Source organism: Neorhizobium sp. DAR64872/K0K18, assembly GCF_050500175.1.
GTDB lineage: Bacteria > Pseudomonadota > Alphaproteobacteria > Rhizobiales > Rhizobiaceae > Neorhizobium > Neorhizobium soli.
Genome location: NZ_CP191446.1, coordinates 1348332 through 1404183 on the forward strand (window position 1 = coordinate 1348332; position 55852 = coordinate 1404183).

Below are 55852 nucleotides of genomic sequence, written 5' to 3' on the forward strand. Positions count from 1 at the left end.
GTTGTTAGTGGTTTCGTAACCACAAGATATTGTAGGTTTGGCTGTGGATAACGGGGAAGAAAAAACGTTGAGGAATCTCAGTGATTTACGACGTCAAGTACCGGACTGCGCGAAGTTCACGCAATTGGACGGCGTTCGCGATCAGGACTGCTTCGACAGTGCGACGCCTGTAAAGCAGGGACTTTGCCTATGCTCTGAAGCATCTGTGTGACACTGGCGACAATTTCGGATTATTTTCGAGGTTGGGAAAATGCGGTTCGCTCTGTTGACAGCCGGAAATGTTTCCAAACGGCACGTCTTGCAGGGGTAAGTCCATCGCTCCGATTTCTCATCCCTCGTATTCCGCAAATGTACCGTAAACGGTTTTCGTATATCTAACCGGGATGGAAGTAGGTTTCGCAAAAAGCGAGTTCAAAAGAGGGAGCCCGTGATGTTCGGCGACGTCGTTGCGCGGCATAGTCGTCAGGCAATCTTTCGCACACTCGGGCTCGCGCTGATCTGTACCTCCGGCTCGCTCCCCGCGTTTGCCGATGCGACGCAACGACCTTCGTATCGTTGCGAATTTGCGCATACCATGGATACTGCAGTTTCGAGATCCGCCTGTAATGCTGTCCGCTCCACAGTCGAGCAGATGACGGGTCGAGGACCTGGTTATGGACAGTTCGTCTTCGAGGTGACGCGCGCTCGCACAAACAGCGTGTCTGCGAGATTGCGCTGGAAGGCAGACGGAGCTGCTGGCTGGCGTTCCGGACCGGTCGTGACGACCGTCGTCTCGGACGCGGCTTTGAATGACGATATTCTGAAGGCATTTGCCCGGCAGCTTGTCGAGGCATCAGGATTTTGAATGGCCACAGGAAGGCCGGGGGAGACTTGAATGGCGACTTACACGGAAGAGACTGACGCAGCGGCTAGCCGTTCCACGGCCTACAAGATCGCTGCCGGCGACACGTTCACCGGCGCGCTGGCGACCGGAGATGCCGATTGGATCAAGGTCTCGCTCACGGCAGGCAAAGCCTATCAGTTCGACATGTCGGGGACGGTCGGCTGGGCCGGTCTGCAGGTCATGGACGCGGACGGCATCGCGATTGATATCGACGAGAACAGTCTCGACACGGACTTCGAGAAGTCGACGCTCAGCGTCTTTGCCGAAAAGAGTGGCACCTACTATATCCGCGTCGGCAGTCACGACGACGAATGGTCAGGCGACTATGCGCTGAAGACGACGGTTGTTACCGCCCCGAAATTCGCAAGCTACGATACGATCGCCAAGCAGTTGACCACTGATTTCTGGACCAGCGACGGCGGCACGCCCTTCAAGTTCAATATCGCGGCCGGCGGCACATTGACCGTCAACATCGGTGCGCTGACCACCCAGGGCCAGCAGCTGGCCAAGTGGGCTCTCACTGCCTGGACGGAAGCCTCCGGCATCAAGTTCAAGTTCGTGTCCGGTTCGGCACAGATCTCCTTCGACGACAAGGAGGGCGGCGCTTACGGCGGATCGACGTCGATCATCGGCGGTTTCACCACGGCGTCTTTCGTCAATGTGGCGGCAAGCTGGATCACCGACTACGGCGCGGGCGCAGACAGCTACACGATGTCCACCTATGTGCACGAGATCGGTCATGCGCTGGGGCTCGGCCATGCGGGCAACTATGACGGCAACGCCACCTGGGGCATAGACAACCGGTTCGAAAACGATTCCTCACAACTGACGGTGATGTCCTATTTCGACGATCAGGTCAGTGTCTGGGCCGGTGGCTCCGGCACCACTTCCATCACGCCGATGATGGTGGACGTCCTTGCCATCCGCAACCTCTACGGGACCACGGCGATCAGTTCGGGCAACACGACCTACGACCTGAAGTCCGACTTCCTCGGCAAGGATGTCGCGATGAACCTGGTCGATACCGGCGGCAGCGATACGCTGAATTTCAGCTGGGCGTCGGGAAACCAGCGGATCGACCTCAATGCTGAGGAATTCTCGAGCGTCTCGGGCGGGATCAACAATCTCTCGCTGTCGCGGGGCACGGTGATCGAGAACGCGATCGGCGGCAAGGGCGTGGACGTCATCGTCGGCAACGCGGTCGCCAACATCCTCGAAGGTCGGGCTGGACAAGACAAGCTGATCGGCAACGGCGGCAACGACAAGCTGATCGGTGGTACCGGAAACGATGCCCTGACCGGTGGCAGCGGCAAGGACACGTTCGTCTTCAGTTCGGCGCTGAACAGCTCAACGAATGTCGATACGATCACCGACTTCTCGGTCGTGGACGATCTGATCGATCTGGAGAACGCGATCTTTACCGCCTTCACCAGGAACGGAGCGATTTCCAGCGGCAATTTCCTGAAAAGCACGTCGCCGGCGGCCAAGGACAGCAACGATTTTCTGGTCTACGAAACCGATACCGGAAATCTGTTCTACGATGCCAACGGCAGCAAGTCCGGCGGCTCGATCATGATCGCGCATCTCGATAAGAGCCTGGCGCTGAGCTATCAGGATTTCCTGATCGTCTGAAGCCGGTTGCGCGAAGACAGACCGGCACGGGTGAGCCGGTCTGGATGTCGTATGGCAGTTCAGCCCTTGTGGCCCTTGGCGATCGGCTCCTGGTAGGTGAAGCCCATATCCCAGGGGAAATAGATCCACGTATCCTGGCTGACCTCGGTCACGAACGTATCGATCATCGGCACGCCCGACGGCTTTGCATAGACGCAGCCGAAATGCGCCTTTGGCAGCATGGCACGCACCTCGGAGGCTGTCTTGCCGGTGTCGGTCAGGTCGTCGATCACGAGGATGCCAAGCCCACCGTCTTCGCAGAGCTCGGGCGAAATCCCTTTCAGAAGGTTCATCTCACCCTGGTTGACGTAGTCGTGGTAGGACGCGATGCAGACGGTCTCGATCAGGCGGATGTTCAGCTCGCGCGAAATAATCGCCGCCGGCACAAGGCCGCCGCGCGTGATGCAGACGATGGCTCTGAACTCCTGACCCAAACCGGCGAGACGCCACGCCAGCGCGCGCGCATCACGGTGGAACTGGTCCCAGGAGACGGGGAAAGCTTTTTCGGGAAGAGACATTGGAGAGCCTTGGCTTAGATCTGCTTTGGCTCTCGCTAATAGCGGGAAACGGATGTTTCTGGCAAGGTGGGTAGGACGACTTCGGTCCGACCCTTCATCGCGACAGAAGCGTCAGCGCGGTCATTGAATCCAGAACGCTGCGTGTCGTCCCTCCGAACAGCATTTCCCACCAGCGGGAATGGCCGTAGCCACCCATGACCAGCAGATCGATACTGTCGTCCAAAAGCCGGTTTTCGATGGCCTTGGCTGGCGTCTCGCGGCTACCGATCCGCGTGGTGACAGTGACGTTGACGCCATGTCGCGCAAGACTTGTGGCAATCTCGGTTCCCGCAAACTCGGCCGTCTGGTCGCCGCGCTCCGGCGGGTCGACGACGAGCACTTCCACACTTGCGGCGGTCTTGAGGAAGGGCAGGGCGTCGAAGGTCGCGCGGGCCGCTTCCTTGGAACCGTTCCAACCGATCAGAACACGCTCGATCGGCTTGAAGGCGGTCATCCGGTGGGGAACGAGCAACATCGGGCGACCGCTCTCGAACAGGAATGTTTCGAGATCGGCCCGGTGATCCGAATGCGAAGGGTCGCTCTGGCTTGCAATGATGAGGTCCGCGGTCCGGGCAGTCTCCATCACCGAACTCGCGCCATATCCGGCAGAGGAGACGAAACTGCGCCATTCGCGCGACAGTCCCTCACGCGTGGACACCGTGTTGAAGATGTCGGCGACCATGGCCGTTTCCTTCTGGGCAACCTCCTGCAGGACCTGGACCGCTGCGGGATCGGGGATCTCCATCGGCGCGATCAACGGCACGGCGGCAAGCGTCTCGGCATGCACGCCAATCAGGTGGGCGGAGAACGTTTCAGCCAGGGCCGCGCCAAAATCCGCCATTTGCCGGGCGTTCTGCGGAATGTCGAGGACAGCAAGAATGGTTTTGTAAGCCATGGCGTCATCTCCCTTGTTGACCGGCGCCGGGGAGCCGAAAGCCGGTCTCTAATTGTTACTTGATGCCCAGATCGGCCTTGGTCGATCGACTTGGGGAAGGCCAGCTCGCGCAGGTCTCTCTCAGGCGTCCGCCGTCGGGTTGTCCGCAATCCGGGTGCCGTCGATATCGGCAATCATGTCCGCGACAGCCTGCGCGGCCGCGTTCAGAACCTGCGGATCGCGGGCGCGGACCACCAGCTCGGTTGAGAAGCGCTTGCCATCGTATTTTGGATAAGAGCCGATGCTGGTCTCCGGATGCGCCTTCTGCACAGCCGCAAGCGGGGTCCCGATATCGCCCTCGCCATAAGGGCAGGCAATTGCCCGCGACAGCACTTTCGAGCCCGATTTGAGCGTCGGCAGAACATTGTCCATCATCGCCTGGAACACTTGCGGTACACCGGCCATCACGTGGACATTGCCGATGACGAAGCCGGGTGCCGTCGAAACCGGATTGGCAATATGCGTGGCACCCTCCGGCATCCGCGCCATGCGTTGGCGGGCCTCGGTGAATTCCATTTCGCGGCGCTTGTACATCTCGGCGAGCAACCGCATCGCTTCCGGGTCGTGAATGCAGGGCACTTCGAATGCTTTTGAGACCGCATCCGCTGTGATGTCGTCATGGGTCGGGCCGATGCCGCCGGATGTGAAGACGTAATCGTAGCGGGCACGCAAAGCGTTCAGAGCCTCAACGATCGCGTCTTCTTCGTCGGCAACGATGCGCACTTCCTTCAGGTCGATGCCTGAAAGCGTCAGCAGGTCGGCGAGGTGGCCGATATTCTTGTCCTTGGTCCGGCCGGAAAGAAGCTCGTCGCCGATGGCGAGCATCGCCGCGCTGACGAGGGTAGGTGAGGATGACAGGGTATCGGACATGGAGGCGCTCGCTTTCTCATTGCACGGGAACGTTAGCGCGCGCCGGGAAACGATTGCAATCGTTCAATCCAAAAACTGACGTGCGAATGAAACGACAAACATTCGATCGCGTTCAGCAATTGTGGACAGTCCGTGCAGAGATCGCCCTCTGGCCGGTGCTGTGACACTGCGCTAGCTAAGCCTCAAGGCCTGTTATCGGAAAGCGTCCTGCTTGCCATGATCGTGACGTGGTCCGTCGCCGCCTTGCGATCATCATTCCAGCACCTGCAAAGGAATTGAAAACAATGACAAAAGTACTGGTTCTCTACTATTCCTCGTACGGCCATATCGAGACGATGGCGTATGCTGTCGCCGAAGGCGCTCGCTCGGCCGGTGCCGAAGTGACCGTCAAGCGCGTTCCGGAACTGGTTCCTGAAGAGGTTGCCAAGGCATCGCACTTCAAGCTTGATCAGAAGGCTCCGATCGCCACACCGGACGAGCTCGCTGAATACGATGCGATCATCGTCGGTGCCGGTACCCGTTACGGTTCGGTTGCCTCGCAGATGCGCAATTTCTGGGATCAGACCGGTGGCCTGTGGTTCGCCGGCAAGCTGATCGGCAAGGTCGGCTCCGTGTTCACCTCGTCGGCCACCCAGCATGGCGGCCAGGAATCGACGATTCTCGGCTTCATCCCGACCTTCCTTCACCAGGGCATGGCCGTGGTTGGTCTGCCTTACTCCTTCCAGGGCCAGATGGGCACGGAAGAAGTCATGGGTGGCTCGCCTTACGGCGCCACGACCATCACCAACGGCGACGGCTCGCGCCAGCCTTCCGAGATTGAACTCGAAGGCGCACGCTTCCAGGGCGCCCACGTTGCAAAGACTGCAGCCAAGCTCTGCGCCTGATCTGCCCACTTCAAGTGAAAAGCGCGGGGCCTCGGCTCCGCGCTTTTTTGTTGCGCACCTGCCGCCGCCTGCAATTTCCGTCCTTGACGTCGAAGGCGAACTTCACGAAACAGGAAACCAGGCGGACGTGGCGAAATTGGTAGACGCAGCAGACTTAAAATCTGCCGACCTCAGGTCTTACGGGTTCGACCCCCGTCGTCCGCACCATCATTCTTAACCTTTCCAAATTGAATTGATCTCCTTGCTCTCTACTTCCATCAGGAGCGGTAGGAGAAAAACGTATGCTCAGGGCAATTTTGATCGTTGTGGCCGGTCTATTCGTCAGCGCGAATGCATTCGCGGCTGGCGTCGTAAAGGAAGGCCAGGTGATGGCGAGCCGGATCCTCGGCAAGAATGTCGAGTTTACTCTCTATCTTCCTCCAGGCTACGGATCCGACGAACGGCGATACCCGGTCATCTATCTGATGCACGGTGGTGGCGATGGAAAGAATCAGGACTGGTACCGGTATGGGAACGCCAACCTGATCTTCGACAAACTGATCGAAAGCGGCGAAGTACCGCCCTTCATCGCCGTGACGCCTGAGGGTCGGCGGGACGAGGAAAACAAGTTCAACACCTATTATATGAACGATGCCGACGGAAAATATCTGTGGCAGGATATGTTCGTGAAGGAATTCATTCCGCACGTTGAGGGCTCGTTCCCGGTGATCGCAGGCAAGAAGTCGCGCGGCATTCTGGGCCTCTCCATGGGTGGTTATGCAGCCATGGCCTACGCGCTGAAATATCCGGATCTGTTTGCCGGTGCTGCAGCGCTGAGTGCTGCGTTCAGAACCGATCAGCAGATTGTAGCGATGGATCAGGCAGGCTATGACCGTCGGTACGGCAAGGCATGGGGTGAGGGGTTGAGTGGCACGGATCGGCTGAACCAGCCTTACTACGCCAACAGCGTTCTCGATCTCGTCGACAAGACGCCTCCAGACGCAATCCGCAAAACGGAACTGTTCATCGATTGCGGATCGTCCGACAGCTTCTTCGTGGGCAATGCGGAACTGACGGTCAAGCTGCAGAAGCTCGGCGTGCCGCACCGTTTCATGGCGCGTGAAGGTGGCCACGACTGGACCTATTGGCGCTCGGGTCTGCCGGAAGCGACCCGGTTCATCGGCAAACTCCTGCATCAATAGTGCCGCGCAGAGCGCGTCGCCATTACCCGAAGATTCTGGGGCATCGATGTTTTTGTTCCCAAAAACGCGCACAGAACGGAAAGTCTGCAAAACGGCCTTGGTCTTGTTACGGCACGTGTGGCATAGCGGATGAAATCGTGAAGAATTGGGATGTTTAGCGTGACGAAGCTCGGTGTCGACGAAGCAAAAGCCGCAATGCGGACGATCTTTCCGGAGACGCCGCTTCAGCTCAACGAACATTTGAGCCGTAAATACGGCGCAGAGATCTGGCTGAAGCGCGAGGACCTGTCTCCGGTCCGCTCCTACAAAATCCGCGGCGCCTTCAACTTTCTTCGCAAGGCGATCGCCGACGGGGCAAAGGATCGTACCTTCGTCTGTGCCTCAGCCGGCAATCACGCGCAGGGATTTGCCTTCGTGTGCCGGCATTTCGAAGTGCCGGGCGTCGTCTTCATGCCGGTAACGACGCCGCAGCAGAAGATCGACAAGACGCGGATCTTCGGCGGCCAGTACATCACCATCAAGCTCGTCGGCGACATCTTTGACCAGTGCTATGCCGCGGCCCGCGCCCATGTGGAGGAGACTGGTGGCATGATGGTGCCACCGTTCGATGCGGCTCATATCATCGAGGGGCAGGCGACAGTCGCTGCTGAAATCCTCGAGCAACTGCCGGAAGGCGCAACGCCTGATCTCGTCATCATGCCGGTCGGCGGTGGGGGGCTTGCGTCAGGACTGAGCGGCTATCTTTCCGACGTGGTGGCGAAGGAAAACTTTATTTTCACCGAGCCGACTGGTGCTCCAAGCCTGAAGACCAGCCTCCAGACCGGGTCGCTCGTCACACTTCCGAAGGTCGACAACTTCGTGGATGGCGCTGCGGTTGCGCGGATCGGCGAACTGAATTTCGAGATGCTGAAGGGATTTTCTCCCGATCAGGTTCTGCTCGTTCCCGAAAACGCGATCTGCGTGACGCTCACGGAGATGCTCAACCTTGAAGGCTTTGTGCTGGAGCCCGCCGGTGCTCTGTCGATCACCGCGCTCGAGATGCTCGGCCGCGAGAAGCTGGCCGGAAAGCGGGTAGTCTGCATCGTTTCCGGCGGCAACTTCGATTTCGAACGCCTTCCGGACGTCAAGGAACGGGCGATGCGCTATGCGGGGTTGAAGAAATACTTCATCCTGCGCCTTCCGCAGCGTCCGGGCGCCCTGCGAGACTTTCTTAACCTGCTCGGTCCGGAAGACGATATCGCGCGTTTCGAATACCTGAAGAAGTCGGCCCGCAACTTTGGCTCGATCCTCATCGGTATTGAAACGACCGCGTCCGGAAACTTTGCCGGTCTGCACGAGCGCTTCGAGGCGGCGGGGCTTGGTTACGAGGACATCACCGAAAACGAGATCCTTGCCAACCTGATCATCTGATTTTGTCGAAATCGCACCGGAATGGTCTTCGGATTCCGCCGGTGCCGAGCAAAGGGTAGCACTCATCCATGGCTTCGTTTCTTTCCTCTCTTCTTTCGATGTTTTCCGGCCCGAAATCCGAAACCGCGCCCGCACGGGAAGCCGAGCCGCAGATGCATGCCGAATGCCGCATCTATCCTGCACCGATCAAGGAAGGCAGCCAGTTCCGGCTTGCCGGCCGCATCGAAAAAGATGTCGCTGGCGAAACACTCGTCCGCACTTTCGTGCGGGCAGACATGTTCACCTCTGCGGAGGACGCATCCGAATATGCCGTTCGCAAGGCACAGCAGATCATTGATCAGAACGGCGCCTCGCTGTTCTCGGATGGCGCCGTTTCGCGCTCTGCCTGATTGTTCGTGGGTCCCGCGAGATCCTCTATTGCGCCGCAGCAATTTACCGGCATAACTGGCGTTGCGATTATCTAACAAAGTCATGGCTTTGGGATGTGAACGCGAGGTCCGCCAGGCTTAAAAGGCGTGATGATGCAGGTTTTGAACCTCTTTCTGTTCGTTGCAGAAGCGATCGTCTATTTCACGATCATGGCCGCCTTCCTGCATTTCAGGCGCCAGCTTGGCCTTGGCGTGTTCTTGGCTGCGCTCGGTGTGATGCACTTCATGGAGACCTACCTCGCGGCGGTCTTCTATGTCGAGCTGCCGTTCGGGCTGGTATCGCCCGGATCGTCCGTCTTCTTCGCGGGCAAGCTGATGATGATCCTCCTCTTGTACTTGAAAGAGGATGCCTCGACGGTGCGCCAGCCCATCTACGGACTGTTTCTCGGCAATCTCCTGACGGTTCTCATCGCGCAGATTCTGCAGGCGCATCCGGTCGTCACCCTTCCCGCCGGACGACCTGCCGACATGGTCTTTCTCAACGAGATGGGCTCACTCATGGTATGGGGCACGGCGCTTCTCTATATCGACGCCATCGCCATCATTCTTCTCTATGAGCGTTTCGGCCGGATCTTCAGGCGCCATATCATCCTGCGCTTTGCCGTCAGCGGTGCGATCGTTCTAAGCTTTGACCAGCTTGCCTTCTATTCCGGACTGCGATTGCTGTTCGACGCGCCGCTTTCGGTCCTGTTCGGCGGTTGGTACGCCAAAATGCTCGCGGTGATCATCTATTCCGTGCTGCTGCTCGCCTATCTCAAGGTCGAACAGATCCCGAGGCTTGCCTTGTCGCGGCGCGAAATTGCCGACATTTTTCACGATCTGACGTTTCGCGAGCGGTATCAGGCGCTGCTTGCCACAAGCGGCGTCGATCGGTTGACCGGCGTTTTCGATCGCAACCGGCTGGAAGCCGATGCGCCGGCGATGATCAAGCAAAGTATCGACATGCGGCAGCAGCTCAGTCTCGTGATCATCGACGCAGACCGGTTCAAGGACGTGAACGATCTCTTCGGTCACATGAAGGGGGACGAGGTGCTCAAGGACGTGGCAACGCAGCTCAAGGCCCGAACGCGGCCGCGCGATCATCTCTCGCGGTTCGGCGGCGAGGAGTTCGTGCTGATCCTGCCGAACACGAACCACGAAGGAGCCTTGGCGCTCTCCGAGCGGCTTCGCCAGGATATCTGCGCGTCTGTCATCAGGCCGGATGGCAAGTGCATCACCGTATCGATCGGAGTGGCGACCACGTCTGACGATGGCGACACATTCGCCACGCTGTTCGGCGTTGCGGACCAACGCCTCTATCACGCAAAGAAAGACGGCCGGGACAATGTCCACGGCCGTCAGGGGCGTCTCGTCTCACCGACTGGTGTGGACGTCTAGGATCAGGCGGCCAGTGCAAGCTGCTGCGTGCGATCCTGTGCGGCGGCAATCGCCTTCTCATACGCTTCCGGACCGAATGCGGTACCTTCAATGTAGATCACTTCGACATCCGTCATGCCCATGAAGCCAAGAACCGTCTTGAGGTAAGGAACGGCGTGGTTCATCGCCATGGCCGGGCCTTCCGAATAGATGCCGGCGGCCGACAGAACGACATAGACCTTCTTGCCGGTCGCGAGTCCCTGCGGACCTTCGGCTGTGTAGCGGAACGTCATGCCGGCGCGGGCAACGTTGTCGATCCAGCTTTTCAGCGTCGAATAGATATTGAAATTGATCAGGCCCGTGGCAAGCACGACTGTATCGGCGGCGAGCAACTCGGCGACGAGTTCATCGGACAGTTTCGCTGCTGCCGCTTCCTCGGAATTGCGAGCGTCTGCGGGCTTGCGGATCGCAGATGTGGTCACGGTGTCGAGATGGGCGATCGGGTTCTGACCCAAATCACGGGTCACAACAGTCGCGCCTGGATGCTGGACCTTCAGCTTGTCGACAAATTCCGTAGCAATCTTTGTCGACAGCGATTCGTTGCCGCGAGGGCTGGATGTCACGAGAAGGATGGATGGCATTGCTTTGTTTCCTATCAATTTCTCGACGGTGGGAGACTGGAGGTCGCCTGTCTGAGAAGACAAATAGGAGTAGACGGCAATCGATGGAATGGGGATAATGTCGAAGCTTTCCATCTAAAATCTGGATAGGTCACATGGACGCGAATCCCACGCTCGATCAGATGCAGGTCTTCATCGCAGTCGCCGAAAGCGGCAGTTTTTCAGCCGCCTCACGCCTGCTGAACCGGGCTCAGTCGGTTGTCAGCTACACGATTGCCAACCTCGAGACGCAGCTTGAGATTCAGTTGTTCGACCGGGCCGGGGCGCGTCAGCCAAAACTGACCGAGGCCGGGCGGGCGATGCTGATGGATGCGCGGCGGATCGTTGCCGACCTGCAGATCATGCGGTCTCGGGCAAAGAGCATCACTCAGGGATTGGAAGCCGAGATCACGCTGGCTGTCAGCGTGATGGTGCCGGCCGACGCGGTGGTCAGCCAGCTACGCGAATTCCGAGAGAAATTTCCAAGTGTCGCCCTCAACCTCAGCGTCGGGGAACTCGGTATGGTGATGAGCCAGGTCATCAGTGGGCGGGCCGGCATCGGCATCGGTGGCGCTCTCCTGAAGCAGGACGATTCGCTGATTGCCGAAAGGATCGGTCATTCCTACCTCTTGCCGGTCGCAGCGCCTGACCATCCACTGGTGAAGCTCAACCGCACACTCACCCTCGCCGACGTGCGCGACGAGACGCAACTGGTCGTGACCGACGCGTCAGGCCTTACCGCAGGGCGTAACTTCAACGTCCTGTCCTACAAGATCTGGCGCATCAGCGACATCGCCACCAAGTATCAGCTGATCAAGGGTGGGCTTGGTTGGGGTGGGCTTCCGGCGTCCCTGGTGCTCGATGACATCCGCAACGGCGATCTGGTCGCGTTGGATATCGACGCGTACGAGCAGGGGCAATATCCGATCTACGCCTTGCGAAAGGCATCCAATCCGCCCGGACCCGCGGGACAGTGGTTGATCGAATCGTTTGCAGCCAAGCTGTCCTCATGTCCAAACCATGATGACCTTCCCGAACTCCTGAAGCAGGAGCCGGAAAGGACGTATTGGCAGGCTGCCGAATAACACGGGTCCTCGGCCGGACGACTGGATGTGGCGCCTCAAAGAACCAGTCTGAACTTCGCGAAACCGTTCTCGCCGTCGCCTGCATCCTCGATCTTCGTCCCCTTCAGACTGCCGGCAAACTGGCGCGCCTTGGGTCCGGTCTCGAACAGGGCCGTGGATCCGGGCTGCGCCTTGAACGACCAGTTGTCGTCGGCCGAAGGATTGATCGTCCCTTGATCGATGATGTAGCGAACAACGACGTCGCGGTTGGTGTCGGGTGCGACGAAAATGACCTTGTCGCTGGCGATCTCCGGGAACTTGCCGCCACCGCCGGCACGGTAGTTATTGGTGACGACGACAAACTTCTGCGCCGGATCGATCGGCTTGCCGTCAAACATCAGGTCGACGATACGGTGAGCATTCTCGTCCAGTACCTTTCCATCCTTGTCGAAGCGCGACGGCTGGGACAGGTCGATCTGGTAGGTCACGCCATCGATCACGTCGAAATTGTAGGACGGGAAACCGGCGTTGAGCAGCGGAACATCCTTTGATCCCGGCTTGACCTGGTTGAACATGCCAGCCGACATTTCCAGCCAGTTCTTGACCTGCGCGCCCGATATCAGCACGGCCTGAACCGTGTTGGGATAGAGATAGAGATCCGCGACATTCTTGATGGCGATGTCGCCGGTCGGGACGTCGGTGAAGTAATCCGCACCGCCGCGACCGCCGGCCTTGAAGGGAGCGGCGGCGGATAGCACCGGGAGGTCCTTGTACTCGCCATCCTTCAGCATGTCCTTGATGTACCAGGTCTGCGCATTTGAGACGATCTGCACCGACGGATCATCCGCGACCAGCGCGAAGTAGGAATAGAGCGGCGCAGATGTCTTGCCGACCGGGCGGCGGATATAGGCAAGCGTCGCCTCGTGTTCCGGCTTGATGGCCGCGGTGACCTCAGGCTTGTCTTTGACGTCGGCAACGACCTTGCGATTTTCGTCGCGGTGATAGATCGGTCTGACTTCCGAGGTGGAATCGACGATCTTCCAGCCGCTGCCATCCTTTTCGATCAACAGGTCGATAAGACCCATATGGGAGCCCCAGAACCCGGCCATGACGGCGGGCTTGCCCATCAGCGTACCTTTCTTGGCATCAGCGCCGGCAATGCCCTCGAAATCCTTCGGGCCGGGGAAGACCAGATGCTGGTGGCCGGTGAAGATCGCATCGATACCCTCGATCCCTGCGAGATAAAGAGACGCGTTTTCCATCCGATCGCTCTGGCCGGAACCATCGATGCCGGAATGGGAGAGGGCGATGACGATGTCGGCGCCTTCCTCCTTCATGACGGGCACCCAGGCCTTGGCAGCATCGACGATATCGCGCGTCTGCGCCTTGCCCTCAAGATTCTTGCTATCCCAGGTCATGATCTGTGGCGGCACGAAGCCGATGAAGCCGACCTTGATCGGGGTCGACTGGCCGGAACCGTCGCGGATCTGCTTTTCGATGATCACGTAGGGTTTGAAGAAGAGATCGTCGTCTTTGGCGTTGGAGGCAAGCTGGCCCTTGGTCAGGTTGGCGCAGACATGCGGAAAGCCGGATCCTGCAAGAACCTTGAACAGGAAATCGAGGCCGTAGTTGAATTCGTGGTTTCCAAGCGTGCCGACGTCATATCCCAGCACGTTCATCGCAGTGATCACGGGATGCTTGTCGCCCTCCTTCATGCCACGCTCATAGGCGATGTAGTCCCCGAGCGGATTGCCCTGCAGGAAGTCGCCGTTGTCGATCAGCATCGAATTTCCGGCTTCGGCTCGAATCGAATCGATGATCGAGGCGGTACGGGCCAGTCCAAGTGTGTCGTTCGGCTTGTCGGCATAATAATCATAAGGGAACACATGCACGTGGATGTCTGTCGTCTCCATCAGCCGCAGATGCGCCTGGTTGGCGGCCGCGCGTGCCGCAAACGGGTGGAGCATGACCAGCGCCGATGTGGCCGCAATGCCACCGAGAAGGGATCGGCGCGAGACCGCATGATTTTCGAAAAGGTCTTTGGTGAAAAGCGACATCTAATATCTCCCTCCGGATCACTGATGGAGGCGAGCTTAGGCACAATCGCCCACGGACGCATCCCTAAAATGACGGTCGGCGAAAGTTCGGTGACTGCCGGGTAACGACGCGACGGTCAATCCGGATCGGCCGCACCGCGCGCCGCAGATAGCTCGAAAAAAATCCGCCACAAAAATCAAACGGATATGACTTAGATATATCTGGCAGCTTGCAGTATTGCGGAAATGTGCTAGCTTTAGATATATCGAAAGATACTCTAAAGGAGAGTAAGATGTTTCAACGATTTGAAACCCACAGAAGCTGCAACGCCGATCGCTCGGGCTTCGAGGGACTATTTACCATGCGGGGCGGTCCGTTCAGCAAAGGCTTTGCGGGTAGGGGTTTTGGCGGAAAAGGCGGGCCGGGCGGTGGTCGTGGCTTCGGCGACGATGGCGAGGGACGTATCGGTCGCTTTCTGATGCAGGGCGATCTCAGACTGGTCGTCCTGGCCTTGATCGAGAAAGAAGCCCGCCACGGCTACGAGATCATAAAACATATCGAAGATATGACGTATGGTTTTTACGCACCCAGCCCCGGCGTCATCTATCCGACGCTGACCTATCTTGAGGAAGCCGGCTACGTGACGGCTGAAGCGGATGGCAACAAGAAGCGTTACACCATCACTGACGAGGGCCGTGCGCATCTCGATGAGAACCGCAGTTTCGCAACGACCATCCTCGAGCGCTTGTCCGAGCTGGCTGAAAAGATCAAGCTGAAGCAGGAACGGCACGAACACCACCGCGATCACGACAGGGGGCCACATCATGACCGCGGCCCGGCTCTGCCGCGCAGTGTGGAAGCGGCGCTTCTCAACCTGAGAGAAGTGTCGGCTCGCAGGATCGAACAAAACGACAAGGCTGCGGGCGATCTCGTGCGGCAGCTCCTCGATTTTGCCGAAAAGCTGGAGCGGGACGGCGGAGACCCGCAGGCATAAGGGGCTCCTGCTAAGCCGCGTCAATCCGGCACTGGAAACAGTTGTTGCGGGCCGAGCGAACGTGGACATAGGCGATATCGGCGCGTTGAAGCAGGTCTTCGGCGCGCCGCATGATTTCGGACGTCGGGGTCACCGCACCCGTGCCATAGACGATCCTGTCATTCTCTCCATAACCCCGGACGATGTAATCCGGACTGACCAGAATTGGCGGTAGAACCTCTTCCGCGATAAACCGTGGGCAGGGCGTCTTATGCAGGAAGATGGGACCGGTTTCGGCATAGGGCTGCGTTGTCGGAAACGGTCGATAGGCAAGAACGAACAGGCTTTCGCCCGCGTCGATATTCCTGAGGCAATGGCGGCAGGGATATCCGGGACCATCCGAGATCATGGTCTCCGGCTGGTGTCCGTAGGAATCGCTGCCTCCGTTCCATAGATGCTCTGCGTGGTCGCCCGGGATCGCGTTGAAGATTGGCATGGTCGTCTCCTTTTCTATATATAGGAGATGACCCGTCGGGCTTTGAAGCGCCACCCGATCCTTGCGCGAGCTAGCTGTCCAGCACCTTTACCAGTTCCGCGCTGGTCATCGGCACGATCTCGGCCTCGTATGTCGAGACAGGCGAAAAACCCATCATCTGGTAGAGCTGCAGCGCTCGGGGATGGTCGAGCGAATTGGTGGTGACGGTGACCTTCTCCGGGTTGTTCTGCCACGCAGAATAAAGAGCCTGCGTCAGGAACCACTTGCCGATGCCGAGCCCGAGGGCCCGTTCGAACAGGCCGAAATAGGACAGCTCTACGACGTTGTCGTCAGTAGAGTTCAGCTCGTAGAAGCCGGCTGGCGATCCGTCGACCAGAAGGATCGTGATCGAACAGCGCGGGTTGTGGATCGCGGCCGCAAGCTCGGCGTCGGACAGCCGCAGCCTATCGTACCAGTGCCAGCGTTTGCCGACTTGCCGGTATAGGTACCGGTAGAAATGCAACGGCACTTCGGTAGCGCGTATGATGGCGGTTTGAATGTTGGCCGGAATCGGTATGCTTGTCTTGGGCGCGGCCGTCATTTCCAGAACGGTGACGCGCGCCTTCAGCGGTAGGGGCTTTTTCGCCATCGTTACGCCTGCGACGAGATTGCAGGGGTAGGCTTAGCCGGTCCTGTCTCGATCGGCGTGTCCGAGCGTCCGCCCCATTCCGTCCAAGACCCGTCATAAAGCGCGTTGTCCTCATGCCCGAGCGATTCCAGCGCAAGCGTGATGATCGCAGCGGTAATGCCCGAACCGCAGCTCGTCACGACCGGGCGCCCCAAATCGATTCCCGCGGCTTCAATAGCCTGGCGCAGTTCGGGTATCGTCTTCAGCTTGCCGTTTGTCGAAAAGCTGCTGGAGGGAGCGTTGACGGCACCCGGCATATGACCGGAGCGCATGCCAGCGCGGGGTTCCGGCTCTGTGCCGGTAAAGCGTCCGGCCGGCCGTGCATCCGCAATCTGGCTTGTACGATCGCTGACGATCGACATCATCTGATGGTAGTCGATGACCTTGTCGAGGCGAAGCTCCGCATCGAAAATGGACGCAACCGGCGAGGGGATCTCGGTTTCGAGCGCGCGCCCTTCCGCCTTCCAGCCATCGAGGCCACCGTCCAGGATAAACACCTGTTTCGCACCCATGATGCGGAACAGCCACCAGCCACGCGGCGAAGAAAAGATGCCCGGACCGTCATAGATGACGATGCGGTCATTCTCGCTGATGCCGAGCTTGCCGACAGCATCGGCAAACACATCGGGCGAGGGCACCATATGCGGGAGACCGGTGGAATGATCCGCGACTTTGTCGTGATCGAAACGCACGGCACCGGGAATATGCCCTGCCGCATATTCGGTATCTGCATCGCGGTTGTGGGCAGGCAGGTAGAAGGAGGCGTCGACGATTCTCAAATCCGGGCTTCCGAGCTCGTTTTCGAGCCACTCGGACGAAACGACGAAACGGCTGGTGTCGCTCATGTCAAAACTCCTACCTTGATAAAACGCGGTATTCGGTGAGAAACCGGTCCGGACAAACGAGTGTCTTCAGGCATCCGTGGCGATATCGCCGAACCGGATCCGGAAGCGACGGTTTTCCTTGCCCTTTTTCTCGATTTTGGAAATGTGGATAGCGCCCACTTCCCCGGTGTTTGCCACATGTGTGCCGCCGCACGGCTGGCTGTCAACGCTCGAATCCTCGCCGATGCAGACAAGGCTGACGCGTCCGAGCCCGACCGGCGGCCGGACGTTCTTCGATTTGACGATGCCGGGATTGGCCGCCAGTTCCGCGTCGGTGATCCATTGCAGGTAGACCGGATGGTTCTGCGTGACGAGATCCATCAAGCCGGCGGTCACCTCGTCCTTGTCGATCACGGCCGTCATGTCGAAATCGACACGCGATTCGTCTTCGCCAACTGCGGCACCGGTGATCGGGTAGGAGCAGACGACCGACAGCAGGTGGCAGGCCGTATGCATCCGCATCAGCTTGTGCCGTCTGTCCCAGTCGACATGCATGACAACAGTTTCGCCGACCGTCGGCCGCGGTTCGCCTTCCAGCGGAACGTGGACGACGATGTCCTTCGTCTCGCCGTGCCGTGTCTGGCCAAGCTTGATCCTGGTTCCGTCGGCGCGCTCCAGACTGCCGGTATCACCAGGTTGCCCCCCAGATGTCGCATAGAAGCAGGTGCGGTCGAATTCGATGCCGCCATCCTCGTGGATCGCGGTAACCACCGCCTCCAGTGTCGAGAGATAGAAGTCGTCGCGATAGAGGAGTTCAGTTGCCATCGGTTCTGTTCTCTGCGGTCGGTTTCAGACGGTTTCGAACGGAATATCGATCTTGGTCTTCTTCGTGAGCCAGCCCGGAACCGGCAGGCCCTTGGACTGCAGGAAATCCGGGTTGAAGAGTTTGGACTGATAGCGGTTGCCGTAGTCGCAAAGGATCGTCACGATCGTATGGCCGGGGCCGAGATCCTTCGCGAGGCGCATCGCGCCCGCGATGTTGATGCCGGAAGAGCCGCCGAGGCAAAGCCCCTCGTTCTCAATCAGATCGAACACGATCGGCAGCGCTTCAGCGTCCGAAATGCGATAGGAATAGTCAGGCGCAAACCCTTCGAGATTGGCGGTGATACGTCCCTGACCGATGCCCTCGGTGATCGAACTTCCCTCGGATTTCATCTCGCCGTGCGCATAAAATTCGTAGAGTGCCGCGCCTTCCGGATCCGCGATGCCGATCTTGACGCCGGGCTTAAGCGCCCGCAACGCCATGGCTGTACCGACCAGCGTACCGCCGGAGCCGACTGCGCACACGAAGCCGTCCACCTTGCCGCCCGTCTGTTCGAAGATCTCCGGGCCAGTCATCTCGATATGGGCCTGCCGGTTGGCAACATTGTCGAACTGGTTTGCCCAGATCGCGCCCGCAGGCTCCGTCTTGGCAAGCTGCTCGGCAAGGCGACCGGAAACCTTCACATAGTTGTTCGGGTTCTTGTAGGGAACGGCTGGTACTTCCACGAGCTCGGCGCCCATCAGTCTCAGCGCGTCCTTCTTCTCCTGGCTCTGGGTCTCTGGAATGACGATGACGGTTCGATACCCCAATGCCTTTGCGACCAGGGTCAGACCGATACCGGTATTGCCGGCGGTCCCTTCGACGATCACTCCGCCCGGCTTCAGAAGCCCCTTCTTCTCGGCATCTCTAATGATATAGAGCGCCGCGCGATCCTTGACCGACTGACCGGGATTGAGAAATTCGGCCTTGCCGAGAATTTCGCATCCGGTTGCATCGGATGCAGCCGCCAGCCTGATGAGCGGCGTATTGCCGATGAGGTCGAGAACAGAAGATTGTATTGCCATGGGAAATGCCTTCTTTTTCAAGGATCATGTAATCAGGCTGCATTCGGCGGGCAAGGCATCCGCGCCAAGAAAATCCTTTCCGCGTGTCGCGCGCGATGGGATCGCCCCCGCATACCGAGGACTGTCATCTACCGGACAATACCGGCAGGTTTATCGACATGGCTCGGATGCAACTGTATAATACATCCTTCGCCCTGCACTACGCAGAGTGGAGCGCTCGGTTTTGGTTTCAGACGATTCGACCTGATGGCATTGATTTTGAGAACTGAATTTCGTTCACGCCAACGATTGCGGCTTAGTTTATGCATCTGAATATTGAAAGAGTCGATTTTCTGATCTCGCAATACGTAGCCGGCTCTCTGCCAAAGGCAGCCCACGTCTTGTTAGGTTCTCATCTGCAGATGCAGAAACCCAATGCCCAGCTTGTCGATGCCCTTCAACGACTGGCCGGCGATGGGTTGGAAGACATGACCTGCGATGAGACGTTGTCCCGTGAATTTCGAGACAGGGCCATCAGCGATATTGTCAGATCGGACCCGCCGGCATGGAGCGTGTTGCCACCGGAGCAAGGTTCCCAGTTGCCGGCCCTGTTGCGCGGTTATACGGGGAAAGACCTGACCTCTATTCCGTGGCGGCGCAAGCTGCCGGGACTGCGCGAGCATATTATCGAGCGGTCGCCCGACGTGGAAGCAAGTCTTCTCTGGGCCCGTCCTGGGAGGGCACTTCCAAACCATGGCCACAACGGTCTCGAACTCACGCTGGTGATCGAAGGCGAATTCCACGATCACCGCGGAAACTTCACGCAGGGCGACATATCGGTCGCTGACGAGACGCTCGATCACCGGCCGATCGTTGGTGATTCGGGGCCGTGCGTCTGCTTTTCCGTCCTGTTTGCACCGATCGCTCTCAGCGGATCGCCGATCCAGCTCATGGGCGATATGATCGGACTTTAAAGCCGAACACTGTCATCGAATGGTTGGTTCGCGGTCAACCATTCGTCAATCGGCCAGAACTGAAAACGCAGCAGTCAGACCAATCAGTTTACGTGCATTTGCGCTTCGCTCACGGCCTGCTCGAAAAACTGTCGTGCGTCCTCCGGCGAACGACGGCCGTCGAGGGCAGCCCGGCAGGCACTGCGCGCCCGCACGAAATGCGGACCCCGAAGATCCGGCCAGTGGTCCAGTAGCAGGATGAGGGCCTCGGATGGCCCATTGATTACCTCGGTCCCAAGATTCCCAAACGCGACTTTGACCGGTTTTTGCCAGTTCGGCTGCGGCATAGTTGTCTCCTCCCTAAGTCAACTGTCCTCTACCTCCAGCCTAGCGCAATGTTCCATTAGGACAAGCGGATTTTCCGGGTTCGGATGTGTGTTGGGAGCATTTAAGGGCCGGCATCGCCGGGCACTGTGCCCAGGGACGGGGCGTCGTGACACCGCCCCAACGTACGCGATCTAATCAGCCAGTCTCTGCTCACTTCAAGGCACGAGACCAACTGTCGTCACTCGCGACGTCCGGCGGCATCTGCCGGCAACAGTCGCGCCGGTTCAGGCGTCTCCGCTGGACGCGGAACTTCGGCCAGATACGCATGTTCTGGTTTCAGGAGGAAAAATAATGGCTAATTACATATGGTTTATCGTCGTCGCAGGCGGAGCAGCAATGCTTGGGCTCGCACTTGCGTACGGTTCCTACAAGGAGAGCCGACATCGCTCTCTGATTCCGTTGGCCGGCTTGGCAGTTGCGATCGCCGTCGGCGTCGCGGTTAGCATCGGCGTCACGCAGGCTCCGACCGCCAACAGTGTGCCGCCCGATCCGCAGGGCACGCATTACGATACGCCGGCTGCCCCATCCCGCGAAAATGCGCTTCCCGGCACGCCCGCACCCTCGGATCAGAAGTGAAGACGACTTTGAGATGAGCGCGAGCAAACAGAAGGCTCACGTTGCAACTTGGCGGATCGCGACCGGCTTGCTTCTTTAGCAGTGGAACTGCACGCAACAGCGTTACACATCCCCGAACGCGAAACCGCTCGCGATATCAAGTTGCTTTCTCGCTCTGTCAAAATAGGGGAAGTGGAAAAGCGCCTGTCTTCGGATACGGATCAACAAAAACAGGCGCTTATCGCAGAATTTGGCTCCCCGGGCCGGATTCGAACCGGCGACCTGTCGATTAACAGTCGAATGCTCTACCGCTGAGCTACCAGGGAACAACCGCGCTTGCGGTGTGAGCGGGGTAATACAAATGCTTCACGCATTTGCCAAGCGGTTTTTTCAAAAAAATTAGGTCCGGCTTGTTTTATCCCCATGCATCCCCATCTCGCCCCTACAAAAAAGCGTTTAGTTGGAGCCGTATACGTGGTGGAAAAACCTCAAGGCAGGCGGTTTGGAATGGATCCGGGGCAGGGTCGTCTCTTCATCGCAGGGCGGTCCATTCCGATGCCGCGCTCGCGCGTGGCGCGGCTCTGCATCGGAACCGTTCTTATCGTCGGCGGCATTCTGGGCTTCCTGCCGATTCTGGGCTTCTGGATGGTGCCGCTGGGTATCTTGATCCTGTCGCAGGATCTCGCTTTCGTCAGACGTCGTCGTCGTCGCCTGGAAGTCTGGTGGGGTCGCAGGCGCCGCGAGAAACAAGCAGCTTCGCTTCGGAAATGACATGACGTCAACCAGACCGGGAGAAGCTGTTGCCTGGTGCGAGAGCTTCTCCCGGGATGGGTCTTATCCGGCGAGTGACGCCAGGCCCTGGCCGGCGGCGAACGCGCCATAAGCAAGCGCCCCGAAATAGACGATCGTTGCAAGGTTGAAGAAATAACCGCCGAGAACGACGAGACCATCCCGCTGAACCATGCCTGTCGACAGAAGCAGAATAGCAATGCCGGGCAGCGTGTTGGACAGGGGGATGAGGCCGAGCGGAAACATCAGCAGCACACCGGCGAACGTGATTGCGAGGCCATTGACCCTGTTGGCAATGGGCCCGGTCGTGATGCCGGCCATGCGGTGCTTCAGATATTTGTCGAGCCTGGAGACGATTTTCACACCTTTCTCAAGGGTCGGCACCAGCTTTGCGCTGTCGAGTTCCCGATCGAGAATCGCACGAGGAAGCCAAGGCATCCGGTTCAGCACCACAGCAATGCTGATCATTATGATGGCCGCGCCGAACACGGTGCTAACACCCGGGATCGAAACGGGCAGCAGAAAGGGGAGGGATGTGACCGCGCAGATCAGCAGAAGACCCTGTTCACCGACGCCATCCATCAACTGACGCAGCGTCACGGTGCCGCCGTCAATCCGACCGATCAATTTCCTCAGCGTTTCGCTGAGACCTGCCGATGTATCTTCGAATTCCGCGTTATCCTGCAAAGCTGCACCTCTATCATAAGAAATGCAGTCTGAATAACAGCAGAAACAAGCAACTCAAAGGCAACAAAACGAACTCGCGCGACGCGCGGCGCGTCAGTCGACCATCAAGCCGCCTCCAGATGTACCGGTTATTGACACGAGCAACGCGTCGCGATTTCCCGGCTGCGCATGCAATCCACTATTTCGGTTGCGCCCAGCGGTCGTAGAGGCCGCAGGCCACCACGACAGCAAGAGTGCACAAAACGAATGGATTCAACGCGGCTACAAAATCGAGATACTGCATAACGGTCTCCTCTTCCCGTTACCCAAGCCGCCAGATGTCTCCCACACCTGACTTCAGACACTCTAACACGATTTTGATCCGTGAGCGAGAATGTTGATCAGGGCGAGCGTGCGGCTTGTGGGGGACGAGGAGAGGCCGTCAGTCAGCGTGTCTCGGTGAGACCGTCAAAACAGGGCAACGAAAAGATGCCCCACATAAATTATGCTGACGAGGGATATAATAGTCGTGAACGCCATGACGGCGTCGGAAGATGAGAGCTTCATATCGAACCATCGCCGTCATGGCGATCCTCTGACAAGGGTATGGCGGCAACATCGCCGTCTGCCTATTTCTAGGACAAATAGTTTAACGCAGCCCTATGGAGGAACGTTAATATCTGGTTACGACCCGATCGTGAAATGTTGCGGCATCGTGTCGATGCTATGGGCGGGGCTCTCTCGGCACCCGCGCAGACCCCATACCGCTGCGCGACCATGTGATCACGGCAAGCTTGTCCGATACGAGCCGTTCAAGTCTAATTGATGCTGTTTGGGAGAGGGGTTTTGGGCTCGTCCGGCTTGTCGCGGCCGGCCGGCAGAAGCTGACCGGACAGTTCCACCAGCGGCGTCTGCGACAATGCCTTGGCTGCCTCCGCAAGCAGTGCGAGTTGCCGCGCAATATCTGCGAGTTGTGTGGCGGGATCATCCTTCAAATCGGCCTCGCTGCGATCATTCCGTGAGGGGCCGGAAATAGACGCGCCTGCAGAAATGTAAAGGAAATTTGCTAATAGAAGCAATAAATCAACGGCGTGAAGGACTGCTCGACAGTTTTTCGGGTTTGCCGGTTTCCTTGGAAACAGGGGCCGAGCAGAATCTGTCCGCCGTCAAAAACATGGACTACCGGCTTCTCCAGTAGTAGACCGTTTTCATCCAGAATCGGCGCGCACGGCACCGGTCAGCGGTCCGCTAAGCGGTCCACGCCCTCAATCAACACTCGTCGACATGAATTTTGAGAATTGAAATGCTCCCACACCACGCCTACGCTGTTACTTCCCGTCCTTGGTATCTTTTGACACTGGCATTGGTCGGGGCTGCCGTTCTGTTCGCTATAGACCTTGCGAGTAACGGTTTTACGACAGCACTGACGAAGGAAACCGGCGCGCTCGAGATTTCGACGGCCCTTCTTTACGCCTATACCGCAATGGTGTGGCTGTGGACGCGCACCGGCGACATATGGCGGCGGGACTGGCAGGTTGCGGCCATCATGCTGTTGATGATGGGGCGAGAACTCGACCTCGACAAGCGGCTGACCAGTGTCGGCATGCTCAAGAGCAACCTCTACCTGACGAACATGGCGCAACCTGTCGAGCGCGTCTTTGGCGTTCTGGTGATCCTGTTCGTGGCAACCGTCGCGTTCCGGCTGATCGTTCGCAACGGCCCTGAGCTTCTCTCCGGCGTCAGGTATCGCGCGTCCTGGGCTTGGAACATCATCGCGGCGATCGGTCTTGCCATTGTGTCCAAGTCGATCGATGGGCTGGATCGCAAGCTTGCGCCTTTTGGCGTCATTGTCAGCGATCACACCAATCTTCTGTTGGGTATCGTCGAAGAAGTGCTGGAATTCGGCATTCCGGTCATGTTCCTGGTGGCGACCATAAGCTCGATCGATCTTTCCGCGGCAGCCAGGGGACGCAAGCCGGCAGCGGCGTCTGCTCTCTGACATCATCACGCTTCGCGCCCAATCCTTGAATTCTTGACACAAACCAGCGACCGGTGCCGATAAACGTCCGGTCTCTGGCATCCCGCTTATTGCCTCGAACGCAAAGCGCGGTAGTTGTTCCGGTTCACAGGAGCCGAACATGCAGCCGGAAAATCGCGTCCAACGCTATAAAGACACTATCCAAATCCTTCGTGCGGACATCGAGTGGCTGACCACGAGCGGGTTCAGGACGCAGATGACATCGAACGAGACCCTCATCGCGGAGTTGGAACTGGCCGCAGAGGCGTATCGTGGCTTGGTCGAAGAACTGGTGCGGCCGGTGGGCTGATCCGGGCAGGCGACAGCTTCAGTCGCGAATTGGCGGAAGGCTGGCGGGCGTGAAAGAAGATCCGCTGGCGTCCTCGTGCACCAGTCGCAATACCTAAATAACATCGAGGAATGTGCGCGACCGGTTGCGATCGGACAGATCGTGTCGATCGGCTGACGCCGATGCTAACCCATTGCGATATATCGAGAAAGGGATGGAGGCCTCGCCCGGAATTGAACCGGGGTACGAGGATTTGCAGTCCTCTGCGTCACCACTCCGCCACGAGGCCATCCGATGCTAAAAAAGCGAGTGGTGGCGCCGAATTAGAACGAATCTCCGATGGGTGCAATACCCTTCTGTTCAATCCTCGACGTTTTTATCCACTTCGTCAGCGGCGCCTGTCTGTACCGGTGATGAAGGGCGCCTGCAAAACGCGGCGTCCTCGGAAGATACCCCTGCGGGGGAGGCTGTATGCAGCGTGTTCGCGTCATCTGGCTGTGTTGATCCTATGGTAAATATTTCACGAATATTCCTCGCGGTCAGGGGAACGGAACCGAGCTCTTCCGACTTTAGTGAGCGAAGCCCAGGGAGTGAAAAATGCTGAACCGATTGATCACCGCACTCTACAGACCCGTCACCGAAGATGATGCGACTGGCACGTTTGCAGATGGAGCCTTTCATCTGAGTGGTGCCGAGCAGTTGGCATTCGATCGCAGCCATAGCCTGCGCAAATCCTACGGACACGATGTCGTCCTCGCCAAGAAGCGCGAGCTTCCGACCCTTATCCTGCACTAAGCAAGAGTTGCACGAGCGCCTGCATCACCGTGTTTTTTCCAATCGACGCGCGCGCTATCTTGAAAGCGCAGCGAGAGGCAAGTAACACGGCTGAAGGATTGGCCGGTACGCCGGCGCTGTGAGGCAGGTGACATGATTGATTTCGAAGCAGCCCGTGTGAAGATGGTCGAGAACCAGATCCGCACGACAGACGTGACGGCACATTCCGTGCTTCAGGCGTTTCTCACGGTACAGCGCGAAAACTTTGTTCCGACGAAGTCGAAGTCACTGGCCTATATCGACAACGATGTTGAAATCTGTCCCGGTCGCTTCCTGATGGAAGCCTCGCCTCTGGCCAAACTTTTGCAGCTGGCTGCAATTACCAAGTCGGATACGGTGCTCGAGGTCGGCACAGGCAGCGGATACATTTCTGCGCTTTTGTCGCTTCTCGCGAAATCGGTCGTGTCGATCGAATCCGATGAAGCGCTCGCCGAGCAGGCAATCGCCAACCTCGCGGGCGCCCACAACGTGACTGTCGTCACGGGCGACATGGAAAAAGGCGTTTCGGATCAGGGCCCTTACGATGTCATCTTCATTGCTGGCTCGATCGAAGACGTGCCGGCTGAACTTAGTGCGCAGTTGAAGGATGGCGGGCGTCTGGTCGCTGTTCTCGGATACGGAAATGCCGCGCAGGCGACGCTCTTCGTCAAAGAGCAGGGTGCACTGTCAAAAAGCGCTCACTTCAACGCGTCGATCAAACCGTTGCCGGGATTTCGCCGCGCGAAGGATTTCGTATTCTAAAATCGGCTTGCTGACGGTTTGCGAAGTTTAGAAAGGGGGCCTTGGCCTCCTTTTCGTTTTTCCAGCGCGATACAAATCGGCAGCGGGGATTCACGTCGGCAACAAATCTGTGTATCGCTAGAGTCGTTGATGCGCCCGTCGTTGTATCGCGAGACGAGGTTCGTAAAGTGAAAACGAATCAGACCTTTGAAAAGAGGTCGTCTGCCGACCTGGCACCCAGTCGGCGAGAACGGGGATGAAAATGGCTCAGCCAAGTGTAGCGCGTGAACCGTCAATGGAAGAGATCCTGGCTTCGATCCGCCGGATCATCGAAAGCAACGAGCCGGTCGGCGAGGGTTCACCAGATCAGGCATCGCGTTCGCCCTATGCGGATGACGATCTGATCGACGATATCGACGATACGGACTTTGCGTCCGATCTTGCCGCTGGCGTCGCTGCAAACGACCCGGGCCTTCCTCTTCGTGCCCATTCACCGGCCCCGATGCCGTTCCAGTCGGAACCCTACGCCCCCGCATCCGCAAACGACGCACCCAAGCCTGTTTCCGCATCGACAGTCGACCCTGAGATTTCATCATCGGGTGAGCGCTCGCTCTCGCTTGCCGACGTTGCGGCCCGCGTCCGCGCCGCTTCGGCCCGCCAGCAGGAAAATGCGATGAGCCGCCCGGCACCGGCGCCGCGCCTGTCGATGCCCGCAGCCGAGAAGGCATCCGCTGCAATCTCGGCCTTTGCCGACGTCGCGCTGCGTGACACCATCGCCCCTCTCGAAACAAGGCCTGCGGCAATGGTATCCAAGCCGATCGAGACCCCTATGGCGAAAGACGTCGAGCCTGCAGGACCATCGCCCATTCCAGCGCTGAAGCCGCAACCGGCAGTCGCGCAGCAGCCGGAGATGTCCGAGCCGGTCGAACAGCCGGCACCGAAGGCGCAACCGGCTCAACAGGAAAATCTTCCTGCGATGATCGAGGAGGCCGCTGCAACGCTCCTTTCGGTCGAAGCGGGCGCGCAGGTGACAAAATCGTTCAACGAACTTGCAGCCGTCTTCGATGGTCTCGAGCGTCGCTCTGTCGAGGATATGGCGCAGGAAATGCTGCGTCCGATGCTGCAGGAATGGCTGGACGACAACCTGCCGACACTGGTGGAGCGTCTCGTGCGCGAGGAAATCGAGCGCGTTGCCCGCGGCCCGCGTCGCTAAATCGCCTCCAATGCCTGTCATAAAGGGCCGCTCCACACGGGGCGGCTTTTTTATTGACTTCACGGCCTCCACGTCTTTAACACCGCACCATCTCATTCAAAAAGAAAAACGGGTCAGGAAATGCTCGAAAAGACCTACGATTCCGCCGCCGTCGAACCGAAGATCGCCAAAGCCTGGGACGATGCGGACGCCTTCCGTGCCGGTGCCAACGCAAAGCCTGGTGCGGAAAGCTTCACCATCGTCATCCCGCCGCCGAATGTGACCGGGTCGCTGCACATGGGGCACGCGCTCAACAACACGCTGCAGGATATCATGGTCCGCTTCGAGCGCATGCGCGGCAAGGATGTGCTGTGGCAGCCGGGCATGGACCATGCGGGCATTGCCACGCAGATGGTTGTCGAGCGCCAGCTTGCCGAGCGAAAGCTTCCCGGCCGTCGCGAGATGGGCCGCGAGGCCTTCGTCGAACGCGTCTGGGAATGGAAGGAAGAGTCGGGCGGCCTGATCTTCAACCAGTTGAAGCGCCTCGGCGCATCCTGCGACTGGTCGCGCGAACGCTTCACCATGGACGAGGGTCTGTCCAAGGCCGTTCTCGAAGTCTTCGTCACGCTCTATAAGGAAGGCCTGATCTACCGCGGCAAGCGGCTGGTCAACTGGGATCCGAAGTTCGAAACGGCGATCTCCGATCTTGAAGTCGAGTCCAGGGAAGTCGAAGGCCACATGTGGCACTTCAAATACCCGCTGGCCGGCGGCGAGACCTATACCTATGTCGAGAAGGATGCGGACGGGAATATCGTGCTTTCCGAAGAGCGCAATTATATCTCGATCGCCACGACGCGTCCCGAAACCATGCTGGGTGATGGTGCGGTTGCCGTCCATCCGTCGGACGAGCGCTATGCGCCGATCATCGGCAAGCTGTGCGAAATCCCTGTCGGCCCGAAGGAGCATCGCCGCCTGATCCCGATCATCGCTGACGAATATCCGGAACCGGATTTCGGCTCGGGCGCGGTCAAGATCACTGGCGCGCACGACTTCAACGACTATCAGGTCGCCAAGCGCAACAAGATCCCGCTCTATCGCCTGATGGATACCACCGCCTCGATGCGCGACGATGGCGACGCTTATTCTGTCTATGCGGCCAAGGCGCTGGAGATCGCCAAGTCCGGCGAACTGCCGGGTGAAGCCGATATCGACGAGATCAATCTGGTTCCGGAAGAGTATCGCGGCCTCGACCGCATGGTCGCCCGCAAGAAGATCATCGAGACGATCAATGCCGAAGGCCTTGCCGTTACCGTCAAGGACAGCGAGGGCAACGACATTCCGTATGTCGAGGCAAAGAAGATCATGCAGCCGTTCGGCGACCGCTCCGGCGTCGTCATCGAGCCGATGCTGACGGATCAGTGGTTCGCCGACGCCAAGACGCTGGCAGAACCGGCGATTGCTTCGGTTCGCGAAGGCCGCACCAACTTCGTCCCGAAGAACTGGGAAAAGACCTATTTCGACTGGATGGAAAATATCGAGCCCTGGTGCATTTCGCGCCAGCTCTGGTGGGGACATCAGATTCCGGCCTGGTACGGTCCTGATGGTCAGTGCTTCGTCGAAAAGTCCGAGGAAGAAGCACTCGACGCGGCCATCCAGCATTATCTGGCACACGAAGGCCCATGGAAGGCCTGGGTTCAGGAGAAGCTCGAGAACTTCAAGCCTGGCGAGATCCTGATCCGCGACGAGGACGTGCTCGACACCTGGTTCTCGTCGGCACTCTGGCCCTTCTCGACGCTGGGCTGGCCGGACAAGACGCCGGAACTGGAGCGCTATTACCCGACCAGCGTTCTCGTCACCGGCTTCGACATCATCTTCTTCTGGGTTGCCCGGATGATGATGATGGGCATGCATTTCATTAAGGATGCGGAAGGCGAGCCTGTCGAGCCGTTCCACACGATCTACGTTCATGCGCTGGTTCGCGACAAGAACGGCCAGAAGATGTCGAAGTCGAAGGGCAACGTCATCGATCCGCTCGACCTGATCGACGAATACGGCGCCGATGCGCTGCGGTTCACGCTGGCCATCATGGCGGCACAGGGTCGCGATGTGAAACTCGATCCGGCCCGTATCGCCGGCTACCGCAACTTCGGCACGAAGGTCTGGAACGCAACGCGCTTCGGGGAGATGAACGGCGTCAAGCGTGATGCGGGCTTTGATCCTGAGAATGCGAAGCTGACCGTCAATCGCTGGATCCTCACGGAACTGTCGAAGACCGTTTCTGACGTTACCACCGCGATCGAGACGCAGCGCTTCAACGAGGCTGCCGCTTCGCTCTACCGCTTCGTCTGGAACCAGGTTTGCGATTGGTATGTCGAGCTGTTGAAGCCGATCTTCATGGGCGAGGATGAAGCCGCCAAGGCCGAGGCGCAGGCCTGCATGGCCTATGTCCTGGAGCAGAGCTACGCGCTTCTCCACCCGTTCATGCCGTTCATGACCGAGGAGCTCTGGGCTCACACGGCAGCCCGTGACGGATTGCTCGCCCATGGCGAGTGGCCGGTCTCCGGTTTTGCGGACGCTGACGCTGCCGACGAGATCAACTGGCTTGTCGATCTGGTATCCGGTCTCCGCTCTGCACGGTCCGAAATGAACGTCCCGCCATCGGCGACAGCACCGCTCATCATGGTTGGTGCCAATGCGGTCACCTCGTCGCGGCTCGCGCGTCACGAGGCGGCAATCTGCCGGCTCGCGCGTGTCGAGAGCATCTCGACAGCTGACGTCGCCCCGAAGGGTGCGGCACAGATCATCGTCGGCGAGGCGACGGCCTGTCTGCCGCTCGGCAACCTGATCGATCTCGGCACGGAGAAGGCCCGAATCGAGAAGGCGATCGTCAAGAACGAGCAGGAAAAGGACCGTCTCGGCAAGAAGCTCTCCAACGAGAAGTTCATTGCCAATGCCGATCCGGACGTGGTTGCCGCTGACCGGGAGCGCCATGCCGAGCTGGAAGTTCAGCTCGAAAGCCTCAAGATCGCTCTGCAGCGGGTCATCGAAGCCGGCTGATGACCAAGGTCTCCGCCAGCCTCTAGGCCGGCGCCAGCGAACGAATCTCTGAAAGCCGCGGTCCTGTGACCGCGGCTTTTTGCTGTGCTTCGACCCGGAAGTTCCGTTTGCGTGCACATGCACAACGGGAGAAAGCCGCAATGTTGCCGCATTGTCACATCGCCGCGCCCATGCGGGATGGTGTTCTAATTCCAGCTACGGTACGGCCCCAGATTAGGTAATTTTGTTCCCAACCACCGATTCGGTGGCGATTGTTCCTCCGCTTACGTAAATTAGCGACCGTTTTGCAGCGCAAGATCGGGGACAGCCGAAAGTTGTTATTTTGGGCAGAGTATTTAGAATTGTCTCAATGACTTGCCTGGGAGTGGGAGACGAGATGCAAAGCAATTACATCGCCAAGGGCGCCTTTGTTCTTATGGCTGGATGGAGCGTTTATTCGCCGGCGTTAGCGGGCGGACTGGAACGTGGGGGATACAATATCGACCTTCTGTTTGACAGGTCGCCCTATGCCGCCGAAGCGACGGCAACCTACGTCATGCCGCAGCGGAAGCTGAAGAACGCGCAAGACACCATCACCGGACCGGACGGCAACCTCAGCACAACACCAGGCTATTCCTATTCGAGCACTGCTGACGACAGCGAGAGCTACTGGTCGCCGCGGATCGGCATCAAGGCGGGTATTGGCGATTCCGTCGACTGCATGTTCGACTATTCTCAGCCCTATGGTGCGCATACCAATCCTGGCGCCAACTGGGCGGGTGCCAACGACAACATCGAGACGAAGGTCGACAGCGACAACTACGCAGCCACCTGTTCCTACCGCTTCGATGCCGGCCCAGGCCAGCTTCGCCTGATCGGCGGCGCGAACTATCTGCGCATGGATGGCTTCAAGGAACGGCTGTTGATCGCCCCTGAAGCGCTTGGCTTCGCGTTCAGCGGTGTTGGTCGTCTGGACCTGGAAGGCGACGGTTGGGGCTGGCGTGCCGGTGCGGCCTACGAAATCCCGGAATACGCATTCCGCGCGAGCCTGATGTATTATAGCCAGGTGAAGCTCGACGAGGTCACCGGTACGGTCGATCTGACGCAGGTCCCGGTAGGCAGCGTCTACGCTGGTACCGTCGTGCCGGTTGAGGGCTCGACTGCTATGCCAGATGCCCTCGAGCTGAAGCTTCAGTCGGGTATCGCACCGGACTGGCTTGCTTTCGGTTCGGTCAAGTGGACCGACTGGAGCCAGCTGCAGCGCATTCCGTTCTACAACAACGGTGTGGAGATCACATCGCTCGATCTCGGCTATCGCGACGGCTGGACGATCACCGGCGGCATCGGCCACAAGTTCAACGAACAGTGGAGTGGGGCTCTGAGCCTCACCTGGGATCGCGGCACGTCGCAGGAATTCGGAACGCAGACAGATACCTGGCTATTCAGCGCCGGCGTTTCCTATGCCCCGACCCAGCACGTCGAGATTCGCCTTGGCGGCGTGCTCGGCATCCTGACGGGTGGGGAGTCCAGTGCATCGTCCATTGACGGCATCCCCGTCGGCGACGAAGCGAGCTACGAATACGATAGCGACCTGGTTGCAGCACTTTCTACGTCGTTGAAGGTAAAGTTCTGAAAACAGTTACTAATTAGCAAAAGCCCGGTTCGAGCCGGGCTTTTTCGTTTGTGGCGCGTTTTCGCCGACCCCTCCGAATTTGTGACGATTTGGCAACAGTCTTGTGCCACGATGAGCGGGTCGGCGAACAACGGAGATTTTGTCCATTTCCCGCCACAAACAGGGAGCAGCGGTAAAGGAATAACGGACACGGACCGCGGGGGCGGCGCGTGTGAATTGGAGTACCATGGGCGGGTTTTTCAATAGAATACGGGGCTTTGGCCGCGTTGTCGCAGGCGGATCGGATCGCCGCGCACAACTTCGGCGCGTTTTGCCGGCAGGTCCTACTCTTGCCGAAAACGGGACGTACAGTTTTCATTCTAGAACGGCAGCGATAGCTGGCGTCTCGCTGATCGCCGGTTGGCTGATCGGGCCGTGCAATCGGTCGGAGATGGCAAGCTCTATGACTTCCGGGTGTATGGGAAGAAACTGAAACATGTCGAAGTTTGGCATTGTGTCCATGAAAGTATTGCTTCTTGGCGTGTCGCTCACCTCGGCTGTGGTGGGCTCGGCAGCTGCGTTCGACATCCAATCCGGCGTGACCAAGGAATCGGGTCCCTTCGACCTCTTCAAGTTTGGCTTCAAGGCCTACAAGAACGGCCAGAAGGAAGACGCGGTCGAAGCGTATCGCTATGCCGCCGAGAAGGGACATACCGGTTCCCGCTGGGCATTGGCGAACATGTACGCCTTCGGCGATGGCGTCACGAAAAACGATCTCGAGGCGTTCAAGATCTATAACGAGATCGCCACGCAGGGCGTCGAACCCGGCTCGGAAGATACCGGTTTTTTTGTCAACGCGCTTCTGTCGCTTGCGACCTACTATCGCCGCGGCATCCCCGATACACCGGTGAAGCCCGATCTTGCCCAGGCGCGGCAGATCTATTTTCAGGTCGCTTCGACCTTCGGTGTCGCGGAGGCGCAGTTCCAGCTTGCCAAGATGATTCTTGCAGGCGAGGGCGGATCGCCAAACCTTCAGCAGGCGAAGAAGTGGCTGAACCAGGCCCGCAAGAGCGGCCATCCGGGCGCCATGGCCGTTTTCGGCAACATCCTGTTCGACGAGGGACAGACGGTCCGCGGTCTCGCCTTCCTGACGGCTGCACTCGACAAGTGCAGCACGAAGGACTGTATCTGGATGGAGCCCTTGCAGGAGCAGGCTTTTTCAATGGCAAGCGAGGAGGACCGTCGCGGTGCGATCGCGCTGTCGCATGAGTTTGCCAAGGGTATGGACTGAGGAAGCGGCGTTGGCTGCTTCCTGTTAGTTCCGGACGATCAGGGACAATAATCGCTCAGACCGGCGCGAAATCAAAAATCCCGGCGACCGGGACATGGTCGGACGGCTTTTCCCATCCGCGCACATGCTTCTCGATGACAGTCGCCTTCAACCGGTCGGCAGCTTCCGGCGACAGCATCAGATGATCGATGCGGATGCCGTTGTTCTTCTGCCAGGCGCCCGCCTGATAATCCCAGAACGTATAGAGCTTGGCGGCATCCGTGGTTGCGCGAACGGCGTCCGTCAGGCCAAGATTTTCGAGCGCACGGAATGCCGCCCTCGTTTTCGGCAGGAAGAGCGCATCTGTCGCCCATGCGGCCGGATCGAAACAATCGTGCGGCTCGGGAATGACGTTGTAGTCGCCGGCAAGTATCAGCGGCTCCTCGAGTGCCAAGCATTGCTGGGCATGCAGCCGCAGCCGTTCCATCCAGGCAAGCTTGTACGGGTACTTGACCGGGTCATCGGACGGGTTGCCGTTGGGCAGGTAGATCGACGCAACGCGGATCACGCCGCCCTGAACGGAAAAGACGCATTCGATGTAGCGCGATTGCTCGTCAATTTGTCCGTCGGGACCGACGGCACCGGGTAGACCGCGCATCACTTCGTCGGGTTTTATCTTCGACAGGATCGCCACCCCGTTGAAGCCCTTCTGGCCGTGTGTCTCGACATGATAGCCAAGCGATTCGATCTCGAGCCGCGGAAAGCCTTCGTCGACGGATTTGATCTCCTGGAGGCAGGCGATGTCAGGCGACGAGTCGGCAAGCCACTGACGCAGATTATCAATCCGCGCCTTGATGCCGTTGATGTTCCAGGTGGCAATCTTCATTGCAGTCGTCCTTCCGTCTTCAGCCTATCCTTTTAGCGAAAGACAAGCTGATGGGAAGGGTCGAGTGGCAATCTGATCAGGACGACCGGAAGATCTTAGATGGAGAAGCTGGTACCGCAGCCGCAGCTTGCGACCGCGTTCGGATTCTTGATCTGGAATGACTGGCCAAGCAGATTATCGACGAAGTCAATCTCTGAACCTTCCATGTAGACGATGGACAGGCTGTCGATCAGCACCTTGGCATCGCCGTTGGCGATCACCACGTCATCTGCTTCCGGCGCGCCCGCGAGGTCGAACTTGTAGGAGAAACCGGAGCAGCCGCCGCCTTCAACAGAAACACGCAGAGACTGCTTTTCGGATTCTGCCGCAACGATTTGGGCGATCCGCTTGGCTGCAGCATCGGAGAGAGTTACGTTCATCGTCATTTCAATGGTCTCCTGCCGGGGTAAAGGCCCGGTGAGTCTTGGGTAAAGGCACCCTGATAACTCGAAGATGGATGTCACTGCCGTTGCACACGGCAACACTATAGGTATGAAGACCTGAACGGCGCGTCAATGGGGCGTACCCATACACGACAACACGCAGGCACGCTTGAGGCATTAAGGACGGTTATGGCGATCGATACGGGGGTACTTGGTTTCGGTGGGGGCGAGCGTGCGTTATATGCATCCAATCCCTGGGCCTCGCGGGGCCGCCTGTTTCCCGAAGCGAGCAGCCTGACGCGCTCGGAGTTTCAGCGCGATCGTGACCGTATCGTCCATACGACGGCGTTTCGCAGGCTCAAGCATAAAACACAGGTGTTTATCAGTCCTGACGGCGACCATTACCGAACGCGGCTGACCCATACGATCGAAGTGGCGCAGGTGGCCCGCGCGCTGGCCCGTGCCCTGAAGCTGGATGAAGACCTGGCAGAAGGCGTCGCGCTCGTTCACGATTTTGGCCACACCCCCTTCGGACATACGGGTGAGGATGCGCTCGATGAGCTGATGAAGCCATATGGCGGGTTCGACCACAATGCCCAGTCGCTGCGGATCGTCACCAAGCTTGAGCGGCGATACGCGGAGTTCGACGGTCTCAACCTGACATGGGAAACGCTTGAGGGTCTCGTCAAGCACAATGGCCCTTTGATGATGGCCGACGGCGGCGAGGGTTCCCACGGTCCTTTGCCGCAGCCGATCCGCGACTACTGCCTCCTGCACGATCTCGAGCTTTCGAGCTATGCCAGCCTGGAGGCCCAGGTCGCGGCGATTTCCGACGACATTGCCTACAACACCCACGATATCGACGACGGGCTTCGCTCTGGCCTGCTCACTTTCGATATGCTGGAGGAGGTGCCGTTCCTCGCCGGACTGATGCAGGAAGTGAGGACGAAATACCCCAATCTGGACCCGACCCGCTTTGCCTACGAAGTGACGCGCCGCCAGATCACCCACATGGTCGAGGACGTTATCGCGGTCTCCCAGAAGAACCTTAGAGAGCTTGCACCCGAGAGCGCACAAGATGTGCGCATGGCGGGAAGGGTGATCTCGACCTTCTCCAACGAGATGGCGCAGACCGACAAGCAGATCAAACGAGTGCTGTTCTCCCGGATCTACCGGCACCCCGAAATCATGCGCATCCGGGCCGGCGCCTCGCAGATCGTCGTCGACCTGTTCCATCGCTACATGGACGACCCGGCGCTGATGAAAGGCCACTACTGGGTCAAGCAGATGAACGGCGTCCCGGAGGCGGCCCGTGCGCGCCACGTTGCAGATTATCTTGCCGGTATGACCGACACCTACGCAACCCGCGTCCATGCCGAGTTGTTTGACCAGACTCCTGATTTGCGCTAGGGCCTGCCCGACACCAATGGCTTCGAGGGGCCCGCCCAAAACACTTTGAGCGGATGTAAACATATGAATCTTTTTGCCGAATTCGACAATAGAATTAAGAACGCGCTAGAAACTCTCGAAATCATTCGAGAAAATCGAAGTGCGGTTGATTTCGGACGCCTCACGGTCGAGCCTCCGCGCGATCAGAGCCATGGCGACGTCGCGACCAATGCAGCGATGGTGCTTGCCAAGCCTCTCGGCACCAACCCGCGCGCGCTCGCCGAGATCATCGCCGAAGCGTTGCGTGGCGACGCGGATATCTCGGAAGTCTCCGTTGCCGGTCCCGGCTTCATCAATATCAGGCTTTCCACCGGATACTGGCAGCAGATGCTCGCCAAGATGATTGCGCAAGGGACGGACTACGGCCGCTCGGATGTCGGTGCCGGTCGCAAGGCAAACGTCGAGTATGTCTCGGCCAATCCGACGGGGCCGATGCATGTCGGTCATTGCCGCGGCGCTGTCGTGGGCGATGCGCTCGCCAATCTGATGGCCTTTGCCGGCTATGACGTCACCAAGGAATACTACATCAACGACGCTGGCAGCCAGATCGACGTTTTGGCCCGCTCGGTCTTCATCCGGTACCGCGAGGCGTTGGGCGAAGCAGTCGGCGAGATTCCGGCTGGCCTCTATCCGGGCGACTACCTCGTCCCGGTCGGGCAGGCTCTGGCCGCTGAATACGGTCCCCGGCTGCATGCCATGCCCGAAGACGAGTGGATGCCGATCGTCAAGGAGAAGGCCATCGACGCGATGATGGCCATGATCCGCGAAGATCTCGAAGCCCTCAACGTGCATCACGACGTGTTCTATTCCGAGCGCACGCTGCATGCGGACGGCGCGCAGCGCATCCGTGCAGCGATCAACGATCTGACGTTCAAGGGCCATGTCTACAAGGGCAAGCTGCCGCCGCCGAAGGGTCAGCTTCCCGAAGACTGGGAAGACCGCGACCAGACGCTGTTCCGCTCGACCGAAGTCGGCGACGATATCGATCGTCCGCTGATCAAGTCGGACGGTAGCTACACCTATTTCGCCGCCGACGTTGCCTATTTCAAGGACAAGTTCGACCGCGGCTACGATGAGATGATCTACGTGCTCGGTGCCGACCACGGTGGCTACGTCAAGCGGCTCGAGGCCGTGGCGCGCGCCGTCTCCGAAGGCAAGGCAAAGCTCACTGTTCTTCTCTGCCAGCTCGTCAAGCTTTACCGCAACGGCGAGCCGGTCAAGATGTCGAAGCGCTCCGGCGACTTCGTGACCCTGCGTGACGTCGTGGACGAGGTCGGTCGCGACTCAGTTCGCTTCATGATGCTCTACCGGAAGAGCTCGGAGCCGCTCGATTTCGATTTTGCCAAGGTGACCGAGCAGTCGAAAGACAACCCTGTCTTTTATGTCCAGTATGCCCACGCCCGCTGCATGTCGATCTTCCGCCAGGCAAGGGAGGCGTTTCCGGGTCTGGATACCGAGGCGCTCGATTTCGCTGAAAACATTGGCGAAATCACCGACAAGAGCGAGCTTCAGCTGGTCGCGAAGCTTGCGGAATATCCGCGAATCGTCGAAGCTGCAGCTCTGGCCCAGGAGCCGCACAGGCTCGCATTTTACCTCTATGATCTGGCCAGTTTCTTCCATGCTCACTGGAATAAGGGCAAGGACCAACCGGAATTACGGTTTGTTAACGATAAAAACCGACAATTGAGCATTGCCAGGCTTGGACTGGTGCACGCAGTCGCCTGTGTCCTGAAGTCGGGACTTGCAATCACAGGTACAGCGGCACCTGAGGAAATGCGGTAGAAACGCCCTCATTTCCCCACATTGCACTGGCAGATGAGTTGTAATGGTGGTGAGTGGACGAGCGAATGGCGGACAACAACCTAGCGCGTAGCCGGAATGACGCCCCGGAATTTTTTGCTGACGGCGATCCTCTGGCAGAGCTCGCTCGCATCGTAGGCTACGAGGAACGGACAGTCGCTAATCCGGCTGCCCCTTCCGTGGGTTCTGCGTCAATGGCGGCATCTGCCCGCCGCGAGCCGGCCTTCAATCTCGAAGACGAGTTGCTGCGGGAATTCGAGCAATACGATACTCCGCGGATCGATCCGGTCAACGATATCCCGCTCGACGCCAAGCCTTCCCGCGTGGAGGCGCCTTTGCCGGTCGATCACGGCTATCAGGCTGCGCCTTCTACTGCCTATGAGCCTCCCATCGAACGCGAGCCGGTTTTCGAACAGCCGGTCCAGTCGGTGGTGTCGCAGACGCAGGAAGATCTCAACCCTTTCGATGCTCCGGAATTCTCCGTCGATCCGTTTGGTGCAGCACCTGCGGAGGCGGAAGCTGTTTCCCCTGCCGTCGATGCTCACCGTGCACCGGCCGAGCCGAATTTCGACCCGTCAAATTTCCATGGCCTTCCGACACTCCGTGCGGAGGTAGAGGGCGCCGATGACTATCAGCCTGCGACTCAGTCCAGGCAGGAACCGTCGGTTGACGCTTTCGATCTGGCCGCTGAGCTGGAGAGCTCGTTCGCCGTTGCAGCCGAGCCAGTCGTCGCAGCTTCCATGGTTTCGGCGCCGGAGCCTGTTCGGGCTGAACCCCGCAAGAGCACCGGTTACACGCCGGGCTTCCGCATGCCGCTTGCGAATTTCGGTCTGAATGCCGGTGTCACGCCGCTGGAACGCCCCGTCGAAAAGCCGCCGGTTGTCCAGCCCAAGGCCGTTGCGTCCCCGGTTGAACAGCCTCGCGCTGCTGAACCGGTCGCTGTGAAAGAGGTCGTCCAGCCCTCTTTGGAGGCGCAGAAATTTTCGCCGCTTGACGAGCTGGTTTATGACGTTGCCCGTTTCCCGGTCAGCCAGGAAGCTCCTGCGACTGTTCGCGCCGAGCCGAAACTCGAACTGCCGCAGGCTCCGGTCTCCAAGCCGCAGCCAATCGCCGTCGCTCCGTTCGTTGCCGCTGTGGCGGCGCCCGTGATCCCGACGCCGGTTCCAACGCCGACTGTTCAGCAGGCGGCATCCGTCGCCGACTTGGCAGATGACTTCGATCCTTTCGCCGACGAAGACTTCGAACTGGCGCTTGACGATCTCGAACTCGATCTAGCCGACATCGTGGTGGCGGAAAACTCCGTTCAGCCGGTGGCACCTGCCGCGGCAATCCCTGCCGCCGTCTCGACGCCCGCGGCTGCAGCAGCACCCATCGTTGCAGCAGCGCCTGAGCCGGAAGAAGAAGTCGCCGTCGTCGAAGCAGAGATGCCGTTCGATGCGGCGATGATTTCCGAATCGGAAGAGCATGTCGAGGCGATCGCCGATCTCAATGTGCCGGACCTGCCAGTCGAGCAGCCGGAAGAAGAGCCTGCCTACGCGTCCGAGTACGATATCGATATCGATGCAGAACTCGCGGCGCTCTTGGTAAACCCGACGTCGCAGACTGCTCCGGCACCGCGGCATCAGGAGGCGGCTGCCCCGGCTTCCGTCGCTGCCGGCAATTTCCCAGAGCAGCCTCGGCAGACATCGGGCAGCGCTTACCCCGACCTCGACGATTTCGAGCGGGCCCTGGAAGAAGACTTCCGTCGCAGCCTTGTCGCGCCGCTTCCGGCCAACGACCATGACAGCGATCTCAACGGATACGAAAACGACCTCGACCAGCGTTCGCCCCGGTCGGCGTCCCGGACGTGGCTTCTTCCCATCGCCGTTGTCGGCGTCCTGGTCGTTGCCGGCGCAGGTGCCTACACGATGCTGGGTAGCGGACCTTCGCGGATGATGGGCGGCGAGCCGGTCGTCATCGCAGCCGATACCGATCCGGTAAAGGTTGTCCCGGAAAATCCGGGTGGCAAGACCGTTCCGAATCAGGACAAGGCTGTTTACGACCGCGTTGCCGGCGCTGCATCCGAAACGCCGAAGCAGGAAGCGCTGATCTCCAGCGAAGAGCAGCCGGTCGATGTCGTCCAAAAGACGCTGATGCCGGAAAGCCTTCCGCTCGAAGGCGAAAACGATATCGATCCGACCGATACCGGCGAGACCCAGGATGCACGTCTGCTACCCGATCAGGGCCAGCAGGTTGCTTCGACGGGCGGACAGGATCCTCTCACCGTTACGCCGCGTCGGGTAAAGACGATGATCGTGCGTCCGGATGGGAAGCTCGTCGAACAGGAAGTGCCGGCTCCGGCGCTCGCTGCGGCGCATACAGGCAAGATGCCGGCGGCTTCGGTGAAGTCTCCGGAACTGGCCCAGCCAGTCACTCCGGCCGCTGCGATCGCCGCATCTGCACCTGCTGCCAGCACGGTTGCCGAAATCATCCCGGCGTCTGCGCCGATGACGGCAGCCACTATGGCGCCACTGGACACTTCGGCACCTGCTGCTGTCGCGAAGGCGCCGGTCCCGAAGGTTCGTCCTTCGCAGCAGCCGGTCAATGTCGTCGCATCCGTCAGCGATCAGGGCAACGTTCGCGCTCCCGCAGCACAGGTTCAGCCGGTTTCGGCAACTCCTGGCGCTGTCAATGCACAGGTCGCGTCGGTCGGCGAGGGCGGCTACGTCATTCAGATCGCATCGCTGCCGTCCCAGGCTGACGCTCAGAGGTCTTACCAGAACCTGTCGTCGAAGTTCGGCAACGTGATCGGCGGGCGTGGGGTCGATATCAAGGCTGCTGAAATCGCCGGCAAGGGTACCTTCTATCGCGTTCGGATCCCGGCCGGCAGCAAGACGGAAGCCGTAGCACTCTGCGAAAAGTATCGCGGTGTCGGCGGCACCTGCCTCGTCGCTCGCTGAGATCTTTGACGAGAAACCATCGAACGGGGCGCACAGCGCCCCGTTTTCTATTCTGCTCCCAGCATTCTAGGATCGAACATGACCGAATCGAAAGCGATGATCCTGGGCTCCAGCGGCCCGCAGCTTACCCAGGACGAAATCCTGCTCTACCGGGATGAGCGTCCCTGGGGTTTCATTCTCTTTGCCCGCAACTGTGTCGAGCCGGCCCAGATCACTGATCTGGTTGCAGCCATGCGCGACGCCGTCGGCCGCCCGGATGCGCCTGTCCTGATCGACCAGGAGGGTGGCCGCGTTCAGCGTATCCGTCCGCCGATGATCGAGCGTTATCCGTCAGCCGCCGCCTTGGGGGCTCTCTACAAGAATGACCGTGAAATGGGCTTGCGCGCCGCATGGCTGATGTCGCGGCTGCACGCCTTCGATCTCATGAAGCTCGGCATCAACGTCGACTGCCTGCCGGTCCTGGACGTACCGGTGGAAGGCGCCAGCAACGTCATCGGCGACCGGGCCTATGGCTTTGATCCGAAGACGGTGTCCGAGATGGGGCAGGCTGCGGCCGATGGCCTCAAGGCCGGCGGCATGCTTCCTGTGATGAAGCACATCCCGGGCCACGGCCGCGGCTTGGCCGACTCGCATCACGAACTGCCGGTCGTATCGGCATCGCGGGCGGAACTCGAAGCGCATGACTTCCTGCCCTTCGTGGCGCTCAAGAACGAGCTGATGGCGATGAGCGCGCATATCGTCTTCACCGCGATCGACACGGAAGAGCCGGCGACGATTTCTCGGAAAGTTATCGAGGATGTCATTCGCGGTCATATCGGCTTCGATGGCCTGCTGATGTCCGACGACAGCTCGATGAACGCCCTAAAGGGCACGATCGGCGAGCGCGCGGCGAGAATCGTTGGGGGCGGTTGTGATATCGTCTTGCATTGCAACGGCCTGATGGACGAAATGAGGGCAGTGGTGAATGAGGCGATCCCGCTTGGCGGCGAGGCGCTTCGACGTGCCAAAGCGGTGGAGCAAGGTTTCCCGGTTGCTGATGATGCACAGGAAGACACGCTTCGCGACGAATTCCACGGACTGATTGGGGTCGCCTGACCGCCGACAGTGAAGACGGATCGGAATGGCGATGACAAAAGCTGAAAATGCCATTCCGATGGACAAGATGTGGCAGGACGTGACCGAGCGGGCGATCGATGATCCTTCACTGGTGATCGACGTCGCGGGCTTCGAGGGACCGCTCGATCTTCTGCTGCATCTTGCTCGCAGCCAGAAAGTGGATCTGTCGCGGATCTCTGTCCTGGCACTCGCCGAGCAGTATCTCACATTCGTCGACAGCGCGCGGCGCGTTCGGATCGAACTGGCGGCCGACTATCTCGTGATGGCAGCTTGGCTCGCCTATCTGAAGTCGCGGTTGCTGATCCCCAAGCAGATCAAGATCGACGACGGCCCGACCGGCGAGGAACTGGCGGCAACGCTTGCCTTCCGGTTGAAACGGCTGGAAGCAATCCGCGATGCAGCCGCCCAGCTCGTCAACCGTAACCGACTCGGTCGCGATATTTTTGCACGTGGGGCACCGGAGCATATCCCGCAGCACAGGCCGTCGGCCTATGACGCATCGCTCTACGACCTGTTGTCGGCCTACGCAAATCTTAGACAGCGCAACGCCATCACCCATGTCACGATCGAACGCCGCAAGGTCTGGTCGCTGGTTGAGGCGAGGGACCTTCTCAACCGCATGCTGGGCGAGATCGGCGATTGGACGGCCCTGCAGCAGTACCTTCTGCCGTATCTGCCGCCACAGGATCGCGTCACTGCGACTGCCAGCGCCTTTGCCGCCTCGTTGGAACTGGTGCGCGAAGGACAGCTCGAGATCCGCCAGGATGGCGCTTTCCAGACAATCTATCTCAGAAAGGGACCCGGACGGCCGAAGGCCGAGACGTTGCCTCTAAAGGCAGGGACAGCCGAATGAGCCAGATCGAGGACGCGATGGACGACGACGCGGCAGTGGATGCCATTGTGCCGGTGCCCTACTCGTCGGAGGAGATCGAGCGGATCGCCGAAGCCCTCGTGTTTGCGTCGGCTGAGCCGGTTTCGGAAGCCTTTCTGGCTGAGCGTCTTCCACGGGGAGAAGATATCCAGGCCGTGATGCAGAGACTGGCGGGCATCTATGCCTCACGCGGAGTGAACCTGGTCAAGGTGGCCGATCGCTGGGCTTTCCGCACGGCAGCAGACCTTTCCTTCGTCATTCGCAAAGACGACAGCGACGTGAAGAAGCTGTCGAGGGCCGCCCTCGAAGTGCTTGCCATCATCGCCTACCACCAGCCTGTGACCCGCGCCGAGATCGAGGATATTCGCGGCGTCCAGACCTCAAGAGGTACGCTTGACGTACTGATGGAAGCCGGCTGGGTTCGTTTCCGCGGTCGGCGCCGGTCGCCGGGCAGACCGGTGACACTCGGAACGACAGGAGATTTTCTCGATCATTTCGGGTTGGAAGAGCTACGCGATCTTCCTGGTCTCGAAGAATTGAAGGGCGCGGGACTTCTATCCGGTCGAATTCCATCCGGCTTTTCGGTGCCGGTTCCGGGCTCTGAGGACGAGCTTTCGGACGAGGAAGACCCCATCACCCAGCTTGATCTGGAGGAGCTTGGCTTGCTGCCGCCAACCGGCGACGGTGATGGCTAGCAGGGTCTTCAGCGAGCTTTCCCCTTATTATTCTCGTGTTCTCGAATATGGACCGTGCGTGATGGTCCGTTGCCGACAGCAGCGTCGCTACATCGCGAAAGTCATCCGTTCATAGCTTTTCGTGCAACGTATTTGGTGTTTGAAAAACAAACTTAAAAAGCTTACATCGGGGTCACGTTCCAATGGAGTTAGACTATGGGTTCTTTTAGTGTGTGGCACTGGCTGATCGTTCTAGTCATCGTGCTTGTCCTGTTCGGACGCGGCAAGATTCCTGAGCTGATGGGCGACTTTGCCAAAGGCATCAAGAGCTTCAAAAAAGGCATGGCGGACGAGGATGCCCCTGAGGCAAAGCCTACCGATACTGTGAACGGCGGCAGGACGGTCGATCACAAGCCCGACGAGATCAAGGAAACCACCCGGTCTTAATTGGTCGGGAGGGTTTCAGGAGCCTCGCTGAATGTTGGATATCGGTTGGACCGAGCTACTTGTCATTGCCATTGTGCTTATCGTGGTCGTAGGTCCCAAGGACTTGCCGCCCATGCTGCGCGCTTTCGGGAAGATGACATCAAACCTGCGCAAGATGGCGGGTGACTTTCGGACGCAGTTCGACGAGGCGCTTCGCGAGGCAGACATGGATGACGTCCGGAAGACGATTTCGGACGCCAAGAGCCTCAATCCCGCCAACAGCCTGCGCGACGCGATAAATCCGCTTCGCCAGATGGGGCAGGACATCCGAAACGATCTGCAGAAGGCGACGCATATGCCGTCGACGCCGACGCCGGTCAGCACGGATGTCGAAGCGCAGCATGCTGTCGAAGGTGCTCCGGTCGCCGATACGGCGCCTGTTGTTGCGGCTGTGCCGGTTACGCCCGTCACGGCATCTCCTGTTGCTGCGCCGACGTCCTCAACTGTGACGCCGGCACCAGCGGAGGCGACAACGCCTGCCGAACCCGGCCGCGTTAGAAAGCCTCGCGCACCGAAATTGGCGGCCACGGGTGAACCGGCAGCTGTGGATAAGCCTGCAACGACACGCAGATCCACGAGGGCGGAGAAGCCTGCCCCAGTGGCGACGTCTGCCGAACAGCCGAAACGTGTTCGCGTGGCCAAGGTCCCGGTGTCCGCACCTGAAACGACTGAGACGGCCGTCAAGCTTGCAGCCGCCCGCAAGCGTACCCCGAAGAAGCCTGTCGATACCCCGAAGGACGATGCCTGATGAGCGGTGATTACGAAGATAAGCCGCAGCCGCTTATCGAGCATCTGATGGAGTTGCGGACAAGGCTCATCTGGTCGATCGGCGCTTTCTTCCTCGCCTTCGTCGTGTGCTTCTTCTTCGCAAAACAGCTCTTCAACCTTCTCGTCATTCCCTACAAGTGGGCGGTCATCTGGGCGAAGCTCGATATCGCGAAATCCGAACTGATCTACACCGCGCCGCAGGAATTCTTCTTCACCCAGGTGAAGGTTGCGATGTTTGGCGCGCTGGTCATTGCCTTTCCGGTGATTGCCTCGCAGATCTACAAGTTCGTGGCTCCCGGGCTCTATAAGAACGAGCGGGCAGCCTTCCTGCCGTTCCTGATTGCCTCGCCTGTGCTGTTCCTGCTTGGAGGGGCACTCGTCTACTTCTTCTTCACGCCGATGGTGATGTGGTTCTTCCTGGCCATGCAGCAGGCGCCGACCGAAGGTGAAGTGGGGATCTCGCTTCTTCCGCGTGTTTCGGAATATCTCAGCCTCATCATGACGCTGGTTCTGTCCTTTGGACTGGTTTTCCAGCTTCCGGTTGTCACGACGCTGCTTGCTCGCGTGGGCATCTTGTCCAGCAAGTGGCTGCGCGAGAAGCGTAAGTTCGCGATCGTCATCGCCTTCGTCGTTGCCGCCGTCCTGACGCCGCCGGATCCGATGTCCCAGATCGGTCTTGCTATACCGACCATCCTTCTCTACGAGATTTCCATCTACGCCGCGCGACTCGTCGAGCGCAGACGCGATGAGGAAGCTTCGAGTGATGAGGCCTCGTCTGACGTCGCAGAGACGGAGAAGGCCTGAGGTTTTTCTCTCGATCGATATCGCAGCGGCCTCATGCTTTGAAGGCCAAGAATCATGCTCGATATCAAGTGGATCCGCGATAATCCGGAAGCTTTCGACGCAGCGCTAAACAAGCGCGGCGCCGAGCCAATGGCTGCCACCCTGCTTGCGATGGACGATACCCGCCGCAGCGTCATCCAGACGCTTCAGGATATGCAGTCGCGCCGTAACGCCGCCTCCAAGGAGATCGGCAATGCGATGGCGCAGAAGAATACCGAACTCGCCGAGAAGCTGAAGGCGGAAGTCGCCACCATCAAGGATACGATGCCGGCCGCCGAGCAGGAAGAACGGGCAGCTGTCGCAGCGCTCGATGACGCGCTGTCGCGCCTTCCAAACATTCCTCTTGACGATGTCCCCGTCGGCCAGGACGAATCAGGCAACCTCGTCACGCGCACGATCGGAACGAAGCCCGGCTGGAATCATCCCGCCAAGGAGCATTTCGAGATCGGCGAAGCGCTCGGCTATATGGATTTCGAGCGCGCTGCAAAACTCTCGGGCTCGCGCTTTACGGTGCTGACCGGACCGCTCGCCCGTCTTGAGCGGGCAATCGGTCAGTTCATGATCGACATGCACACCAGCGAGCACGGGTACACGGAAGTGTCGTCGCCGCTGATGGTAAAGTCCGAGGCAATGTACGGCACAGGCCAGTTGCCGAAGTTCGAGGAAGATCTCTTCAAGACGACGGATGGCCGCTACCTTATCCCAACGGCCGAAGTGACGCTGACCAACCTTGTTTCGGGCGAAGTTCTGGACGCCGAAAAGCTGCCGCTGCGCTTTACGGCGCTTACCCCGTCCTTCCGTTCGGAAGCCGGTTCTGCGGGTCGCGATACGCGCGGCATGTTGCGCCAGCACCAGTTCTGGAAATGCGAGCTCGTCTCGATCACGGATCAGGAATCATCGATCGCCGAGCACGAGCGGATGACCGAATGCGCCGAAAACGTCCTCAAGCGTCTCGGCCTGCATTTCCGGACGATGACGCTCTGCACCGGCGACATGGGCTTCAGCGCCCGCAAGACCTATGACATCGAAGTCTGGTTGCCGGGACAGGATGCGTTTCGGGAAATCTCGTCCTGCTCGGTCTGTGGCGATTTCCAGGGCCGCCGGATGAACGCGCGCTATCGCGGCAAGGACGACAAGGCTTTGAAATTCGTTCACACGCTGAATGGCTCGGGCACTGCCGTCGGTCGCTGCCTGATCGCAGTCCTCGAAAATTATCTCAATGAAGACGGCTCCGTCACGATCCCGGACGCGCTTCTGCCCTATATGGGCGGCCTGACCAAAATAGAAAAAGCATAAGGCAGCCCTGAATGCGCATCCTGCTCACCAACGACGACGGTATCCACGCGGAAGGCCTGGCGGTTCTCGAACGGATTGCCCGCCAGCTTTCCGATGACGTCTGGATTGTTGCGCCAGAAACCGACCAGAGCGGTTATGCGCATTCCCTGACCCTGTCGGAGCCGCTGCGCCTGCGCGAGATCAGCGACCGGCACTATGCCGTGCGCGGCACGCCGACGGACTGCGTCATCATGGCGATGCGCCACGTCATGGGGGGCAAGCCGGATCTCGTTCTGTCGGGTGTCAACGTCGGCGCCAACCTTGCCGACGACGTGACCTATTCCGGCACGGTCGCAGGCGCCATCGAGGGCACCCTGCAGGGCGTCCGGTCGGTCGCGCTCAGCCAGGCCTACCGCAAGGAGAACGGCCGCGTCCTGCCTTGGGATACGGCCGAATCGCATGGCCCGGGCCTGATCCGCAAATTGCTGGATACGGACCTTCCGGCCGGCACGTTTCTCAACGTCAATTTCCCGGCCTGCGCGCCTGACGATGTCCAGGGGACGGAAGTCACGTCTCAGGGCAAGACCGATTTCGACGTGGCGATCGACGAACGCCAGGATGGTCGAGGCTTCCCATACTATTGGCTGTACTTTGCCTCGCGTGTCGGCCGCCAGGCGGAGGGCACAGACATCAACGCCATCAAGGCCAATCGCATTTCAGTAACACCGCTGAAACTGGACCTGACCGACTATTCGGTGCAGGATCGCTTGATGAAGGCGCTGGGTTGAACCCAGATAACGTGGCAGGCGGAGTGACAGCTTGAAATCGGGCATGGTCGAGAAGGAAGGGTTTGCTGCACTTGTCTTGCGGCTCCGGTCCGCAGGCATTTCAAACATCGACCTTCTGACTGCCGTCGAGCAGACGCCTCGTTCGCAGTTCGTGCCGCCCACGCTTTCTCAGGAAGCCTATTCCAGCCGCACGGTCCCGATCGATTGCGGTGCCTTTATGGAAGGGGCAGATCTTGCGGTTCGCCTTCTGGCCGCTCTGCAGGTGAAACCCGGTCATCGTGTTCTCGAAATCGGTACAGGCAGCGGTTTTACAGCCGCCGTGATCGGCCGCATCGCAGAACGGGTGCTGACCGTCGATCGCTATAAGACGCTCACCGTTGCGGCGCAGGCCCGCGTTGACGCACTTGGAATGCGCAACGTCATCGTACGACAGGCGGATGGCAGCAACGGGATGCCGGGCGAGGGCACGTTCGATCGGATATTCGTGACCACGGCATTTACGGTTCTGCCGCGATTCTATGCGGAGCAGCTGACCCATGGCGGTTCGATGGTTGCGCCGCTGATCGGCGACGACGAGACCTGCATGATGGTGAGGCTCACCAAGACCGGGAGCCGATTCGAACGGGAAGACCTGTTCACCGTGCCATTCCTGCCGATCATTCCGCAGATGGCGGCAGCGCTTTAAGCTGGTTCGGCATTGGTTCCGCTCCTGCCACGCGCTTCCAACTCATGGTTAGCGAATTATCAAAAAAATTGCATCTCTTCCGACACTTTAACCCCACAGTAAGACTAACGCGCTTTAATGACTCCCACGATGGTTGCGTGAGTGTAGGTCGAGTCCATGCGTGTCAACAGTGCACAAAAAGTCGGAAAATCAGTAGCTAAGCTCGCAGTTGCGGCTTTGCTTGCGAGTGCGGCCACTGGCTGCAGCTCGGATTCGAGCCGTTTCTCCGGGCTGTTCTCCAAAGATGAGCTGACAACGGCTTCAATACCCCAGCGTCCGGTCGGCGGGGCCTATGGCCAGGCGCCAATGCCGCGCGACGATGTGCGGTCGGGCCAGGCGGTGGCACCGGTCCAGCAGGATTACGGTTCGCGAAATACCGCGATGAACCAGCCTTATCCGGCCCAGTCCGGTGGCTATTCATCACCGGCCCGCGCCGCTTCGGCGCCGATGGCCGTCCAGCGCAACGAGTTGGCAGCTCCCGGCATGCCTTCGGCTCAGGCGTCCGCTCCCATGGCGTCCCGTGCACCGATGGCGGCTGACCGCGGTCAGGGCACTCGCCAGGAATCGATGGCCCAGTCATACCCGGGTCGTAGCGGTGGTTCGCAGTCTCTGACGGCTCCCACACCGTCGACCGCTCGAGGCGACAACCTGACAACGGCTTCGACGAAGCCGATGTCCGGCTGGTCTTCGGTCAACGCTCCGCGGGTAACGCTCAGGGCAGGCGAGACCGCATCGACCCTGTCTTCCCGCTACGGCGTTCCTGAAAAGGAAATCCTGAAGGCCAATGGCGGCGCTGTGAAGCCGGGCCAGACGATTGTCATCCCGACCTTCGGCCCTTCCCGTAATTCCGCGAAGACTGCGGCGTCCGATATCGACCTGCAGAACAAGGCGCCAGCGCCCACCCAGCAGACCGAGCAGAAGGTTGCCGTTCTGCCAACGCCGACCCGCGACAAGGCGATGGCGGAGCCTGGCAAGATCACACCTCCGGGCGGCAAGCCTCTCGGTGGCACCTACACGGTCAAGCCTGGCGACAGCCTTGCAAAGATCGCTCGCGAAACCGGCACGCCGATTGATCAGCTGAAGGCCGCAAACGGTCTGACGACGGACGGTGTGCGGGTCGGCCAGAGCCTGAAGGTCGGTGGTAGCTCGGTTGCGACCGATCCGGTCAGAACCGCATCCATCCCGGAAAAGCCGGCTGCCCAGCCGAAGCCTGCTGCACCGTCGCCTGTCGCCGAAGCAGCACCCGCAAAGCCTGCGCCACAGGAAACAGCATCGCTGTCGGACGTCGAGAAGAAGTCCGATGTGTCTGCCGCTGCACCGCAGTCGACCGGCATTTCGAAATATCGCTGGCCAGTCAGTGGCGCGGTCATCGCCGGCTACGGCGCCAACGTCAACGGCAGCCGCAATGACGGTATCGACATCTCGGTTCCCGAGGGCACGCCGATCAAGGCCGCTGAAAACGGCGTCGTCATCTATGCCGGCAACGGCCTGAAGCAGCTCGGAAACACCGTTCTGGTTCGCCACGACGACGGCAAGGTCACCGTTTACGGTCACGCCGGCAACATCAACGTCACGCGCGGCCAGAAGGTCACCCGTGGCCAGACTGTCGCCGCGTCCGGCATGAGCGGCGACGCTCAGCGCCCGCAGGTCCACTTCGAGGTGCGCAAGGATGCGACACCGGTTAACCCCATCACTTTCCTTGAATAATTGTAGTGCGTTTCAAGGGGACGGGAGAAAAGCGCAGCTTCGGCTGCGCTTTTTTCGTTTGCGGGCGGCTTCACGACATCACGGCGTGAGTGTCTTGCGCATCCGCCCGGCGAGATCCTGGATATACTGCCACGCGACGCGGCCGGAACGCCCGCCGCGCGTCGTCGCCCATGCGAGCGCCTCGTGGTGCAGGGTTTCGCGGTTGAGGCCGAGATTGAAATGGTCGGCATAGCCGTCGATCATGGTCAGGTAGTCGTCCTGACTGCACTTGTGGAACCCGAGCCAAAGCCCGAAACGATCCGAGAGCGAAACCTTCTCCTCGACCGCTTCGGACGGGTTGATCGCCGTCGACTGCTCGTTTTCCAGCATATGCCGCGGCAAAAGGTGGCGCCGGTTCGATGTGGCGTAGAACAGGACGTTGTCCGGCCGGCCTTCGATGCCACCGTCGAGCGCTGCCTTCAGAGACTTGTAGGCCGTATCGTCGTGGTCGAAGGACAGATCGTCGCAAAACACGATGATGCGATGGCCGGATGCCTTGAGGATGTCGAGCAGCGCCGGCAGCGTGGCGATATCCTCGCGGTGGACTTCCACCAGTTTCAGCGAGACACCGGTCGACGCGCGGATATCCTCGTGCACGGCTTTGACCAGCGACGACTTGCCCATGCCGCGCGCGCCCCAGAGAAGGACGTTGTTTGCCGGATAACCTTCGGCAAACCGCAACGTGTTTTCCTGCAGGATGTCGCGCACGTGGTCAACGCCACGGATCAGGGTGAGGGCGACGCGGTTGGGGCGTGGCACGGGCTGCAGGCGCTGGTTTGTCGGCACCCAGACAAAGCAATCCGCGACAGTCCAGTCGTTGACCGCGGGTGGGGGGCCCGCCAGCCGCTCGACTGCGTCGGCGAGCCTGCGCACTTCAGACAGGATCAGGGCGTTGAGCTCGTCGGTCATCTGGTATTCCTCAAGACTTTTTGTCATCGGCTGCGCCCTCTCGGCCGCTTTTTTCAGCAGGTAACATGCTCGTTATTGCATCAAAAGCCGTAGAGCCGTGGATTCAGTACGCGGGGGGACCGCTTTCTGTTGCATTCCCCGGTGTCACAACTATATTCCGGCGGCTTATGACAGGGGGCTCGGCGCCTCCGCTTATCGTTTAGGAGTTCTTGATGTTCATTACTGAGGCATTCGCGCAGGCGGGTGGAGCGGCGCCGGCGGCTTCCGCAACAGACTCGATTCTGCAGATGGTGCTGCTCTTCGCACCTCTGATGGTGGTCTGGTATTTCTTCCTGATCCGTCCGCAGCGCGCCCAGGCTAAGAAACGCCAGGAGACCCTGACGAGCATTCGCCGTGGCGACCAGGTTGTGCTGGGCGGCGGCCTCGTCGGCCGGGTTTCGAAGGTTGTCGATGACAACGAAGTCGAAGTCGAAATCGCCGACGGCGTAAAGGTCCGCGCAATGCGCGCCTACATCGCCGAAGTCCGCGTCAAGGGCGAGCCTGTCAAGGCCGACACCGCGTCCTGACATCAGGCAGGCCCGCTCTGGCGGGCCTTTCCATTTTCTAATCAATCAAGGACGCGGTAATGGCAAAAGGGATCGAGATACGCGAAGCCCATTTCCCCGGTCGCGCCCAGATCGATGCCTACGGCAATGGCGGTTTCCGTTTTGCCGACATGTCGCATCGCGGGTCGATTCTCTGCCTTCCCTCTGGGATACACGGCTGGGATCTGGGCGAAGGTGAGCCCCTGACGGTATCCTCCCTCTACAAGGTCCTCGACGAAGCCTCAGGCATTGAGGTCTTGCTGATCGGCACGGGCCAGAACCTGAAGCCGATACCCGCAGAGGTGAAGGCCGCATTGAAGGCGAAGGGCATCTCTTCCGACCCGATGAGCACCGGTGCTGCCGTGCGCACCTACAATATCATGCTCGCCGAATCCCGTGCCGTCGCCGTCGCGCTGATTGCCGTCTGACCCATGAGTGACGATCGTTCAACGATTGGCGAACTCTGTCTCGCGACGCTGCGAGACACGGACCGCGATCGCTATCTCGCATGCCTCCTGTCTCCGGAAGACAAGCGCCCGGCATTGGCCGCGCTCTACGCCTTCAACGCCGAAATTGCGCGCGTCCGGGACATGGTCCGCGATCCTCTCCCGGGAGAGATCCGCCTGCAATGGTGGCGGGATCTCCTTGAGGGTGGAAGTCAGGCAGACGGGCTGGGAGACACGGGCGGCAATCCGATCGCTGCGGGACTGCAGGATGCGATCGAAACCTATCGGCTGCCGCGTCAAACGCTTGTCGCCATGACGGAAGCGCGAATCTTCGATCTCTACGACGATCCGCTCACTGACCGCAACGCGCTGGAAGGCTATGCTGGCGAAACCGCCTCGGCTTTGATCCAGCTTGCAAGCCTCATCCTTTCGCCCGAAGATGCCGCAAGGTCCGCACAGGCGGCCGGCCATGCGGGTGTTGCGCAGGCGATCGCCGGTTTCATCCTGCTTTTGCCGATCCATCGGCGCCGCAACCAGCTTTACCTCCCGCTCGATCTTCTGGCAGCCACCGGTCTTGACCGCGATAGCTTTCTGGCCGGCAGCGACAAACCTCGCATTTCCGCAGCAATTCAGGCCTTTGCCGGCCTTGGCCTCGAGCATCTCGACAAGGCACGACGTGCCGGTCCTCTTCCGCCCGCGCTCGTGCCGGCCTTCGTGCCGGTAGCGCTTGTCGAGCCGGTTCTGAAGCGCGCTTCACGCCGGGGTGCCGATGCTCTCGACGGAGACATGCAGTCTCCCCAATGGCGTCGTCAGTTGCAGATGCTGAAGGCTGCCGTCCTCAAACGCTTCTAGCAATCACCAGTCGCCACGCTTCACGCAAGCCTTGAGGGATAAATGCCCTCTATCGGCAGGTGCGCATCTGCCATCAGTGGAGAAGCAGTCTTGAGCCCTTTGGTAGTTTGGTCGATCGCCATCGGCGTGATGCTGGCCTTGGCCTTTTATGTTACCCGCCTGGTCAAGCACAGTGACGAGGACAGCCTTCACGATATGGGACTGGCGATACTCGAATTCGGTCGCGCCTATCCTGCCGAAGCCATCAGGAGCCTGCACAGCACAGCCGATGCGAACACGATCTTTGTGCGACTGCACGACAATAAGTCAGGCATCATGCGCAACCGTGGCAATCATTTCGCATGCCACGTAATCCGGCCCGGCCGCGTGCGGGTCACGCCGACGCCCGAACCGAAAGGCTTTTCGGCCGAATTCCTGGACTCCCCGACACAGAACGGAACTTTCGTCTTCAAGAATGAAAACGAGGCGGCAGAAGTGTCGCTTTGGCTTCTCGACAATTATGTCAGCGTTGCCGATCGACAGCTTCCGGCCGAACCGCAGCCGGCTTCAAACACCGGCCGCTCCGATTAGGCCTTTTAGGCGATACCCAGCCACTCACGGCAGTCCTTCAGCGCGCGAACCGACATCAACTGCCGTTTCATGATCGTCTTGTCCTTGCCGCGAAAGCGTTTGACGCCTTCGGGTTTGACGATCGAGCCAGGAGCAAGATCCGGAAACAGGCCGAAATTCACATTCATCGGCTGGAAGGACCGTTTGCCGGGCTCTTCGTCGTGGACCAGATGCCCCCCGGTGATATGCCCAAGCAGAGAACCGAAGGCCGTTGTCGCCGGCGGCGGGACAATTTCTTTGCCCTTGCGCTCGGCAGCCGCAAAACGACCAGCCAGAAGACCGATCGCCGAACTCTCCACATAGCCCTCGCAGCCGGTGATCTGACCGGCGAATCGCAGGCCCGGCCGGCTCTTCAAGGTCAGCGAATGATCGAGCAGCATCGGTGACTGGATATAGGTGTTGCGATGCAGGCCGCCGAGCCGTGCGAATTCCGCGTTCTGCAGCCCCGGGATCATCCGGAAGATCTCGGCCTGCGCGCCATACTTCAGTTTGGTCTGGAACCCGACCATATTATAGAGCGTGCCAAGTGCATTGTCCTGCCGCAGTTGGACGACGGCATAGGCCTTGACGGTCGGATTGTGTGAATTGGTAAGCCCCATCGGCTTCATCGGACCGTGGCGCAGCGTTTCGCGCCCACGCTCCGCCATGACCTCGATCGGCAGGCAGCCATCGAAATAGGGCGTGCCTTCCCATTCCTTGAAGCCGACCGTATCGCCCGCAATCAGTGCATCGAGAAAGGCATTGTACTGCGCTTCGTCGAGCGGGCAGTTGATGTAATCCTTGCCTGTGCCGCCGGGCCCGACCTTGTCGTAGCGCGACTGGTACCAGCAGATATCCATATCGATCGATTCGCGGTGGACGATCGGCGCGATCGCGTCGAAGAAGGCGAGCTGGTCCTCTCCGGTCTCGGCCTGGATCGACTTTGCGAGATCGGGCGACGTCAGAGGACCGGTCGCGACGACGGCCAAGTCCCATTCCGCCGGCGGTAGACCGTGAATTTCCTCTCGCACAACGGTGATCAGCGGATGGTTTTCGATCGCCTGCGTGACTGCATGAGAGAAACCGTCGCGGTCGACCGCAAGTGCGCCGCCGGCCGGGACCTGATTTTTGTCGGCGCAGGCCATGATCAAAGAGCCGGCCAGCCTCATTTCTGCATGGATGACGCCGACGGCATTGGCCGTCGCATCATCGGAGCGGAAAGAGTTCGAGCAGACGAGCTCGGCGAGACCGTCCGTGCGGTGGGCATCGGTGCCGCGCACGCCGCGCATCTCGTGGAGAATGACGGGGATGCCGGCCTCAGCGATCTGCCAGGATGCTTCGGAGCCGGCAAGGCCGCCACCGACGACGTGGATTGGGGCAGGGGTAGACGAATTCGATATGGTGCTCATGTCCGGCTCATTATCACGGCATTCGAACGGCCGGAATCAAAAAGGCACCTAAAAAGGTGCCTCTGATCATTCCTTGGGTGTCTCTTTGATCTTTTCGGATCATTGCGACTATCGTTCTATCGCCATCGCGACATCATATCGCGCTGGTCCATCACAATGGATGGATTAACGGAAGGAACGAGCGGCGATGCCGCGGATGTCGTAGCGGGTCAGACCAATGTCGTTGAGCGCCTGGTTGGAAAGGCTGCCGAGTTCATTGATCGTACGGCGGTAGCTGATCCAGTTCTTAGCGATGCGGATCGGGTTCATTTGGTGTTTCCTCAATCATCTTTTTCCCAGTGATCTATCGTCACCGGCGATGAGCTTCATATAGGTGAGACGCGCCGAAAGGTGCAGTGCAAAAAATGTGCGACTGCCATGCGTTTGTGCAATGAGTTGATGCTTTTTGCAGCTTCGTACGAAAAAGCAGCAGCAGCCGTTTCGCTGCGTGAAGCACTATGCACAAACGAAAAACGCCTCCCGAAGGAGGCGCTTTTAAACGGTAGACCGTTGGTCGTTCTTTAGATTTTAGAAGCCGACTGCCGTGCGTGCAACGCGACGGATGTCGGAGCGGCCAATACCGAGGTCAGAGAGTTCGCGGTCCGACATGCGGCCGAGTTCCGAAACCGTTTCGCGGTACTTGCGCCAGTCGTTCAGCTTCTTTGCGATTTTCATGGTCGTTTCCTTCGTTGGTCAATGCCGGCTAATTGCTACCGGCTGCGTTGCTAATCGTTTTAAATGCTGCGCTGCGAAGGAAAAAGCGCGCATTTCGTATGCCACCTATGCATCTGTTGCATTGCATGCAGAAGGATCGTGCGGAAACTAGCTGTATCTGACCATAATTTGATCAGGCGCTGAATTTTACGTCTATTACACCCACAATGAAGGCGCGTCGGGCCGTTTCTGTCCTGCTTGTCAGCTCGACCCGAGGCGAACGCAGTCTCCCTTCTGATCATCATCAAACAGGCGTCACAAACCTTCATTTTTCCTTTGCGTGTAGGAAAACGGGTGTTATAGAGACGCGCGCTCCGGAAGGCCTCTGGCCGCTAGAGTTTCGATGCCTAGGGGCGCGGGTATGGTGAAATTGGTAGACACGCCAGATTTAGGTTCTGGTGCCGCAAGGCGTGGGAGTTCAAGTCTCTCTACCCGCACCAGGAT

At 59.4% G+C, this 55852-nt stretch carries 56 protein-coding genes and 4 tRNA genes; 39 read left to right on the forward strand and 21 right to left on the reverse strand.

Annotation, left to right across the window (positions count from 1 at the left end; all coding sequences use genetic code 11):
• The first annotated feature begins 697 nt into the window (after positions 1-697).
• Positions 698-844: a hypothetical protein gene (locus tag ACQY1P_RS11920; protein ID WP_162238148.1), complete on the forward strand. Its 147-nt coding sequence runs from the start codon at positions 698-700 to the stop codon at positions 842-844.
• Positions 845-874: 30 nt separating this feature from the next.
• Entirely contained in the window at positions 875-2515 is a 1641-nt protein-coding gene (locus ACQY1P_RS11925; RefSeq protein WP_430256445.1) for a M10 family metallopeptidase C-terminal domain-containing protein, read from the forward strand.
• A 59-nt stretch (positions 2516-2574) separates the two neighbouring features.
• Here ACQY1P_RS11925 and gpt read toward each other — a convergent pair whose 3' ends face one another.
• The 3 genes from gpt to ACQY1P_RS11940 all read right to left on the reverse strand — a co-directional run bounded on the left by gpt (position 2575) and on the right by ACQY1P_RS11940 (position 4915).
• Positions 2575-3072, reverse strand: coding sequence for a xanthine phosphoribosyltransferase (gpt, locus tag ACQY1P_RS11930; protein WP_092662062.1), 498 nt, complete (start codon positions 3070-3072; stop codon positions 2575-2577).
• 94 nt (positions 3073-3166) lie between these two features.
• On the reverse strand, positions 3167-4006 hold the full coding sequence (locus ACQY1P_RS11935) for a universal stress protein (RefSeq protein WP_062457648.1): 840 nt from the start codon (positions 4004-4006) through the stop codon (positions 3167-3169).
• A gap of 120 nt (positions 4007-4126) precedes the next feature.
• The gene (locus ACQY1P_RS11940; RefSeq protein ID WP_062457644.1) at positions 4127-4915 is read right to left on the reverse strand and encodes a competence/damage-inducible protein A; all 789 of its coding nucleotides are present in this window, start codon (positions 4913-4915) and stop codon (positions 4127-4129) included.
• Between the two features lie 284 nt (positions 4916-5199).
• On the opposite strand from ACQY1P_RS11940, the gene wrbA reads away from it, so the two are divergent.
• From wrbA to ACQY1P_RS11970, 6 genes are all read left to right on the forward strand, one after another.
• A complete protein-coding gene (wrbA, locus tag ACQY1P_RS11945; RefSeq protein ID WP_062581387.1) occupies positions 5200-5799 on the forward strand; it encodes an NAD(P)H:quinone oxidoreductase type IV in 600 nt (199 codons plus the stop codon).
• A 121-nt stretch (positions 5800-5920) separates the two neighbouring features.
• Positions 5921-6006, forward strand: a tRNA-Leu gene (locus ACQY1P_RS11950).
• A 74-nt stretch (positions 6007-6080) separates the two neighbouring features.
• Positions 6081-6980, forward strand: coding sequence for an alpha/beta hydrolase (locus tag ACQY1P_RS11955; protein WP_062457640.1), 900 nt, complete (start codon positions 6081-6083; stop codon positions 6978-6980).
• A 150-nt stretch (positions 6981-7130) separates the two neighbouring features.
• Positions 7131-8390, forward strand: a complete 1260-nt coding sequence (ilvA, locus tag ACQY1P_RS11960) for a threonine ammonia-lyase (protein ID WP_062457637.1) — start codon at positions 7131-7133, stop codon at positions 8388-8390.
• A gap of 68 nt (positions 8391-8458) precedes the next feature.
• On the forward strand, positions 8459-8779 hold the full coding sequence (locus ACQY1P_RS11965; protein WP_062457634.1) for an HlyU family transcriptional regulator: 321 nt from the start codon (positions 8459-8461) through the stop codon (positions 8777-8779).
• A gap of 129 nt (positions 8780-8908) precedes the next feature.
• Entirely contained in the window at positions 8909-10195 is a 1287-nt protein-coding gene (locus ACQY1P_RS11970; protein ID WP_430256446.1) for a diguanylate cyclase, read from the forward strand.
• 2 nt (positions 10196-10197) lie between these two features.
• Here ACQY1P_RS11970 and ACQY1P_RS11975 read toward each other — a convergent pair whose 3' ends face one another.
• A complete protein-coding gene (locus ACQY1P_RS11975) occupies positions 10198-10815 on the reverse strand; it encodes an FMN-dependent NADH-azoreductase (protein WP_062581389.1) in 618 nt (205 codons plus the stop codon).
• Positions 10816-10949: 134 nt separating this feature from the next.
• Here ACQY1P_RS11975 and ACQY1P_RS11980 point away from each other — a divergent pair, with 134 nt between their 5' ends.
• Positions 10950-11918 (forward strand): LysR family transcriptional regulator, encoded by a 969-nt coding sequence (locus tag ACQY1P_RS11980; RefSeq protein ID WP_430256447.1) that lies wholly within the window; start codon positions 10950-10952, stop codon positions 11916-11918.
• A gap of 35 nt (positions 11919-11953) precedes the next feature.
• On the opposite strand, the gene ACQY1P_RS11985 is transcribed toward ACQY1P_RS11980, so the two are convergent.
• Entirely contained in the window at positions 11954-13954 is a 2001-nt protein-coding gene (locus ACQY1P_RS11985; RefSeq protein ID WP_325260894.1) for a bifunctional 2',3'-cyclic-nucleotide 2'-phosphodiesterase/3'-nucleotidase, read from the reverse strand.
• 272 nt (positions 13955-14226) lie between these two features.
• Between ACQY1P_RS11985 and ACQY1P_RS11990 the strand changes: the two genes are divergently transcribed.
• Positions 14227-14928 carry a PadR family transcriptional regulator gene (locus tag ACQY1P_RS11990; RefSeq protein ID WP_209900661.1) on the forward strand — a complete coding sequence of 234 codons (702 nt, stop codon included), beginning with the start codon at positions 14227-14229 and terminating at the stop codon, positions 14926-14928.
• A 10-nt stretch (positions 14929-14938) separates the two neighbouring features.
• Here ACQY1P_RS11990 and ACQY1P_RS11995 read toward each other — a convergent pair whose 3' ends face one another.
• From ACQY1P_RS11995 to ACQY1P_RS12015, 5 genes are all read right to left on the reverse strand, one after another.
• Positions 14939-15403 (reverse strand): DUF1203 domain-containing protein, encoded by a 465-nt coding sequence (locus ACQY1P_RS11995; protein ID WP_430256448.1) that lies wholly within the window; start codon positions 15401-15403, stop codon positions 14939-14941.
• A 70-nt stretch (positions 15404-15473) separates the two neighbouring features.
• On the reverse strand, positions 15474-16031 hold the full coding sequence (locus ACQY1P_RS12000; protein ID WP_430256449.1) for a GNAT family N-acetyltransferase: 558 nt from the start codon (positions 16029-16031) through the stop codon (positions 15474-15476).
• 2 nt (positions 16032-16033) lie between these two features.
• Positions 16034-16915 (reverse strand): 3-mercaptopyruvate sulfurtransferase, encoded by an 882-nt coding sequence (gene sseA, locus ACQY1P_RS12005; RefSeq protein ID WP_192086665.1) that lies wholly within the window; start codon positions 16913-16915, stop codon positions 16034-16036.
• Positions 16916-16981: 66 nt separating this feature from the next.
• Positions 16982-17719 carry an alanyl-tRNA editing protein gene (locus ACQY1P_RS12010; protein WP_174196762.1) on the reverse strand — a complete coding sequence of 246 codons (738 nt, stop codon included), beginning with the start codon at positions 17717-17719 and terminating at the stop codon, positions 16982-16984.
• 24 nt (positions 17720-17743) lie between these two features.
• Entirely contained in the window at positions 17744-18781 is a 1038-nt protein-coding gene (locus tag ACQY1P_RS12015; protein WP_430256450.1) for a cysteine synthase A, read from the reverse strand.
• 401 nt (positions 18782-19182) lie between these two features.
• Here ACQY1P_RS12015 and ACQY1P_RS12020 point away from each other — a divergent pair, with 401 nt between their 5' ends.
• Positions 19183-19734: a cupin domain-containing protein gene (locus ACQY1P_RS12020; protein ID WP_244476155.1), complete on the forward strand. Its 552-nt coding sequence runs from the start codon at positions 19183-19185 to the stop codon at positions 19732-19734.
• A gap of 83 nt (positions 19735-19817) precedes the next feature.
• Here ACQY1P_RS12020 and ACQY1P_RS12025 read toward each other — a convergent pair whose 3' ends face one another.
• Positions 19818-20060, reverse strand: coding sequence for a DUF982 domain-containing protein (locus ACQY1P_RS12025; protein ID WP_062457603.1), 243 nt, complete (start codon positions 20058-20060; stop codon positions 19818-19820).
• 331 nt (positions 20061-20391) lie between these two features.
• Here ACQY1P_RS12025 and ACQY1P_RS12030 point away from each other — a divergent pair, with 331 nt between their 5' ends.
• On the forward strand, positions 20392-20676 hold the full coding sequence (locus tag ACQY1P_RS12030) for a hypothetical protein (protein WP_113110978.1): 285 nt from the start codon (positions 20392-20394) through the stop codon (positions 20674-20676).
• 230 nt (positions 20677-20906) lie between these two features.
• Here the strand turns inward: ACQY1P_RS12030 and ACQY1P_RS12035 are convergent.
• Positions 20907-20981 (reverse strand) — tRNA-Asn (locus tag ACQY1P_RS12035).
• 181 nt (positions 20982-21162) lie between these two features.
• On the opposite strand from ACQY1P_RS12035, the gene ACQY1P_RS12040 reads away from it, so the two are divergent.
• On the forward strand, positions 21163-21426 hold the full coding sequence (locus tag ACQY1P_RS12040) for a PGPGW domain-containing protein (RefSeq protein WP_062457597.1): 264 nt from the start codon (positions 21163-21165) through the stop codon (positions 21424-21426).
• Between the two features lie 63 nt (positions 21427-21489).
• Here ACQY1P_RS12040 and ACQY1P_RS12045 read toward each other — a convergent pair whose 3' ends face one another.
• Positions 21490-22131: an exopolysaccharide biosynthesis protein gene (locus ACQY1P_RS12045; protein WP_062580325.1), complete on the reverse strand. Its 642-nt coding sequence runs from the start codon at positions 22129-22131 to the stop codon at positions 21490-21492.
• A 797-nt stretch (positions 22132-22928) separates the two neighbouring features.
• Entirely contained in the window at positions 22929-23105 is a 177-nt protein-coding gene (locus tag ACQY1P_RS12050; protein WP_156461831.1) for a hypothetical protein, read from the reverse strand.
• Between the two features lie 308 nt (positions 23106-23413).
• Here ACQY1P_RS12050 and ACQY1P_RS12055 point away from each other — a divergent pair, with 308 nt between their 5' ends.
• Together ACQY1P_RS12055 and ACQY1P_RS12060 are read left to right on the forward strand one after the other, a co-directional pair.
• Positions 23414-24109, forward strand: coding sequence for a hypothetical protein (locus tag ACQY1P_RS12055; RefSeq protein WP_139283852.1), 696 nt, complete (start codon positions 23414-23416; stop codon positions 24107-24109).
• 139 nt (positions 24110-24248) lie between these two features.
• Positions 24249-24437, forward strand: a complete 189-nt coding sequence (locus ACQY1P_RS12060; RefSeq protein ID WP_430256451.1) for a hypothetical protein — start codon at positions 24249-24251, stop codon at positions 24435-24437.
• Positions 24438-24631: 194 nt separating this feature from the next.
• On the opposite strand, the gene ACQY1P_RS12065 is transcribed toward ACQY1P_RS12060, so the two are convergent.
• Positions 24632-24705 (reverse strand) — tRNA-Cys (locus tag ACQY1P_RS12065).
• Between the two features lie 308 nt (positions 24706-25013).
• On the opposite strand from ACQY1P_RS12065, the gene ACQY1P_RS12070 reads away from it, so the two are divergent.
• From ACQY1P_RS12070 to exoR, 6 genes are all read left to right on the forward strand, one after another.
• Positions 25014-25211 (forward strand): hypothetical protein, encoded by a 198-nt coding sequence (locus ACQY1P_RS12070; protein ID WP_430256452.1) that lies wholly within the window; start codon positions 25014-25016, stop codon positions 25209-25211.
• A 132-nt stretch (positions 25212-25343) separates the two neighbouring features.
• Entirely contained in the window at positions 25344-25991 is a 648-nt protein-coding gene (locus ACQY1P_RS12075; RefSeq protein ID WP_092662098.1) for a protein-L-isoaspartate O-methyltransferase family protein, read from the forward strand.
• A 241-nt stretch (positions 25992-26232) separates the two neighbouring features.
• Entirely contained in the window at positions 26233-27183 is a 951-nt protein-coding gene (locus ACQY1P_RS12080; protein ID WP_430256453.1) for a DUF2497 domain-containing protein, read from the forward strand.
• A gap of 120 nt (positions 27184-27303) precedes the next feature.
• Positions 27304-30219 (forward strand): valine--tRNA ligase, encoded by a 2916-nt coding sequence (locus tag ACQY1P_RS12085; RefSeq protein ID WP_430256454.1) that lies wholly within the window; start codon positions 27304-27306, stop codon positions 30217-30219.
• Positions 30220-30595: 376 nt separating this feature from the next.
• Positions 30596-31831 (forward strand): OmpP1/FadL family transporter, encoded by a 1236-nt coding sequence (locus tag ACQY1P_RS12090; RefSeq protein ID WP_092662102.1) that lies wholly within the window; start codon positions 30596-30598, stop codon positions 31829-31831.
• A 475-nt stretch (positions 31832-32306) separates the two neighbouring features.
• Complete coding sequence (exoR, locus tag ACQY1P_RS12095) at positions 32307-33101, forward strand: exopolysaccharide production regulator ExoR (RefSeq protein WP_062457569.1); 795 nt, start codon at positions 32307-32309, stop codon at positions 33099-33101.
• Positions 33102-33156: 55 nt separating this feature from the next.
• Here the strand turns inward: exoR and xth are convergent, their stop codons facing one another.
• Together xth and erpA are read right to left on the reverse strand one after the other, a co-directional pair.
• Complete coding sequence (gene xth / locus ACQY1P_RS12100) at positions 33157-33966, reverse strand: exodeoxyribonuclease III (RefSeq protein ID WP_113110974.1); 810 nt, start codon at positions 33964-33966, stop codon at positions 33157-33159.
• Positions 33967-34061: 95 nt separating this feature from the next.
• Positions 34062-34391 carry an iron-sulfur cluster insertion protein ErpA gene (erpA, locus tag ACQY1P_RS12105; RefSeq protein WP_062580337.1) on the reverse strand — a complete coding sequence of 110 codons (330 nt, stop codon included), beginning with the start codon at positions 34389-34391 and terminating at the stop codon, positions 34062-34064.
• A 186-nt stretch (positions 34392-34577) separates the two neighbouring features.
• Between erpA and ACQY1P_RS12110 the strand changes: the two genes are divergently transcribed.
• The 13 genes from ACQY1P_RS12110 to ACQY1P_RS12170 all read left to right on the forward strand — a co-directional run bounded on the left by ACQY1P_RS12110 (position 34578) and on the right by ACQY1P_RS12170 (position 49828).
• Positions 34578-35798, forward strand: coding sequence for a deoxyguanosinetriphosphate triphosphohydrolase (locus ACQY1P_RS12110; RefSeq protein ID WP_430256455.1), 1221 nt, complete (start codon positions 34578-34580; stop codon positions 35796-35798).
• 63 nt (positions 35799-35861) lie between these two features.
• Positions 35862-37619 (forward strand): arginine--tRNA ligase, encoded by a 1758-nt coding sequence (argS, locus tag ACQY1P_RS12115; protein WP_113110972.1) that lies wholly within the window; start codon positions 35862-35864, stop codon positions 37617-37619.
• A 212-nt stretch (positions 37620-37831) separates the two neighbouring features.
• Positions 37832-40576: an SPOR domain-containing protein gene (locus ACQY1P_RS12120; RefSeq protein WP_430256456.1), complete on the forward strand. Its 2745-nt coding sequence runs from the start codon at positions 37832-37834 to the stop codon at positions 40574-40576.
• Between the two features lie 78 nt (positions 40577-40654).
• Entirely contained in the window at positions 40655-41671 is a 1017-nt protein-coding gene (gene nagZ, locus ACQY1P_RS12125) for a beta-N-acetylhexosaminidase (RefSeq protein WP_192076816.1), read from the forward strand.
• Between the two features lie 31 nt (positions 41672-41702).
• On the forward strand, positions 41703-42545 hold the full coding sequence (locus ACQY1P_RS12130) for a segregation and condensation protein A (protein WP_371816173.1): 843 nt from the start codon (positions 41703-41705) through the stop codon (positions 42543-42545).
• Between the two features lie 17 nt (positions 42546-42562).
• A complete protein-coding gene (scpB, locus tag ACQY1P_RS12135) occupies positions 42563-43258 on the forward strand; it encodes an SMC-Scp complex subunit ScpB (RefSeq protein WP_430256700.1) in 696 nt (231 codons plus the stop codon).
• Between the two features lie 195 nt (positions 43259-43453).
• Positions 43454-43684: a twin-arginine translocase TatA/TatE family subunit gene (locus tag ACQY1P_RS12140; RefSeq protein WP_062457545.1), complete on the forward strand. Its 231-nt coding sequence runs from the start codon at positions 43454-43456 to the stop codon at positions 43682-43684.
• Positions 43685-43715: 31 nt separating this feature from the next.
• Positions 43716-44471: a Sec-independent protein translocase protein TatB gene (gene tatB, locus ACQY1P_RS12145; protein ID WP_092662114.1), complete on the forward strand. Its 756-nt coding sequence runs from the start codon at positions 43716-43718 to the stop codon at positions 44469-44471.
• On the forward strand, positions 44471-45295 hold the full coding sequence (gene tatC / locus ACQY1P_RS12150) for a twin-arginine translocase subunit TatC (RefSeq protein ID WP_430256457.1): 825 nt from the start codon (positions 44471-44473) through the stop codon (positions 45293-45295). The genes tatB and tatC overlap by 1 nt, the downstream gene beginning before the upstream one ends.
• Positions 45296-45349: 54 nt before the next feature.
• The gene (gene serS / locus ACQY1P_RS12155) at positions 45350-46630 is read left to right on the forward strand and encodes a serine--tRNA ligase (protein ID WP_430256458.1); all 1281 of its coding nucleotides are present in this window, start codon (positions 45350-45352) and stop codon (positions 46628-46630) included.
• A gap of 11 nt (positions 46631-46641) precedes the next feature.
• The gene (gene surE, locus ACQY1P_RS12160; protein WP_430256459.1) at positions 46642-47397 is read left to right on the forward strand and encodes a 5'/3'-nucleotidase SurE; all 756 of its coding nucleotides are present in this window, start codon (positions 46642-46644) and stop codon (positions 47395-47397) included.
• Positions 47398-47428: 31 nt separating this feature from the next.
• Entirely contained in the window at positions 47429-48082 is a 654-nt protein-coding gene (locus ACQY1P_RS12165; protein ID WP_062457531.1) for a protein-L-isoaspartate(D-aspartate) O-methyltransferase, read from the forward strand.
• A gap of 156 nt (positions 48083-48238) precedes the next feature.
• The gene (locus ACQY1P_RS12170) at positions 48239-49828 is read left to right on the forward strand and encodes a peptidoglycan DD-metalloendopeptidase family protein (RefSeq protein WP_113166257.1); all 1590 of its coding nucleotides are present in this window, start codon (positions 48239-48241) and stop codon (positions 49826-49828) included.
• A gap of 78 nt (positions 49829-49906) precedes the next feature.
• Here the strand turns inward: ACQY1P_RS12170 and ACQY1P_RS12175 are convergent, their stop codons facing one another.
• Positions 49907-50776, reverse strand: coding sequence for an ATP-binding protein (locus ACQY1P_RS12175; protein ID WP_430256701.1), 870 nt, complete (start codon positions 50774-50776; stop codon positions 49907-49909).
• A gap of 212 nt (positions 50777-50988) precedes the next feature.
• Here ACQY1P_RS12175 and yajC point away from each other — a divergent pair, with 212 nt between their 5' ends.
• The 4 genes from yajC (at position 50989) to ACQY1P_RS12195 (ending at position 53228) form a co-directional block, all read left to right on the forward strand.
• The gene (yajC, locus tag ACQY1P_RS12180) at positions 50989-51342 is read left to right on the forward strand and encodes a preprotein translocase subunit YajC (RefSeq protein ID WP_062457522.1); all 354 of its coding nucleotides are present in this window, start codon (positions 50989-50991) and stop codon (positions 51340-51342) included.
• Positions 51343-51401: 59 nt separating this feature from the next.
• On the forward strand, positions 51402-51788 hold the full coding sequence (locus ACQY1P_RS12185; RefSeq protein WP_062581393.1) for an Mth938-like domain-containing protein: 387 nt from the start codon (positions 51402-51404) through the stop codon (positions 51786-51788).
• A gap of 3 nt (positions 51789-51791) precedes the next feature.
• Positions 51792-52658: a phytoene/squalene synthase family protein gene (locus ACQY1P_RS12190; RefSeq protein ID WP_430256460.1), complete on the forward strand. Its 867-nt coding sequence runs from the start codon at positions 51792-51794 to the stop codon at positions 52656-52658.
• Positions 52659-52748: 90 nt separating this feature from the next.
• On the forward strand, positions 52749-53228 hold the full coding sequence (locus tag ACQY1P_RS12195) for a hypothetical protein (RefSeq protein ID WP_342366082.1): 480 nt from the start codon (positions 52749-52751) through the stop codon (positions 53226-53228).
• A gap of 5 nt (positions 53229-53233) precedes the next feature.
• Here ACQY1P_RS12195 and trmFO read toward each other — a convergent pair whose 3' ends face one another.
• The 3 genes from trmFO to ACQY1P_RS12210 all read right to left on the reverse strand — a co-directional run bounded on the left by trmFO (position 53234) and on the right by ACQY1P_RS12210 (position 55369).
• Complete coding sequence (gene trmFO, locus ACQY1P_RS12200) at positions 53234-54655, reverse strand: methylenetetrahydrofolate--tRNA-(uracil(54)-C(5))-methyltransferase (FADH(2)-oxidizing) TrmFO (protein WP_113166255.1); 1422 nt, start codon at positions 54653-54655, stop codon at positions 53234-53236.
• A 165-nt stretch (positions 54656-54820) separates the two neighbouring features.
• A complete protein-coding gene (locus ACQY1P_RS12205; protein ID WP_082471896.1) occupies positions 54821-54964 on the reverse strand; it encodes a DUF1127 domain-containing protein in 144 nt (47 codons plus the stop codon).
• A 258-nt stretch (positions 54965-55222) separates the two neighbouring features.
• Entirely contained in the window at positions 55223-55369 is a 147-nt protein-coding gene (locus tag ACQY1P_RS12210) for a DUF1127 domain-containing protein (protein ID WP_082471897.1), read from the reverse strand.
• Between the two features lie 394 nt (positions 55370-55763).
• On the opposite strand from ACQY1P_RS12210, the gene ACQY1P_RS12215 reads away from it, so the two are divergent.
• A tRNA-Leu gene (locus tag ACQY1P_RS12215) sits at positions 55764-55848 on the forward strand.
• Positions 55849-55852: the final 4 nt, after the last annotated feature.

Bases quoted from the DNA above. Each gene is read 5' to 3' on its own strand.
- ACQY1P_RS12085 (WP_430256454.1), top strand. From the start codon at position 27,304: ATGCTCGAAAAGACCTACGATTCCGCCGCCGTCGAACCGAAGATCGCC.
- ACQY1P_RS12000 (WP_430256449.1), bottom strand. From the start codon at position 16,031: ATGGCGAAAAAGCCCCTACCGCTGAAGGCGCGCGTCACCGTTCTGGAA.
- ACQY1P_RS11985 (WP_325260894.1), bottom strand. From the start codon at position 13,954: ATGTCGCTTTTCACCAAAGACCTTTTCGAAAATCATGCGGTCTCGCGC.
- ACQY1P_RS12090 (WP_092662102.1), top strand. From the start codon at position 30,596: ATGCAAAGCAATTACATCGCCAAGGGCGCCTTTGTTCTTATGGCTGGA.
- ACQY1P_RS12030 (WP_113110978.1), top strand. From the start codon at position 20,392: ATGGCTAATTACATATGGTTTATCGTCGTCGCAGGCGGAGCAGCAATG.
- trmFO (WP_113166255.1), bottom strand. From the start codon at position 54,655: ATGAGCACCATATCGAATTCGTCTACCCCTGCCCCAATCCACGTCGTC.
- ACQY1P_RS12040 (WP_062457597.1), top strand. From the start codon at position 21,163: ATGGATCCGGGGCAGGGTCGTCTCTTCATCGCAGGGCGGTCCATTCCG.
- tatB (WP_092662114.1), top strand. From the start codon at position 43,716: ATGTTGGATATCGGTTGGACCGAGCTACTTGTCATTGCCATTGTGCTT.
- ACQY1P_RS12010 (WP_174196762.1), bottom strand. From the start codon at position 17,719: ATGGCAACTGAACTCCTCTATCGCGACGACTTCTATCTCTCGACACTG.
- ACQY1P_RS12060 (WP_430256451.1), top strand. From the start codon at position 24,249: ATGCAGCCGGAAAATCGCGTCCAACGCTATAAAGACACTATCCAAATC.
- ACQY1P_RS12055 (WP_139283852.1), top strand. From the start codon at position 23,414: ATGCTCCCACACCACGCCTACGCTGTTACTTCCCGTCCTTGGTATCTT.
- yajC (WP_062457522.1), top strand. From the start codon at position 50,989: ATGTTCATTACTGAGGCATTCGCGCAGGCGGGTGGAGCGGCGCCGGCG.
- ACQY1P_RS12205 (WP_082471896.1), bottom strand. From the start codon at position 54,964: ATGAACCCGATCCGCATCGCTAAGAACTGGATCAGCTACCGCCGTACG.
- gpt (WP_092662062.1), bottom strand. From the start codon at position 3,072: ATGTCTCTTCCCGAAAAAGCTTTCCCCGTCTCCTGGGACCAGTTCCAC.
- ACQY1P_RS12120 (WP_430256456.1), top strand. From the start codon at position 37,832: ATGGCGGCATCTGCCCGCCGCGAGCCGGCCTTCAATCTCGAAGACGAG.
- ACQY1P_RS11970 (WP_430256446.1), top strand. From the start codon at position 8,909: ATGATGCAGGTTTTGAACCTCTTTCTGTTCGTTGCAGAAGCGATCGTC.
- sseA (WP_192086665.1), bottom strand. From the start codon at position 16,915: ATGAGCGACACCAGCCGTTTCGTCGTTTCGTCCGAGTGGCTCGAAAAC.
- ACQY1P_RS12170 (WP_113166257.1), top strand. From the start codon at position 48,239: ATGCGTGTCAACAGTGCACAAAAAGTCGGAAAATCAGTAGCTAAGCTC.
- ACQY1P_RS11990 (WP_209900661.1), top strand. From the start codon at position 14,227: ATGTTTCAACGATTTGAAACCCACAGAAGCTGCAACGCCGATCGCTCG.
- ACQY1P_RS11980 (WP_430256447.1), top strand. From the start codon at position 10,950: ATGGACGCGAATCCCACGCTCGATCAGATGCAGGTCTTCATCGCAGTC.
- ACQY1P_RS12190 (WP_430256460.1), top strand. From the start codon at position 51,792: ATGAGTGACGATCGTTCAACGATTGGCGAACTCTGTCTCGCGACGCTG.
- ACQY1P_RS11995 (WP_430256448.1), bottom strand. From the start codon at position 15,403: ATGCCAATCTTCAACGCGATCCCGGGCGACCACGCAGAGCATCTATGG.
- exoR (WP_062457569.1), top strand. From the start codon at position 32,307: ATGTCGAAGTTTGGCATTGTGTCCATGAAAGTATTGCTTCTTGGCGTG.
- ilvA (WP_062457637.1), top strand. From the start codon at position 7,131: ATGTTTAGCGTGACGAAGCTCGGTGTCGACGAAGCAAAAGCCGCAATG.
- ACQY1P_RS11955 (WP_062457640.1), top strand. From the start codon at position 6,081: ATGCTCAGGGCAATTTTGATCGTTGTGGCCGGTCTATTCGTCAGCGCG.
- ACQY1P_RS12020 (WP_244476155.1), top strand. From the start codon at position 19,183: ATGCAGAAACCCAATGCCCAGCTTGTCGATGCCCTTCAACGACTGGCC.
- ACQY1P_RS12015 (WP_430256450.1), bottom strand. From the start codon at position 18,781: ATGGCAATACAATCTTCTGTTCTCGACCTCATCGGCAATACGCCGCTC.
- ACQY1P_RS11940 (WP_062457644.1), bottom strand. From the start codon at position 4,915: ATGTCCGATACCCTGTCATCCTCACCTACCCTCGTCAGCGCGGCGATG.
- erpA (WP_062580337.1), bottom strand. From the start codon at position 34,391: ATGACGATGAACGTAACTCTCTCCGATGCTGCAGCCAAGCGGATCGCC.
- ACQY1P_RS12080 (WP_430256453.1), top strand. From the start codon at position 26,233: ATGGCTCAGCCAAGTGTAGCGCGTGAACCGTCAATGGAAGAGATCCTG.
- ACQY1P_RS12075 (WP_092662098.1), top strand. From the start codon at position 25,344: ATGATTGATTTCGAAGCAGCCCGTGTGAAGATGGTCGAGAACCAGATC.
- ACQY1P_RS11935 (WP_062457648.1), bottom strand. From the start codon at position 4,006: ATGGCTTACAAAACCATTCTTGCTGTCCTCGACATTCCGCAGAACGCC.
- ACQY1P_RS11925 (WP_430256445.1), top strand. From the start codon at position 875: ATGGCGACTTACACGGAAGAGACTGACGCAGCGGCTAGCCGTTCCACG.
- ACQY1P_RS12130 (WP_371816173.1), top strand. From the start codon at position 41,703: ATGACAAAAGCTGAAAATGCCATTCCGATGGACAAGATGTGGCAGGAC.
- ACQY1P_RS11965 (WP_062457634.1), top strand. From the start codon at position 8,459: ATGGCTTCGTTTCTTTCCTCTCTTCTTTCGATGTTTTCCGGCCCGAAA.
- ACQY1P_RS12110 (WP_430256455.1), top strand. From the start codon at position 34,578: ATGGCGATCGATACGGGGGTACTTGGTTTCGGTGGGGGCGAGCGTGCG.
- tatC (WP_430256457.1), top strand. From the start codon at position 44,471: ATGAGCGGTGATTACGAAGATAAGCCGCAGCCGCTTATCGAGCATCTG.
- surE (WP_430256459.1), top strand. From the start codon at position 46,642: ATGCGCATCCTGCTCACCAACGACGACGGTATCCACGCGGAAGGCCTG.
- scpB (WP_430256700.1), top strand. From the start codon at position 42,563: ATGGACGACGACGCGGCAGTGGATGCCATTGTGCCGGTGCCCTACTCG.
- ACQY1P_RS12025 (WP_062457603.1), bottom strand. From the start codon at position 20,060: ATGCCGCAGCCGAACTGGCAAAAACCGGTCAAAGTCGCGTTTGGGAAT.
- xth (WP_113110974.1), bottom strand. From the start codon at position 33,966: ATGAAGATTGCCACCTGGAACATCAACGGCATCAAGGCGCGGATTGAT.
- argS (WP_113110972.1), top strand. From the start codon at position 35,862: ATGAATCTTTTTGCCGAATTCGACAATAGAATTAAGAACGCGCTAGAA.
- wrbA (WP_062581387.1), top strand. From the start codon at position 5,200: ATGACAAAAGTACTGGTTCTCTACTATTCCTCGTACGGCCATATCGAG.
- ACQY1P_RS12140 (WP_062457545.1), top strand. From the start codon at position 43,454: ATGGGTTCTTTTAGTGTGTGGCACTGGCTGATCGTTCTAGTCATCGTG.
- ACQY1P_RS11975 (WP_062581389.1), bottom strand. From the start codon at position 10,815: ATGCCATCCATCCTTCTCGTGACATCCAGCCCTCGCGGCAACGAATCG.
- ACQY1P_RS12070 (WP_430256452.1), top strand. From the start codon at position 25,014: ATGCTGAACCGATTGATCACCGCACTCTACAGACCCGTCACCGAAGAT.
- ACQY1P_RS12185 (WP_062581393.1), top strand. From the start codon at position 51,402: ATGGCAAAAGGGATCGAGATACGCGAAGCCCATTTCCCCGGTCGCGCC.
- ACQY1P_RS12175 (WP_430256701.1), bottom strand. From the start codon at position 50,776: ATGACCGACGAGCTCAACGCCCTGATCCTGTCTGAAGTGCGCAGGCTC.
- serS (WP_430256458.1), top strand. From the start codon at position 45,350: ATGCTCGATATCAAGTGGATCCGCGATAATCCGGAAGCTTTCGACGCA.
- ACQY1P_RS12210 (WP_082471897.1), bottom strand. From the start codon at position 55,369: ATGAAAATCGCAAAGAAGCTGAACGACTGGCGCAAGTACCGCGAAACG.
- nagZ (WP_192076816.1), top strand. From the start codon at position 40,655: ATGACCGAATCGAAAGCGATGATCCTGGGCTCCAGCGGCCCGCAGCTT.